Below are 54,408 nucleotides of genomic sequence, written 5' to 3' on the forward strand. Positions count from 1 at the left end.
TGTCGGACGAGGTCACACAGGTCGTCATGACGTCCGCGAAGCCCGCGTCGTTGCCGCCGACGCTGAGGGACACGAGCCCGGTGGAGGAGCTGAGCCGGCCTTCGGTGTGTTTCCGGGCGCGGAGCGTGACCGGCGGCGTGTGCGGCCGGCTTCCGCGGCGGCGTCCGTGCAGCGAAAGGCCCCGGCACCTCACCGGTGCCGGGGCCTTTTCGAAGGGGGTACGCGCCTCACGCCGCCCTGCAGGTCGGGCACAGCCCGCGGTACGTCACCTCTACGTCGGAGACGGTGAAGCCGAAGCGCTCGCTGTCCGGGAGGTCGGCCAAGGGGTTACCGGTCGGGTGGACGTCCCGGATGGCACCGCAGCGGGCGCAGACCAGGTGGTGGTGCGGCCGGTGGGCGTTCGGGTCGTACCGCTTGGCCCGCCGGTCCGTGGAGACCTCGATCACCTCACCGAGCGAGACCAGCTCGCCCAGCGTGTTGTAGACGGTCGCCCGGGAGATCTCGGGCAGCTTGCCGACGGCCCGGGCGTGGACCTCGTCGGCCGTGAGGTGGACGTGCTCGCCGTCCAGGACCTCGGCCACGACGCGCCGCTGCGCGGTCATGCGCCATCCGCGTCCGCGCAGCCGTTCCAGAAGGTCGCTCATGCGAACCAGCCTAGCAGCAGAGGGGGCCAGGTCCCGAACGGGTGTGACTTTGGAGCGTCACTTGATTTGGACAATGTCTACTGTAGGATCGGCCTCGACTTTGGCCAAGGTGCAGGATTGGTCAGCAATGAAGCAGGAGGCGCACGTGACGCAGGGGCCGCTCACCACGGAGGCCGGTGCTCCGGTGGCCGACAACCAGAACAGCGAGACGGCGGGCGCCGGCGGCCCGGTGCTCGTGCAGGACCAGCTGCTCCTGGAGAAGCTGGCCCATTTCAACCGCGAGCGCATCCCGGAGCGCGTCGTGCACGCCCGTGGCGCCGGGGCCTACGGGACCTTCACGGTCACCGCCGACGTCACCCCGTACACGCGCGCCGCGTTCCTGTCCGAGGTCGGCAAGCAGACCGAGGTCTTCCTCCGCTTCTCGACCGTGGCCGGCAACCTGGGTGCCGCGGACGCCGTCCGCGACCCGCGCGGCTTCGCGCTGAAGTTCTACACCGAAGAGGGCAACTACGACCTCGTCGGCAACAACACCCCGGTGTTCTTCATCAAGGACGCCCTCAAGTTTCCCGACTTCATCCACACCCAGAAGCGCGACCCGTACACCGGGTCGACGGAGCCGGACAACGTCTGGGACTTCTGGGGCCTGTCGCCCGAGTCCACGCACCAGGTGACCTGGCTGTTCGGCGACCGCGGCATCCCGGCGTCCTACCGTCACATGGACGGCTTCGGCTCGCACACCTTCCAGTGGAACAACGAGGCCGGCGAGGTCTTCTGGGTCAAGTACCACTTCAAGACCGACCAGGGCATCAAGTGCCTCACCCAGGAGGAGGCCGCCAGGCTCGCCGGTGAGGACCCCGACTCCCACCAGCGCGACCTGCGCGAGGCGATCGAGCGCGGCGAGTACCCGAGCTGGACCGTGGGCGTCCAGATCATGCCCGCGGCCGAGGCGGCGGGCTACCGCTTCAACCCGTTCGACCTCACGAAGGTCTGGCCGCACGCCGACTACCCGGTCATCGAGATCGGCAGACTGGAGCTCAACCGCAACCCGGAGAACATCTTCGCCGAGGTCGAGCAGTCGATCTTCTCCCCGGCGCACTTCGTGCCCGGCATCGGCCCGTCCCCGGACAAGATGCTCCAGGGCCGCCTCTTCGCCTACGGCGACGCCCACCGCTACCGCGTCGGCATCAACGCCGACCACCTGCCGGTGAACCGCCCGCACGCCACCGAGGCGCGCACGACCTCCCGTGACGGCTCCCTGTACGACGGCCGCCACAAGGGTGCGAAGAACTACGAGCCGAACAGCTTCGGCGGTCCGTTCCAGACCGGCCGGCCGCTGTGGCAGCCGATCCCGGTCACCGGTGTCACCGGCGACCAGGAGGCCCCGGTCCACGCCGAGGACAACGACTTCGTCCAGGCGGGGAACCTCTACCGCCTGATGACGGAGGAGGAGAAGGAGCGCCTGGTGAACAACCTCGCGGGCGCCATCTCGCAGGTCTCGCGCGAGGACGTCGCCGAGCGCGCGATCAACAACTTCCGCCAGGCGGACGCCGACTTCGGCAAGCGTCTGGAGGTCGCGGTCCAGGCCCTGCGCGGCTGACGCCTCAGGGCACCGGACCGCTTGCCGCGGTGACGGGCCGGACCCCCGGGAGCGGGGGTCCGGCCCGTTCGCGTACTCAGGCGGGAACGCGCTGCGCGGCCTGCCGGGCAGGGGCCCAGCAGCGGATGATGTCGCGCACCGAGACGATCCCGGCCGGTTCGCCGCGGTCCAGGACGATCAGATGGCGGAAACCGCCGTGCGCCATGGCGCGGGCCGCCTCCTCCAGCGTCCAGGACGGGGCGGCGAACACGACGTCGGTCGTGGTGTGGGCGTGGACGGGTTCCGTGTCCGGGTCCTGGCCCAGGCCCACGGAGTCGAGGACGTCGCGTTCGGTCAGGATGCCGACACCGCCGGCGTCGGGGTCGAGGACCACGGCAGCGCCGACGCGGCGTGCGGACATCAGGGCGGCTGCCTGGCGGAGGGTGTGTGCGGGGCCGATGGTGAGGACCACGGTGCTCATGGCGTCGCGGACGAGCATGGGCTGGAGCCACCTCCTGGGAGTCCCGGAACTTGTGCGGTCATTCACAAGTTCACAAATGGGGGTGTCCTCAGAGTGACAGGTAAAGGGCGGGTCAACAAGGGCGTGCGCGGGGCCGGTTGAGGGTGCGCGGGCTCGGTCCGCGGACCCGGCCGCGCCGCGTCCGGGCGGACCGCCGCCTGCCCGGCCGGCGGCGCGGGCTGCGCTCGGGCGTGCGGTGGCGCGGGCGGATGCGGGACCTGCCGGGCGGTGCGCGGGATACGCGCGGGTCTGTGCTGCCGGGCGGACGCCGGTGCGGGCGGTGCGGTGCCGGACGGACGCCGGTGCGTGCCGTGCCTCAGTGACGCCTGTTGAGGTAGCCGAGCATCTCGTCGTGCAGCAGTCCGTTCGACGCGGCCGCGTTGCCGCTGTGCGGGCCCGGGCGGCCGTCGAGACCGGTGAAGGTGCCGCCCGCCTCCGTGACGATGACCGCGTTGGCGGCCATGTCCCACAGCGACAGCTCCGGCTCGGCGCAGAAGTCGACCGACCCCTCGGCGACCATCATGTACGGCCAGAAGTCGCCGTAGGCGCGTGTGCGCCACACCTGGCGGGTCAGGTCCAGGAAGCCGTTCAGGCGGCCCTGCTCCTCCCAGCCGCTGAGCGAGGAGTACGCGAAGGAGGCGTCCGCGAGCCGCGCGACGCGGGAGACGTGCAGACGGGTCGCCGACGACAGGCTGCGGCCGCTGAACGCGCCGTGGCCCAGCGCCGCCCACCAGCGGCGGCCGAGGGCGGGCGCGGAGACGACGCCGACGACCGGCCGGTATCCGCCCTCGCCGGCTTCCATCAGGGAGATCAGGGTGGCCCAGACGGGGACGCCGCGGACGTAGTTCTTGGTGCCGTCGATCGGGTCGACGACCCAGCGGCGGGGGCCGGTGCCCTCGACGCCGTACTCCTCACCGAGGACCGCGTCGCGGGGCCGGGCACGCTGCAGCTGCCCGCGGATGAGTTCTTCCGCCGCCTTGTCCGCCTCGCTCACCGGCGTCATGTCCGGCTTGGTCTCGACCTTGAGGTCGAGCGCCTTGAAGCGGGCCATCGTCGCGGCGTCCGCGGCGTCGGCGAGGACGTGGGCCAGGCGCAGGTCGTCGAGGTAGTCGGCCATGCAACGAACGGTATCCGCCGGCAAGGGGCCGGGGCCACACGGGTCGGGCCGGCGGGCCGGCCGGGGGACGGAGGCGGCGGACGTCCGGGGCGCCCGGGCCCACCGTGTCCGCGAGGGCTTGACAGCCCCTCCGGGCGCGTCAAATCTGGGCGCAGAGGTCGCTCGCCCCCGGGAGGCGATGATGCCTGCGACGCGGGAATCCCTGCTGGACGCCGCCCGTACGGCGCTGGCACGCCGGCCGTGGTCCGCCGTGCGGATGGTCGACGTGGCCGCGGCGGCCGGGGTCTCCCGGCAGACGCTCTACAACGAGTTCGGCAACAAGGACGGACTCGCGCGGGCCCTCGTGCGCAGGGAGGCGGACCGCTACCTCGCCGGGGTCGAGCGCGCGCTCGCCGCCCACGACGACGCCGGGGACCGCCTCACCGCCGCCGCCGAGTGGACCGTCGCGGCCGCCAGGGAGAACACCCTGATCCGCGCCCTGCTCACCGGCGACTGGAGCGAACGGCTGCCCGCACCCGTCCTGGCGGCGGTGCCCTCGTCCTCCCCCCTCCCGGCGCAGCGCAGGGCGGACGGTGCGCTGCCGTCGCCCGGCGACTTCGTGGCGGCCGTCCGCGACCGTGCCGTCGACGTCCTGACCGCGTCCGGCGCGTTCCGGCCGGACACCGCCGAGCTGACGCGCACCTGCGAGCTGGTGTTCCGCCTCGCACTGTCCTGCGTGGCCGCTCCACCGGGCGACGGCGGGATCGCCGAGCTGGTCCGGCGGGCCCTGCCTCGCCAACCGGCCCGGGACTGAGGGGCGTTGCCCGGCGTTCAGTGCGTGGAGCCGGACAGCTGGAGACCGATGACGCCGATGATGACGAAGGTGATCGAGACGATCTTCAGCGTCGACACCAGATCGCCGAGGAAGACCATGCCGTAGACGGCGGTGCCCGCCGCGCCGATGCCCGTCCACACCGCGTACGCGGGTCCGACGTCCAGCTTCCTCAGGGACAGGGTGAGCAGGCCGAAACTGCCCAGGGCGAAGCAGGAGAAGGCGACGGTCGGCCAGAGCCGGGTGAAGCCGTGCGACAGCTTCAGACACACCGCGAAGCCGGTCTCGAGCAGACCCGCGACGATGACCAGCAGCCACGCCATGTGCTGTCCTTTCGTGTGTCCGCGTTCCGTGACCGCTCGTCGTGGTGCTCGGCTCGGATCCGGCTCGGTGCGATTATGCCCGTGCCCCGCCCCGGCCAGGACGAACAACGCGGAGGTCAGTCGCCTTCCCTGCGCTCCCGCGTGGCCAGCAGCCGGCGCAGCGAGTACAGCCGGGCCGGGTCGGCGTGGCCCTCGGCGACGTAGGCGTCGAGGGCGCAGTCCGGCTCGTCGTGACTGCACGCGCGCGGACAGCCCTCCGTCCCCGGCTGCAGGTCGGGGAAGGCGTTGATGACGCGGGAGGGGTCGACGTGCGCGAGCCCGAAGGACCGTACGCCCGGGGTGTCGACGACCCAGCCCCCGCCGCTGCCGCCCACGTTGTCTGCGAGCGGCAGCGCCAGCGCCGAGGTGGTGGTGTGGCGGCCCCGCCCGGTCACCGCGTTCACGTGCCCGGTCAGCCGCCGCCGCTCCTCGGGCACCAGCGCGTTGACCAGCGTCGTCTTGCCGACGCCGGAATGGCCGACGAACGCGGTGATCTTCCCTGCCAGGTGCTCCCGCACCCGGTCCGCGGCCTCGCCGCTCTCCAACTCCTCGCGGCTGGTGACGACATGCGGGATGTCGAGGGCGCCGTACAGCTCCAGCAGCTTGTCCGGCGGGGCCAGATCCGACTTCGTCATCACCAGCAGCGGCTCCAGGCCGCCGTCGTACGCCGCCACCAGGCAGCGGTCGATCAGGCGCGGGCGCGGCTCGGGGTCGGCGAGGGCGGTGACGACGGCGAGCTGGTCGGCGTTGGCCACGACCACGCGCTCGTACGGGTCGTCGTCGTCGGCCGTGCGGCGCAGGACGGAGCCCCGCTCCCCGATGCGGACGATGCGCGCCAGGGTGTCCTTCGCACCGGAGAGGTCGCCGACGAGCGCCACCCGGTCGCCCACCACCGCGGCCTTGCGGCCCAGTTCCCGGGCCTTCATGGCCATCACGATACGGCCCTCGACCAGACAGGTCAGCCGGCCCCGGTCGACGGTGAGCACCATGCCCTCGGCCGCGTCCTCGTGCTTGGGGCGGATGCTGGTGCGCGGGCGGTTGCCCCGGCGGTTGGGGCGCGAACGGATGTCGTCCTCGTCGGTGTGCTTGCCGTAGCGGCGCATCGCTTACGTCCCCTACGCCCTGTCGCTCCCGAGCATCCCGGCCCACAGCTCGGGGAAGTCCGGCAGGGTCTTCGCGGTCGTCGCCACGTTCTCGATCTGCACGCCCTCGACGGCCAGGCCGATGACCGCGCCGGCCGTCGCCATGCGGTGGTCCTCGTAGGTGTGGAAGACGCCGCCGTGCAGCCGGCGCGGGCGGATGTGCAGGCCGTCCGCGGTCTCCGTGACGTCACCGCCCAGTTCGTTGATCTCCTTGGTCAGCGCGGCGAGGCGGTCGGTCTCGTGCAGCCGCAGGTGCGCCACGCCCCGCAGGGTGGACGGCGAGTCCGCGAGGGCGGCGACGGCCGCGACGCCCGGCGTCAGCTCGCCGACCTCGCCGAGGTCGACGTCGATGCCGTGGACGGCTCCCGAACCGGTGAACGTCAGGCCGTAGTCGGTCAGTTCGCAGGAACCGCCCATCTCGGTGAAGATCTCCCGCAGCCGGTCACCCGGCTGGGTCGTGCGGGACGGCCAGTCCGGGACGACGACCTTGCCGCCGGTCACCAGCGCCGCCGCGAGGAACGGCTGCGCGTTGGACAGGTCGGGCTCGACGGTCAGGTCCCGGCCGAGCAGCGCGCCCGGGGTGACCCGCCAGACGTTCGGCTCGCCGCCCGACTCGGGGGTGTCGACCTGGGCGCCGACCGCGCGCAGCATGTCGACGGTCATGCGGATGTGCGGCACGGACGGCAGCGCCGAGCCGACGTGACGGACCTCGACGCCCTGGTTGTAGCGCGGGGCGGACAGCAGCAGGGCGCTGACGAACTGGGACGAGGAGGACGCGTCGATCTCGACCCGCCCGCCGTCCAGCCCGCCGCTGCCGTGCACGGTCAGGGGCAGCGCGCCGCGGCCGTCGTCGTCGATCCGGGCGCCCAGCACCCGCAGGGCGTCGATGACGCCGTGCAGGGGGCGCTCGTGCGACCTCGGGTCGCCGTCGAAGCGGACGGGGCCGTCGGCCAGCGTGGCGACCGGCGGCAGGAAGCGCATGACGGTGCCCGCGTTGCCGACGTCGACCGTGGCCGGGCCCCGCAGGCTCGCCGGGATCACGCGCCACGCCTCGCCCGAGGCGCCCGCGCCGCTGCTGGAGGACACGGTCTCCTCGATGCCCACACCCATAGCCCGCAGGCCGTCCGCCATGAGCAGCGTGTCGCGGGAGCGCAGCGGGCGCCGCAGCCAGCCCGGCTCGGAGGCAAGGGCGGCGAGCACCAGGGCGCGATTGGTGACCGACTTGGACCCGGGCACGTGGACCGTCGCGTCGACGGCTCCGCTCGCGTGCGGGGCGGGCCAGAGGGCGGTGGGTGCGGGGTTAACGGCCATGCCCCCACTTTAGTGGCTGGCGGTGACCCGAGATCTTGATCGAGAGCGGCGGGAGGCGGGCGGACCCGGGCCACGGCAGGGGGACCGCCGGGGACGGACGCCCGCCGCCCGCGCCCGGCGGCCGGGGCGCGGGGCGAGCCGGGACGGACGCCATCGTCCCGGCCTGCACAGCGTCGGCAGTCACCGCCCGGCCCTCACAGCATCAGCAGCCACCGCCCGCCGCCGATCAGCGAGCACAGCGACACCGCGTGGAACAGGAACAGCCACACCGCCGCCGGTGCGTGCGTCAGCCGTGCCAGCTGGTCCGCGTCGGAGTCGCCCGCGCCGCCGCGCGCCCGCTTGACCTGGAGCTCGAAGGCCGGGCGGACCCCGCCGAGCAGCAGGAACCACACCACCGCGTAGGCGAACGCCGCCTGCACCTGTGGCCCGGCCAGCCACGAGACCAGCAGGAAGGCGCCGCCCGCGAGGACCACCGTCAGCGCGCCGTAAGCGTTGCGGATCATCACCAGCATGACCAGCAGCAACGCCGTGGCCACCCACAGCAGCAGGGTGAGGCGCCCCTCGGCGAGCAGGGCGGCGCCGCCCAGCCCGAGCAGCGGGGGAGCGGTGTAGCCGGCGGCCGCCGTGAGGATCATGCCGGCGCCGTAGGGCTTGCCGCGGCTGACGGTCAGGCCGCTGGTGTCGGAGTGCAGGCGTATGCCCGTCAGGGTGCGGCCGGTGAGCAGCGCCACCAGCCCGTGACCGCCCTCGTGGGCGATGGTGACGGCGTTGCGGGAGACGCGCCACAGGGCGTGCGGGAGGACGGCGGCGAGCGCGGCGGCCAGGGTGGCGATCACCACCCACAGGTCGGGTCGCGGCTGGGTACCCACCAGCCGGTCCCACAGGGCGGGCAGCGCGATGGATGCGGTGCTGTCCATGGTCGTCGGCTGGCTCCTCGTGTCGCTCGTGCCGGACCGGGCGGTCGGGCGGGTGGGCGCCCGTCACAGTCACGCGAAGACGGTGGTCGGGTGACGGGCGGGCCTGGCAGTGTTGCACGCATGTGCGGACGGTATGCAGCGAGTCGCGGACCCGAGGATCTCGCGGCGGTCTTCGAGATCGAGAAGTGGGAGCCGGAGGAGACCCTGGCCCCCGACTACAACGTGGCTCCGACGAAGGAGGTCTACGCGGTCCTGGAGCGCCCCCTGAAGGACGCCGCCGGCAAGCGTCCGGTTCGGCAGCTGCGGAAGCTGAGGTGGGGGCTGGTGCCGTCCTGGGCGAAGTCCCCCGAGGGGGCCGCCCGGATGATCAACGCGCGGGCCGAGAGCGTGCACGAGAAGCCGTCCTTCCGGCGCCCCTTCGCCGCCCGGCGCTGCGTCCTGCCCGCCGACGGCTACTACGAGTGGGTCACCGGCACGCAGGAGCGGGAGCTGGAGGTCGAGGGGCGCAGGAAGCGGCCGCGCAAGCAGCCGTACTTCGTGACCCCGGCCGACGGATCGGTGTTCGCCATGGCGGGGCTCTACGAGTTCTGGCGGGACAGCACGCTGCCGGAGGACCACCCGCGGGCCTGGTGGGCGACCTGCTCGGTGATCACGACGGAGGCCGAGCGGACCCCGCTCGCGGTGGCGCCCCCGCAGGGCCCCGGCTCGCTGGCCGACATCCACCCCCGGATGCCGCTGATGCTGACGCCGGACCGCTGGGACGCCTGGCTGGACCCGGCCCGGACGGACGCCGGCGAACTGCGCGGGCTGCTGGCACCCCCTCCGCCCGGCCTGATGCGGGCCTACCCCGTCGCCACGGCCGTCAGCAACGTCCGCAACAACGGTCCCGAGCTGCTCAAGGAGCTCGCGGCGCCCGAGGAGGGCACACTCTTCTGATGTGACGCACGCGACGGACGCAACCACCGAGACCATCGAGACGGACGCCGGGACTGCCCGCGTCACCTGGTACACGGCCCCCGGGGCGCGCCTGGTGCTCGCCCTCGGTCACGGCGCCGGCGGCGGCATCGAGGCCCGCGACCTGGGAGCGCTGGCGCGCGCGCTGCCCCGGCGGGGGGTGACCGTCGCGCTCGTCGAGCAGCCCTGGCGCGTGGCCGGGAAGAAGGTCGCGCCCGCGCCGAAGACGCTCGACACCGGCTGGCGCGGCCTGTGGCCGGCGCTCGTGCGCCCCGGCCTGCCGGTGGTCTCGGGCGGCCGCAGCGCCGGCGCCCGGGTCGCCTGCCGCACGGCGACGGAGCTCGGCGCGCACGCCGTCCTGGCCCTGAGCTTCCCGCTGCACCCGCCGGGCCGGCCCGAGAGGTCCCGCGCGGGGGAACTGCTGGCGGCCGGGGTGCCCGCCCTCGTCGTCCAAGGGGGCAACGACCCGTTCGGGAAGCCCGGGGAATTCCCGGAGGGTCCCTACGAACTGATCGAGGTGCCGTTCGGCGATCACGGCCTCGCCGTGCCCAAGCGGGCGGACATCACCCAGGAGCGGGCCCTGGAGATCGTCGTCGAGGGCGTCGCCCAGTGGGCCGTGTCACTCGGGTGACGGCCGGGAATGCCCGCCGCACACTCGCTGTTGAGCCGGACGTGTGTGCTGGGGAACAGCACCGACGTCGTAGGAGAGGAAGTTCGCCGCATGGGTTCGATCTTCTGCCCGAGCCGCAGCAGCCGCACCGGTCTGGAGTGGACGGTGCTGCCCGCGGCGAGGACCGCCCAAGTCCGGGCGGCGGGCGGACCGGGTTGGCAGGCGCCTTCGACCGCAGGTCGTCTATCCTCCGATTCCAGTGGGACCGATTTCGGTTCCACGACGGCATCGGAGGAGGTGGGTCCGGTCACTGGGACCGACGCAGGCACCGGCAACGGCCAGGCGGAGCAGCCGGAGGGCCGGGGCACGGGCACGGAGTCGACCGCCGAGCGCAGCGCGCGCTTCGAGCGGGACGCGCTCGAGTTCCTCGACCAGATGTACTCGGCCGCGCTGCGCATGACGCGCAATCCGGCCGACGCCGAGGATCTGGTGCAGGAGACCTACGCCAAGGCGTACGCGTCCTTCCACCAGTTCCGCGAGGGCACCAACCTCAAGGCGTGGCTGTACCGGATCCTCACGAACACGTTCATCAACTCCTACCGCAAGAAGCAGCGCGAACCCCAGCGCAGCGCGGCCGAGGAGATCGAGGACTGGCAGCTCGCCCGCGCCGAGTCGCACATGTCGACCGGCCTGCGCTCCGCCGAGTCGCAGGCGCTCGACCACCTGCCCGACTCGGACGTGAAGGCGGCGCTTCAGACCATCCCCGAGGAATTCCGCATCGCCGTGTACCTCGCGGACGTCGAGGGCTTTGCGTACAAGGAGATCGCGGACATCATGGGGACCCCCATCGGTACGGTGATGTCCCGGCTGCACCGGGGCCGCCGTCAGTTGCGCGGCATGCTCGAGGACTACGCCCGTGAGCGCGGACTGGTCCCGGCCGGCGCCGGAGAGTCGAACGAAGCGAAAGGCTCGGGCTCATGAGCTGCGGAGAGCCGCACGAGACGGACTGCGGTGAGGTACTCGATCACCTGTACGAGTTCCTCGACAGTGAGATGCCGGACGTCGATCGCACCAAGTTCGAGCACCACTTCGAGGAGTGCTCGCCGTGCCTCGAGAAGTACGGTCTGGAACAGGCCGTGAAGAAGCTGGTCAAGCGGTGCTGCGGGCATGACGACGTACCCGCCGACCTCCGCGCCAAGGTCATGGGGCGCATCGAACTGATCCGCTCCGGACAGACCGCCCCCGAGCGGGACGTGGCCGCGGCGCCGAAGACGCCCCAGGAGTCCTGAGCCCTCCCGCGCGCTCGTCCGCGCGGACGACGGCGTCACCCGAATGTGCTAATTCGCGGGTTATCGGCCCGCCGACTCCCCCCTGCCGGCCCTAGGCTCCCAAGCCCTGGACCGGCATCACCGGGGGGAGGGGCGTCATGGAGGCTGTGCCACGGCGGGCACGCGCATACGTCGTGTGTGCCGTGCTCGGCGCCCTGCTGTGCGTGGTGACACCGCCGGTGCCGCGCACCCCCTGGTGGGTGATCGCCCTGCTGGCCGTGGTCTACGCCGCCGGCGAGCAGCTCGCCCGCCGGCGCTTCGGCGGGACCTTCTACCCGGTCCTGCTCGCCGCGGCCTTCCTGCTGCCCCCTGCCGCGGCCGCCCTCGTCCCCTGGCCGGGGGCCCTGCTCGCCCGGGCCGGACGCCGGCCCGAGACGCTGCGGCGGATCTGGCGGGCGGCCCAGCTCTCCCTCGCCGTGTGGACGGCCGCCCGGGTGCACGGGGCGCTGGGCGGACGGGACGCCGTCGTGGGCTCCGACTTCCCCTACGCGCTCCTGCCCGCCGGGGCCGCCGTGGTGGCGTTCTGCCTGGCGCTGACGCTGCTGGACGGCGGGATCCTCGCGCTCGCCGAGCGCGTGCCGGTGCGTCGGGCCTGGCGGGGGCTGTTCCTGCGGTCGCTCGCGCCGCTGGCGGTGCACGGGCTGGCGGGGCTGATGATGGCCGTGCTCTGGCGCAGTCCGTACGGGCCGGTCGCCGCCCTGTTCGTCCTGCTGCCGATGTGCGTGTCGTGGTGGGTGTACGCGCAGTACCACCGCGAGCGGGCCGCCCACCAGGCCACGATCCGTGCGCTGGTCCAGGCCGTCGACATCAAGGACGGCTACACCCGCGGGCACAGCGAGCGGGTCGGCCTGGCCTCCGTGATGATCGCGCGTGAGCTGGGGATGGACGACGAGCGCGTCGAGGTGCTGAGGTTCGCCGGGATCCTGCACGACGTCGGCAAACTGGGGGTGCCCACCCGGCTGCTGCGCAAGGACGGCCCGCTGACGCCCGAGGAACGGCGGGTGATCGAGCTGCACCCCGAGTACGGACACGAGATGGTGCGGGGCATCTCCTTCCTCGGGGAGGCCCGGTCGGCCATCCTGCACCACCACGAGCGGCTGGACGGCAGCGGCTATCCGTACGGGCTGGCGGGCAGTCAGATCCCCGAGTGCGCGCGGGTCGTGGCCGTCGCCGACGCGTTCGACGCGATGACGTCCACCCGCTCCTACCGCCGGGCCCGGCCGGTCCCGACCGCGCTGGAGGAACTCAGGCGGTGCGCCGGCGCCCAGTTCGACCCCCGGATGGTGGCGGCACTGGTGCGGGCGCTCGGCCGGCACGGCTGGCACCCGGCGGTCACCGCCGAGGAGGGGACGCCCGCGCTGCGGCCCCCGGTTCCCGGCGGCCGGCAGCCCGGCCCGCAGGAAGCACGCCGATGACCCGGCCGGTCCCGGGCTTCCTCATCCGCGCCTGCGCCCTGCTCCTCGCCCTGGTCTGCCTCGCGCTCACCCTCTGGGACGGACTCGAGAACCGCGGCGCCGCCCTCGCCTTCGGCCTGCTCGTGCTCGTCGGCGAGCTGACCCGGTGGACCGGGGCCGACATACGGGAGACCGCGCCGCTGGGGGCCGCGGGGGCGCTGTCGTACGCCCTGCTGGGGGAGGACGCCGGGCGGCCCACCCAGCACGGTGCCTGCCAGGTCGTCGCCGTCGTGCTGGTCGCCTCCCTCCTCGGCAGTGTGCCGCACATCGCGCGGGGGCACAGCCCGTCGCTGGACCACCTGGTGCGGCGCACGCTCACGGTGGGGTTCACCGCCGTCTGCTTCCAGCCGCTGCACGATCGCGCGGTCTTCGGGACCTGGCAGGGAACCGCCCACACCCTGCTGCTCGTGGCGCTCCTCGGGCTCACCGCGCTGTGCGACGCCGTGCTCGGGGCCGCGCTGGCGCACAGCCGTACCCGCTGGCCGTTCGGCCCGCTGCTGCGCGAGGAGCTGCGGGGGCTGCTCGGGATCGGGTCGGCGGTGTGCGCGACGGGCGCCGTCATGGCCCTCGCGGTCGCCGTCGTCGGCCTGTGGGCCCTGCCGGTGTTCTCGCTGCCGCTGCTGCTGACGCAGTTGTCCTACCGTCGGTACGCCGCCGTGCGGGCCACCTACCGGCAGACCATCGCCTCGCTGGCCCGGGCCACCGAGGTCGCCGGGTACACCCCGGCCGGGCACGCCCGGCGGGTCGCCGCCCTCAGCCGGGCGGTGGGCCGCGACCTGGGCCTCGCCGAGCCCGAGCTGACCGTGCTGGAGTACGCCGCCCTGATGCACGACATCGGACAGCTCAGCCTGGTCGATCCGGTGCCTTCGGGGGTCACCGCCGCACTGCCCGCCGAGGAGCAGCGCCGCATCGCCCTGCTCGGCGGGGCCGTCGTCCGGCAGACCGGGGTCGACCCGGCCGTCGCCGTGGTGGTGGAGCGGCAGGCCGACCCCTGCTGGGAACAGCCGCTGCCCGCGCGGATCGTGCGGACGGTGAACGCCTACGACGAGAGGGCCCGCAACGCCGGCCCGGGCGGGCCGCTGACGGCGCTGGAGGAGCTGCGGCTGGGCACCGCGGGCGACCACGCGCCCGAGGTGGTGGAGTCACTGGCCCGGGTGCTCGCCCGGCAGGACGGCCACGCCCGCTGGGAGTTCGGGCGGCCGCCCGGCGACGCGGAGCCGCCGGGCGAGGGCGGCGGGCGCCGGTCCGGGCGGTCTGACGGTGCCCGCGGCTGGGTAACCCATGGGTAATGAGCGGCCTTCCGGCCGCACATGGTTGGATGCCAAGGAAGGGTGTCCGGGGGCGAAGCCAGCCCACTGAACGGAACTGGCAGGCGGGAATCGTGAGGATCTTCGGCAAGGGACGGCACCGGCCCTCCGCCTCCTGGCGGCAGGCCACCGACCGGGCATTCACCCTGATCGGTGACGGCCGGTACGAGGACGCGGGCGCGCTGCTGACACGCGCGGCCGACCTGGAGCCCTGGCTGTCGGAGTCCTGGTTCAACCTGGCCCTGCTGCACAAGTTCCGGCACGACTGGGAGCAGGCCAGGGCCGCGGGCCTGCGGGCCGTGGCCCTGCTCGAGAAGGAGACCGGGGCGCCCGACTGGTGGAACGTCGGCATCGCGGCCACCGCCCTGCAGGACTGGCCACTGGCCCGGCGGGCCTGGCAGGCCTACGGGCTCAAGGTGCCCGGCGGGGCGGCCGCGTCCGGGGAACCGCTCGGCATGGAGCTGGGCAGCGCCGCGGTCCGGCTGTCGCCGGAGGGCGAGGCCGAGGTCGTCTGGGGGCGCCGGCTCGACCCGGCCCGGATGGAGGTGCTGTCCATTCCGCTGCCGTCCTCCGGGCGGCGCTGGGGCGAGGTCGTGCTGCACGACGGTGTGCCCCACGGCGAGCGGACCACGGCCGCCGGGCACACCTACCCCGTCTTCGACGAGATCGAGCTGTGGGCGCCCTCGCCCGTGCCCACCTGGGTGGTGCTGCTGGAGGCCGCCACCGAGGCCGACCGGGACGCTCTGGAGCAGCTCGCCGCCGACGCCGGCTTCGCCGCCGAGGACTGGTCGTCGTCCGTACGGCTGCTGTGCCGGACGTGCTCGGAGTCGCGGATGCCGTCCGACGAGGGCGACGGCGAGCACCTCGACCCGCACGACCACAGCGAGCCGGGCCAGCCGGGCCCGCTCGGCCACCGCACGGACGGTCAGCAGTGGGTGCCCGAGCGGGAGTGCGGCATCGCGGCGCCCTCCTCGCTGGTCCGGGGCCTGCTGGACGGCTGGGTCGCGGACAGCCCGGACTCGAGGGACTGGCGGGACCTCGAAGAGATCTGCTGAGGACTGCCGGACCCCGGTGCCGTGCCGCCCCCTTTAGGCTGTACACGCGAAGTTTCTCAGGCTTGCAGGAAGGCATACGTCGGTCATGGCGCAGCAGGACACCGATCAGCAGCACGCGGGCGTGCTCCCCGTCGACGACGAGGGCTACGTGGTCGACACGGAGGACTGCGAGGAGCGCGAGACCGCCTGGCGTGAGCGCGGCACCTCGCGGCCGATCACGGTCGTCGGCAACCCGGTGCTGCACAGGGAGTGCAGGGACGTCACCGATTTTGGCGACGATCTCCAGCAGCTCGTCGCGGACATGTTCGCCAGCCAGCGCACCGCCGAGGGCGTCGGGCTCGCCGCCAACCAGATCGGCGTCGACCTGAAGGTCTTCGTCTACGACTGCATGGACGACGAGGGCGTCCGGCACGTCGGCGTGGTCTGCAACCCGAAGATCGTCGAGCTGCCCGCCGACCGGCGCCGCCTGGACGACAGCAACGAGGGCTGCCTGTCCGTGCCGGCCGCCTACGCCCCGCTCGCCCGCCCCGACTACGCCGAGGTCACCGGGCAGGACGAGAAGGGCCACCCGGTCAAGGTGCGCGGCACGGGGTACTTCGCGCGGTGCCTGCAGCACGAGACCGACCACCTGTACGGCTACCTCTACATCGACCGGCTGTCCAAGCGCGAGCGCAAGGACGCCCTGCGGCAGATGGCCGAGAACGAGCCGCGCTACCCCGTCGTCGCCAACGACTGAGGCGCGGCGGGGCAGTCGGCGCGCGAGAGCCCCGTTCACACGGCGCCCGGCCGGGAGGTTCCCCCGGCCGGGCGCCGTTCATGTGTGCAGTCGTATTCGATTCTTTGTACGCCCTCTCGATTCATAATCAGCCACACATGGGGATATTCTCGGCACCGGGGTCCGGTGAGTGGAGCAAATCCGTTCCCAGGGTGGTCAGTTGTGGTGCTGAATGGTGAGTGCGGGGATTACGCGACGGCGCGCGCCCGGCACGAGACCAGGGGTGAGCGCCACTGGCGGCTGAGAGGGGTTTGTTCGTGCCAGCTTTCCCACACAGCACCACATCTACGGCGGTTGCGGTCCCACCGTCACTCGCTCTTCCGGTGATCGAGGCCGCGTTTACCAGGAGACTGCACCCGTATTGGCCCAGGCTTCAGGAGAAGACCCGCTGCTGGCTGCTCGAAAAGCGGCTCATGCCGGCGGACAAGGTCCAAGAACACGCCGACGGCCTGTGCTACACCGACCTCATGGCGGGGTACTACATCGGCGCCCCGGACGAGGTGCTCCAGGCGATCGCCGACTACAGCGCGTGGTTCTTCTTCTGGGACGACCGCCATGACCGCGACATCGTCCACGGCCGGCCCGACGCCTGGCGGCGGCTGAGGCTGGCGCTGCACACGGCCCTGGACTCACCCGAGGCGCATCTGCACCACCAGGACCCGCTGGTCGCGGCCTTCGCTGACAGCGTGTCGCGGCTGTACTCGTTCCTGCCCCAGACGTGGAACGCCCGCTTCGCCCGGCACTTCCACGCGGTGATCGACGCCTACGACCGGGAGTTCCGCAATCGCACCGGGGGAGTCGTACCCACGGTCGCGGAGTATCTCGCGCTGCGCCGGCTCACCTTCGCCCACTGGATCTGGACCGACCTGCTGGAGCCGAGCGCCGGCTGCGAACTCCCGGACGCCGTGCGGAGGAATCCGGCTTACCGCCGTCCGGCACTCCTGAGCCAGGAATTCGCCGCCTGGTACAACGACCTCTGCTCCCTCCCCAAGGAAATCGCGGGCGACGAGGTGCACAACCTCGGAATCAGTCTCGTCAAACACGAGGGAATGACTCTGGAACAAGCCGTCGCGGACCTCAGGCGACGGATCGAGGAATGCATATCCGAATTCCAGGAGGCCGAGCAGGAGGCGTTACTTTTCGCCGACCGGCTGGCGGACGGAACGGTACGCGGAAAGGAACTGAGCAGCGCGGTCCGGGACTGCCTCGGCAATATGCGGAACTGGTTCAGCTCGGTCTACTGGTTCCACCACGAGTCCGGCCGCTACATGGTCGACAGCTGGGACGACCGGTCCACGCCCCCGTACGTCAACAACGAAGCGGCAGGTGAGAAATGACCGTCGATTCATCCGCCCCGTCCCCGTCACGCGAACCAGGAGCGGCCCCGCCGCCCGACGGCCCGCGGGAAACGGCGCCCCAGCTGCGTGAGCCGCCCTTCGCGGGCGGTGGGGTCCCGTTCCTCGGCCACGGCCTGAAGCTGGCCCGCGACCCGCTGGCGTACATGTCCCAGCTGCGCGACCACGGCGACGTCGTGCGCCTCAGGCTCGGCCCCAAGACGGTGTACGCCGTCACCACGCCCGCCCTCACCGGGGCGGTGGCGCTCAGCTCCGACTACATCATCGCGGGCCCGTTGTGGGAGTCCCTGGAGGACCTGCTCGGCAGGGAGGGCGTGGCCACGGCCAACGGCCCGCTGCACCGGCGCCAGCGGCGCACCATCCAGCCCGCTTTCCGGCTCGACGCCATCCCCGCCTACGGGCCGATCATGGAGGAGGAGGCGCACGCCCTGGTCGGGCGCTGGGCCTCGGGCGAGACGATCGACTGCACCTCGGAGTCCTTCCGGGTCGCCGTCCGCATGGCGGCCCGGTGCCTGCTGCGCGGCCAGTACATGGACGAGCGGGCCGAGCGGCTGAGTGTCGCGCTGACCACCGTCTTCCGGGGCATGTACCGGCGCATGGTCGTCCCGCTCGGACCGCTGTACCGGCTGCCGCTGCCGGCCAACCGCGAATTCAACCGCGCTTTGGCCGATTTGCATCTCCTCGTCGACGAGATCGTCGCGGAGCGCCGCGCATCCGGTCGGAATCCGGACGATTTGCTGACGGCATTGCTGGAGGCGAAGGACGACAATGGCGACCCCATCGGGGAGCAGGAGATCCACGACCAGGTCGTCGCGATACTCACCCCCGGCAGCGAAACGGTGGCATCCACCGTCTTGTGGTTGCTGCAGGCACTTGCCGAGCATCCCGAACACGCCGACCGCATCCGCGCCGAGGTCGAATCGGTGACCGGTGGCCGGCCCGTCGGATTCGACGACGTCCGCAAGCTCACGCACACCAACAATGTCGTCGTCGAGGCGATGCGTCTGCGCCCGGCCGTATGGGTATTGACGCGGCGCGCGGTCACGGAGACCGAGCTCGGCGGCTATCGCATTCCGGCCGGTTCGGACATCATCTACAGCCCGTACGCGATCCAGCGCGATCCGCGATCCTATGCGGACCACCTGGCATTCGACCCCGACCGATGGCTCCCGGAACGCTCCAAGGACGTACCGAAATACGCTATGAGCCCGTTCAGCGTGGGCAACCGCAAGTGCCCCAGCGACCACTTCTCGATGGCGCAGCTGACCCTCATCACGGCGGCGGTGGCGACGCGTTACCGCCTGGAGCCGGCCCCCGGCTCCGACGGCACGCCCCGGGTCGGCATCACGCTGCGTCCGCACCGGCTGCTGCTGAAGCCCGTGCCGCGCTGAGATCCGCACGGCACGGGGGCGCGTGCCGCGCGGCGGCGCGCTCCGGCGCCGGGGACGGGCCGGGCGGGGTGGGGCCACGGGGGCGGGGGCGGACGCCGGGGCCGCCCGCGCCGTCCCCGCGCCGCCGCCCCCGAAGCCGGGCGCGGCGCGACGCGGCGCCGGCGCCCGGAGGTGGTGCGCTGCGCCGGCGAGCGATCCCCGCGGCGCGCGGATGCCCGCGGCGCGCGGTCAGGCGGCCACGCGGCCGCGGAACGCGCGCCGGTAGGCGTTCGGGGTCGTCCCCAGCACCCGCACGAACTGGTGGCGCAGCGCGGCCGCCGTGCCGAAGCCGGTGCGGGCCGCGATCGCGTCCATCGTCTCGTCCGTCGCCTCCAGCAGTTCCTGCGCCAGCAGCACGCGCTGGCGCAGGAGCCAGCGGTAGGGGGTCGTTCCCGTCTCCTGCTGGAAGCGGCGCGCGAACGTGCGCGGCGACATGTGGGCGTGGGCCGCCAGATGCTCGACGGTGACCTCCTGATCGAGGTGCTCCTCCATCCAGACGAGGACCTCGCCCACGGTGTCGCACCGGGACTTCGGCAGCGGCCGCTCGATGTACTGCGCCTGCCCGCCGTCGCGGTGCGGCGGGACCACCATGCGCCGGGCGATCTTGTTGGCGACCTCGGGCCCCTCCTCCTTGCGCACGATGTGCAGGCAGGCGTCGATACCGGCCGCGGTACCGGCGGAGGTGATCACGGGGTCGTCGTCGACGTACAGCACGTCCGGCTCGACGACCGCCCGCGGGAAGCGCCGGGAGAGCTCCTGCGCGTGCAGCCAGTGGACCGTGCAGCGCCGCCCGTCCAGCAGCCCGGCCGCACCCAGCACGAAGACGCCCGAGCAGACACTCAGCACCCGGGCGCCCCGCGCCACGGCCCGGCGCAGCGCGTCGAGCAGTTCGGGCGGATAGCTGCGGGAGGTGTAGGCGTCGCCGGCCGGGACGGCGATCAGGTCGGCCTCCTCCAGCCGCTCCGGACCGTGTGGCGTCGACAGGGTGAACCCGCATTGGCTGGCCAGGGTGGGGCCCTCGGCCGAGACGACGGCGAAGTCGTACACCGGCAGTCCCTCGTCGCTGCGGTCGTTGCCGAAGACCTCGCAGACCACGCCGAGTTCGAAGGGCTGCACGCCGTCGAGGAGGACGGCGGCCACGTTCTTCAACATGCCGTCAGTCTGCCGCATGACTGGCAGGAATTCGAGGGGGTGCGGCAGTCCTGCCACTCACGGTAAGGAGCACTCGGCGCGACAGTGGTGTCCATGGATACGAACCAGCTGCAAGGACTCATCGGAATGACCGCCGTCGTCGGGCTCCTGGCGCTCATGATCGCCCCCTCCGTGACCGGCATCGTCCACGACCGGCGCATCGGCCGGCAGATCAGGGAGGCCGAGAAGGACGGGACCCGGCCGGCCTCGCGGGCCGGGACGGCGAAGGGGGAGGACGGGACCCGGGCGGCCCGCGAGGACGGGGACGCCCGGGAGACGGAAGGGAGTCAGAAGTCCTCGTCCAGGTCGACCGTGCCCTCCACCGCCACCTGGTACGCCGAGGGACGCCGCTCGAAGAAGTTGGTCAGTTCCTGAACGCCCTGGAGCTCCATGAAGGAGAAGGGGTTCTCGGAGCCGTACACCGGAGCGAGGCCGAGGCGCGTCAGGCGCTGGTCGGCGACACACTCCAGGTACTGCCGCATCGAGTCGGTGTTCATGCCCGGGAGGCCGTCACCGCACAGGTCGCGCGCGAACTGCAGCTCGGCCTCGACGGCCTCCCTCAGCATGTCGGTGACCTGCTGCCGCAGCTCGTCGTCGAAGAGCTCCGGCTCCTCCTTGCGGACGGTGTCCACCACGTCGAAGGCGAACGACATGTGCATGGTCTCGTCCCGGAACACCCAGTTGGTGCCGGTCGCCAGCCCGTGCAGCAGGCCCCGGCTGCGGAACCAGTAGACGTACGCGAAGGCACCGTAGAAGAACAGGCCCTCGATGCAGGCGGCGAAGCAGATCAGGTTGAGCAGGAAACGGCGACGGTCCGTCGCCGTTTCCAGCCGGTCGATCCTCTCCACCGAGTCCATCCACCGGAAGCAGAACCCGGCCTTCTCGCGGATGGAGGGGATGTTCTCCACCGCCGCGAAGGCCGCCGCGCGGTCCTGCGGGTCGGGCAGGTAGGTGTCCAGCAGGGTCAGGTAGAACTGGACGTGGACGGCCTCCTCGAAGAGCTGGCGGCTCAGGTACAGCCGCGCCTCGGGGGAGTTGATGTGCTTGTAGAGCGTCAGCACCAGGTTGTTCGCGACGATCGAGTCACCCGTCGCGAAGAAGGCCACCAGGCGGCCGATGAGGTGCTGTTCGCCCGGCGTGAGCTTCGCGAGGTCGGCGACGTCCGAGTGGAGGTCGACCTCCTCCACGGTCCAGGTGTTCTTGACGGCGTCCCGGTAGCGCTCGTAGAAGTCGGGGTAGCGCATGGGGCGCAGGGTCAGCTCGAAACCGGGGTCGAGCAGGTTCTGGGACGTCATGACAGTCGGCGCGGGGCGCCGTCCTCCAAACGGGGTGGGTGCCGGGTGGCTGCGGGTGGTCACTGGCAGGCGTCGCAGGACTCGGGGTTCTCCAGCGAGCAGGCGACCGCGTCGGGGCCGGCGACCTGCTGCGCGGGGACGGGAGCCTGGCTGCGCGCCTGCGCCCCGGCGGCGCGGGCGATCCTGGTCGCCGGGCGGGAGCGCAGGTAGTACGTGGTCTTCAGACCCTGCTTCCACGCGTAGGCGTACATCGAGGAGAGCTTGCCGATGGTCGGCGTCTCCATGAACAGGTTCAGCGACTGGGCCTGGTCCAGGAACGGCGTGCGCGCCGCGGCCATGTCGATCAGGCCGCGCTGCGGGATCTCCCACGCCGTGCGGTACAGCCGGCGGACGTCCTCGGGGATCCAGCCGAAGTCCCGCACCGAGCCGTTCGCCTCGCGCAGCGCCTCCCGGGTGCGGGCGTCCCACACGCCGAGGTCCTTCAGGTCCTGCACCAGGTAGGAGTTGACCTGGAGGAACTCCCCGGAGAGGGTTTCGCGCTTGAAGAGGTTGGAGACCTGCGGCTCGACGCACTCGTAGGCACCGGCGATCGACGCGATGGTCGCGGTCGGCGCGATGGCGAGCAGCAGCGCGTTGCGCATCCCGACGGCCGCGATCCGCTCCCGCAGCGCCGCCCAGCGCTCCGGCCAGGTGAACTCCACGCCGTAGTGGTCGGGGTGGAGGACGCCGCGGGCGGCACGGGTGCGCGCCCAGGCCGGCAGCGGGCCGTTGCGCTCGGCGAGGTCGGCGGACGCCTCGTAGGCGGCGAGCATGACGCGCTCGGCGATACGGGTGGACAGCGCCCGCGCCTCGGGGGAGTCGAACGGCAGACGCAGTTTGAAGAAGACGTCCTGCAGCCCCATGGCGCCCAGGCCCACCGGACGCCACCGGGCGTTGGACCGGGCCGCCTGCGCGGTCGGGTAGAAGTTGATGTCGACGACCCGGTCCAGGAAGGTCACGGCGGTCCGGACGGTCTCGTCCAGCCGCTCCCAGTCGAGGTCGCCTGCCTCCGTGTCGACGAACGCGCCGAGGTTCACCGACCCCAGGTTGCACACCGCCGTCTCCCCGTCGTCGGTGACCTCCAGGATCTCCGTGCAGAGGTTGGAGGAGTGGATGACGTGCCCCGGCTCGGCCGTCTGGTTGGCGGTGCGGTTGGCGGCGTCCTTGAAGGTCATCCAGCCGTTGCCGGTCTGCGCCAGGGTGCGCATCATGCGGCCGTACAGGTCACGGGCCGGCAGGGTCCTCCTGGCCAGCCCGGCGGCCTCGGCCGCACGGTAGGCGGTGTCGAACTCCTCGCCCCACAGGTCCACCAGGTCCGGGACGTCCGACGGCGAGAACAGCGACCACTGCCCGTCGGCGGCGACCCGGCGCATGAACTCGTCGGGGATCCAGTGCGCCAGGTTGAGGTTGTGCGTGCGCCGGGCGTCCTCGCCGGTGTTGTCGCGCAGTTCCAGGAACTCCTCGATGTCGGAGTGCCAGGTCTCGAGGTAGACCGCGGCGGCCCCCTTGCGCCGGCCGCCCTGGTTCACGGCGGCGACCGAGGCGTCCAGCGTCTTCAGGAACGGCACGATGCCGTTGGAGTGGCCGTTGGTGCCGCGGATCAGCGAACCCCGGGCGCGCACGCGGGAGTAGGAGATGCCGATGCCGCCGGCGTGCTTGGACAGGCGCGCGACCTGGTGGTAGCGCTCGTAGATCGAGTCCAGCTCGTCCACGGGGGAGTCCAGCAGGTAGCACGACGACATCTGCGGGTGCCGTGTGCCGGAGTTGAACAGCGTGGGGGAGGAGGGCAGGTAGTCCAGGCGGCTCATCAGCCCGTGGAGCGCGGCCACTTCGTCGACCGACCGCGGGGTGTCGTCCTCGGCGAGACCGGCGGCGACGCGCAGCATGAAGTGCTGGGGTGTCTCGATCACCTTGCGGGTGATCGGGTGCCGCAGCAGATAGCGGCTGTGCAGGGTGCGCAGGCCGAAGTAGCCGAAGCGGTCGTCGGCGGCCGGGTCGGCCAGGGCGTCGAGGCGTTCGCCGTGCAGGCGCACGAACGCGGCGGTCCGGTCGGCGATCAGCCCCTCCCGGTGGCCGACGGCGACGGAGTCGGTGAAGGACGTGACCTGCTGGGAGGCGGCCTCGGCGCGGATGCCCACGGCCAGCAGACGGGCGGCCAACTTCGAGTAGGCGGGGTCCTCGGAGATCAGGCCGGCGGCGGCCTCCGTCGCCAGCTCGCGCAGCTCCACGGTGAGCTCGGGGGCCGTGCGCGCGGACCGGCCGCGCAGCGCGGCGGCCGCGACCCGGCCGGGGTCGGCGTCGGGCAGGTCGGCGGTCAGCTCCGTCAGGGTCCGCAGCAGCGCGGCACCGGGGCCGTCGGTCTCGGTGTCGGACGGTGTCGCTGCGGCCGGACCGGCTGGTGCGATGGTCACGTGGGGCACATCCTCGCTCGGCACGGGGCCTCGCCGAGGGCAGGGGGCAGCACACGAACGCACGCGGGCGTCGCGTCCACCGGCCCATCCCACGAGGCCCGGACGTCAGGGCACCCGGACCGGACGGCCGGGCGCACTGTCGGCAGGTCCTCGGACTGACGCTCGTACGGGCCCGCATGGATGAGGACATGGGTGGGCACGCGCGAGTACACCGTTGCGGGACAGTTCCGGATTCGCACCGGATTCCCCTGCGGCGACAGCGAGCATGAGCATACATCTGGTGCCGGGCGAGGAAGACGCCCCCATATGTTGTGTCGCGGTTGCCCGCCGTGCCTGCGGTGACCGCAACCGCCCAGGGATGTGCCGGAGCGTCAGCGCGTGGGTGGACGGTGGGGTGCCCTCGGCGTCCCGCACCGGCTGCCACGGTCGCCGGGTCCGGGCCTCCCGGGATGCCCGGGCCCCGGCTCGCACGATGCCCGGGCCGAGGCTGCCGCGAGGCCCGCAGCCCGGTTCTGCCGGACGGATACGGCAACGGGCCGCCGGATCTCTCCGGCGGCCCGAGGCGCCCGGGCGGCTCAGGAGGCCGCCCGCTCCATGCCGTGGCGGGTCAGTGCGCGGCTCCGGCCGTGGCCGGCGGCAGCTCCACCTCCACGCCCGGGTCTCCCGCGTCCGCCGTGTAGTCCTCCGGCCGGGTCTGGTCGACACCCTCCGGAGCCTTCACCGCCTTCAGCGCGAAGGTCAGCACGACCGTGACGAGGACGTTGAGCACGAAGGCCGTGAGACCGATGTAGCCGATCTCCCCGATCCCCGGGATCTCCTCCGCCGAGCCGCCGAAGTGCTTCTGCGTCGGAGAGGCCACGCCGTAGGCGGCGATCGTGCCGTAGACCATGCCGACCGCCCAGCCCGCGAGCAGCGCCCAGCGGTGGAACCAGCGGGTGAACAGGCCGCCGACCAGCGCCGGGAAGGTCTGCAGGATCCAGATGCCGCCGAGCAGCTGGAAGTTGATGGCCACCGTCTTGTCCATGGTCAGGACGAAGACCAGGGCGCCCACCTTCACCAGCAGCGACACGATCTTGGAGACCCGCGTCTCCTCCTTCGGCGTGGCGTCCGGCTTGATGAAGTCCTTGTAGATGTTGCGGGTGAACAGGTTCGCGGCCGCGATCGACATGATGGCCGCCGGCACCAGCGCGCCGATGCCGATCGCCGCGAAGGCCACGCCCGCGAACCAGTCCGGGAACATGTTCTCGAACAGCTGCGGGATGGCCAGCTGCCCGTTCTGCACCTTGATGCCGGCCGCGATCGCCATGAAGCCCAGCAGCCCCAGCAGACCGAGCATCAGCGAGTACAGCGGCAGGATGGTGGTATTGCGGCGGATCACCTCACGGCTGCGCGAGGACAGCGTCGCGGTGATCGAGTGCGGGTACATGAACAGCGCCAGCGCGGACCCCAGGGCCAGTGTGGCGTACGTCCACTGGCCGGCCTCGGCGGGGGCCAGGGCGCCCCGCGGCTTGCCCGTGGCCGGGTTGGTCTGCGCGAAGGCGTCGCCCGCCTTGGCGAAGATGTCGTCGAACCCGCCCAGCTTGATCGGGATGTAGATGATCGCGACCGCGATCACGATGTAGATCAGCGTGTCCTTCACGAACGCGATCAGCGCGGGCGCGCGCAGACCCGACGAGTACGTGTACGCCGCCAGCACGCCGAAGGCGAGCAGCAGGGGCAGGTCCTTGACGAACCAGTTGGTGTTCTCGCCGCCGCCGACGCCCATCACGTCCAGGACGGCCTGGATGCCGACGAGCTGGAGCGCGATGTAGGGCATCGTCGCCAGGATGCCGGTGACCGCCACGGCCAGCGACAGCCCCTTGGAGTCGAACCGGCCGCGGACGAAGTCCGAGGTCGTCACGTAGCCGTGGCGGTGGGACACCGACCACAGGCGCGGCAGGAAGGTGAAGATCAGCGGGTAGACCAGGATCGTGTAGGGCACCGCGAAGAAGCCCGACGCGCCCGCCGCGTAGATCGCCGCCGGCACGGCCACGAAGGTGTAGGCGGTGTACAGGTCGCCGCCGAGCAGGAACCACGTGACCCAGGTGCCGAACGACCGGCCGCCGAGGCCCCACTCGTCGAGGCTGTGCTCGTTGTCGGCCCGGCGCCAGCGGGCCGCCAGGAAGCCCATGACGGTGACGGCCAGGAAGAAGAGGATGAAGACGCCGAGCGCGACGCCGTTGACGCCGTCCTTCATTCCGCCGCACCGCCCTTCCGGGAGCCCTGGGAGCGCTGGTCACGCCGCCACAGCTGGTAGGCGACCATGGTCAGCGACGTGGAGATCAGCACCCAGAGCATCTGGTACCAGTAGAAGAACGGGATGCCGATGAAGGCCGGGTCCACCTTGGCGTAGGAACCCACCCACAGCATCGCCACGAAGGGCGCGAGCAGGCAGAGGGCGATGACGACGCGCATGGGCGTCACCACCGCCGCTCCGGTTTTTCTTGGGGCATCTGACATCTGGCGGCTCCGTCCCCTTGCTGATCACCTGTGCAGTGCGCAGGCAATCTAGGTGACGGTCTCCCGCGAACGGAACCCCTCGTCCGTGTATCGGTTTCCAACGGCAACAATGCCCTGCCGCGGCACTAAGGGCTGTCCCGCGGTCCCCGGCGGGCGCACGACGACAGCTACACCTCGCCGCGTTGTCGGATCGCCCGAATACGCCCAGTATGAGGACGACCCTCCGCCGTGCGATGCACCGCATCCGACGCCGCACGCTGATCCACCGCGGCTCCCGGGACAGCCCTCAGTCGGCGGGCCGCTTCAGTCGCGCGACGAACTTGTAGCGGTCCCCCCGGTAGACCGAACGCACCCACTCGACCGGCCGGCCCTCCCAGTCCAGCGAGTGCCGCGACAGCATCAGCATGGGCAGGCCCACGTCGGTGCCGAGCAGGCCGGCCTCCCGGGGGGTGGCCAGGGAGGTCTCGATGGTCTCCTCGGCCTCGGCGGGGCGGACGTCGTAGACCTCGGCGAGGGCGGTGTACAGGGAGGTGTACTTCACCAGGCTGCGCCTGAGGGCCGGGAAGCGCTTGGCCGACAGGTGCGTCGTCTCTATGGCCATCGGCTCGCCGTTGGCCATGCGCAGCCGCTCGATGCGCAGCACGCGCCCGCCGGCGGTGATGTCGAGCAGGCCGGCGAGCCGGTCGTCGGCGGTGATGTAGCCGATGTCCAGGAGCTGGGACGTCGGCTCCAGGCCCTGGGCGCGCATGTCCTCCGTGTAGGAGGTCAGCTGCAGCGCCTGGGAGACCTTGGGCTTCGCGACGAAGGTGCCCTTGCCCTGGATGCGTTCGAGCCGGCCCTCCACGACGAGTTCCTGCAGGGCCTGGCGCACGGTGGTGCGGGAGGTGTCGAACTCGGCCGCCAGGGTGCGCTCGGGCGGGACCGGGGTGCCGGGGGGCAGCGTCTCCGTCATGTCGAGCAGGTGCTTCTTCAGACGGTAGTACTTGGGCACGCGCGCGGTACGGACGGTCGTCCCACCCTCGTTCTCCGCACTGCTGACGTCGGTGCTCATGCTCCGCCTTCCCGGCTCCGGTGCCGAAGCGGCCGACATCCCGTCGGCCCCGGCCCACATCGTGGCACGGCTTCGTGTGCCGGGCGGCCACCCGCACGCTCCGTGACCTCCTCTGTATACCGTCGTGCCCCATGATGGTCTAGTCCACAGGGCGGCCTCGGGCAATGGTATGCGCGCTGTGCGGCGGGTGGTGCGGTCCACAAGGGCGGCCGGAGCGGGGGGCGGGCGCTTCCGCCGCCGGGGAACGAAGCCGTCCGTTTAGTCGCGTCGGCAATGAAAGGTCCCTGCATATCGCGGTCCCGTAACGGACCGCCGGAGCGTCCCGGCGCACCCTTGACAGCCCTATTGGTCTGGGCCAAGCTCCCCGTACTGGTCTACACCATTGGTCCAGGTCCCGGCCCCACGGGCGGTATGCACGGGCAGGTCCAGCTCACCGCGGGGAGGCAGGGGGTTTGTGGCATCCCTGAGGAGGGTGGCGTGAAGCGCAAGCTGGCTGCCGCGATCGGTATCGCGGGCATGATGGTCTCCATCGCGGCGTGCGGAAGCGATGACGGCGAGAGGTCGGACAAGGGCGGCGCGGACGCCAAGGAGCTCACCGTCTGGCTCACGGTGGACGCGCAGAACAACTGGCCCGAGCTGGTGAAGGCCGCCGACGCCGCGGTGCGGGAGAAGCACCCCGGCGTCAGGATCAAGCACGAGTACTACGGCTGGCCGGACAAGAACACCAAGCTGGACGCCGTCCTCGCCACCGACAAGGCCCCCGACGTGGTCGAGATGGGCAACACCGAGATGCTCGGCTACATGGTCAAGGGCGCCTTCGCCCCCGTCGACCCGGCCGCCTTCGACGACTCCGGCGCCTGGCTGGACGGCCTCAAGGCCTCGGTGACGTACGAGGGCAAGACCTACGGCGTGCCGTACTACGCGGGCGGCCGCGTCGCCAACTGGCGCAAGGACGTCTTCGCCTCGGTGGGCGTGAAGAGCGCCCCGAGGACGTACCCGGAGCTGACCGCCGCCCTGGACAAGGTGCAGAAGAAGGAGGGCGCCGGGTTCAGTGCCTGGTACCAGCCCAGCCGGGACTGGTACGCGGCCATGTCCTTCGTCTACGACGCCGGGGGGTCCATCGCCGAGGAGGAGGGCGGCCGGTGGAAGGGCAACCTGTCCTCGCCCCGGTCCCTCAAGGGCCTGAACGAGTACCGGAGGGTGCTCGACTCGTACATGCACGGCGACAAGACCAAGGACGAGTCCGACCGCTACATCGTCTACGGCCAGGGCAAGTCCGGCATGATCTTCGCCGCCGCCTGGGAGGGCGGGACCGCCGAGGATCCCAAGAACGACAAGACCGGCAAGCTCAAGGGGAACCTCGAGAACTTCGTGATGCCCGGCCCGTCCGGCAAGAACATGCCGGTCTTCCTCGGCGGTTCGGACCTCGCCGTCCCCGTGAAGTCCAAGGCGCAGGCCCTCGCCGCGGAGTGGATCAACGCCCTCACCGGCTCCGCCGGCCAGAAGGGCCTGATGGCCAAGGGCAATCTGCCCAACAACAGGACCGACCTCGCGACGCTGAAGAACGACCCGAAGACGGCCGTCCCGGCCACCGCGGCCGAGTCGAACTGGTTCGTCCCGATGGCCCCCGGCTGGGGCCAGGTCGAGAAGGCCCAGGTGCTGCAGACCATGCTGCAGGACATCGGCACCGGCAAGAAGTCGGTCGAGGCCGCCGCCAAGGAGGCGGACGCCGCGATCGACAAGGTCATCAACACCAAGTGACCCGAGCGCAGGGCCCCGTCTCCTCCCGGCTCCTCCCGGCAAGCGGGGCCCTGCTCCCCGTACGACCGTGCGGGGCCTCGCCTTCGTACGACCTGAGGGACCGCTGAGGAGCGCGCGATGACTGCCGCAGACACGACCACCCCTGCCAAGGTGCCGCCGCCGCGGCAGGCGCCGCCACCCCCGGGCGCCGCCCGCGCGCCCCGCGGACGACGCGCCTCGAACGGGGCCGCGGTCCCCTGGCTGCTCCTCGCGCCCTGTCTGCTGATCCTCGCCCTGGTCATGGGCTATCCGCTGGTCCGGCTGGTCACGCTCTCCTTCCAGACGTTCGGGCAGTCGCAGCTGTGGGGCTTCCAGCCGGCCGAGTCCGCCGGCTTCGCCAACTTCGCCGAGGTGCTCGGCGACAGCCGGTTCTGGGCCGTGGTGCTGCGCACCGTCGTCTTCGCGGCCGGCGCCGTCCTCCTCACGATGGTCGCCGGCATGGCGCTGGCCCTGCTGCTGCAGCGGGTCTCCGGCTGGCTGAAGGTGCTCATCAACATCGTGCTGGTGGCCGGCTGGGGCATGCCGGTCATCGTCGCGACCACCGTCTTCAAGTGGCTCTTCGACTCCGACTACGGCGTCCTCAACGCGCTGCTCAGCAAGCTGCCCGGAGTGCGGATGATCGGGCACAACTGGTTCGCCAGCGGACCCGAGGGGCTGGCCGTGATCATGCTGCTGGTGGTGTGGGGCGCCGTGCCCTTCGTCGTCATCACGCTGAGCGCCGGCCTGACCCAGGTGCCCAGGGAGCTGGAGGAGGCCGCGCGGCTGGACGGCGCCGGCTCGTGGGGGGTGTTCCGCCACGTCACCCTGCCGATCCTCGAGCCGATCATCGTGATGCTCACGACCCTGTCGGTGATCTGGGACATGGGCGTCTTCCCGCAGGTGTTCGTGATGCGCAACGGCCATCCCGAGGCGGAGTTCCAGGTCCTCAACACCTACTCCTACGACCGCGCGTTCGTGGTCAACGACTACGCGCAGGGCTCGGCGATCGCCCTGCTCACGGTGGTGCTGCTGCTCGGCGTGGTCGCCGTCTACATGCGCCAGATGCTGAAGATCGGGGACGTGGAATGACGAGTGCGACCGGAATGACGAGTGCGACCGGCGTGAGCACCACGGCCGGCAGGACCGGCGCGCCCGGCGCGACCGGCGGGAGCACCGCCCCGGGACCCGGCCGCCGGCGCACGTCCCGGCTCGGCTGGAACCTCCTCGGCCTCCTCGTCTTCGTCACCGCGGGCTTCCCCCTGTACTGGATGCTCAACACGGCGTTCAAGCCCGCCAAGGACGCCATCGATCCGGACCCGAGCCTGCTGCCCACCGGCGTCACGTTCGCCAACTTCCGCCGGGCGCTGGACATCGCGGACTTCTGGGGACCGGTCGGGCGCAGCCTGGCCGTCTCGCTGGCGGTGGTCGTCATCGGCATGGCCGTCGGCCTGCTGGCGGCCCTGGCGATCTCCCGCTTCGCCTTCCGCGGCCGCAAGCTGGTGATCGTCGGCATCCTGGCGGTGCAGATGGTGCCGCTGGTCGCCATGATCATCCCGGTCTTCCTGCTGCTCAACGACCTGGGGCAGTACGACAGGCTGACCGGCATCATCATCACCTACCTGACCTTCATCCTCCCCTTCACGGTGTGGACGCTGCGCGGCTTCATCGTCAACATCCCGCGCGAGCTGGAGGAGGCCGCCATGGTCGACGGCTGTTCCCGGACGGGCGCCTTCCTCCGGGTGGTCTTCCCGCTGCTGGCCCCCGGGATGGTCGCCACCTCGGTGTACGGCTTCATCCAGGCGTGGAACGAGTACCTGTACGCCCTGATGCTGCTGAGCCAGGACCATCAGACCGCGACCGTGTGGCTCGGCAACTTCACCACCAAGCACGGCACCGAGTACGCCCCGATGATGGCCGGCGCCACCATGATGGCCGTGCCGATCGTCGTCCTCTTCCTCCTCGTCCAGCGCAAGATGGCCGCGGGCCTGACCGCGGGCGCCGTGAAGGGATAACGCCACCCGATGACGACATTCGCCAGCGGCACCGACACACTCACCCGCGACGCGCTGACCGTCCTCCAGCCCGGCTTCCCCGGCACCACGGCCCCCGACTGGCTGCTACGCCGGCTCGGCGAGGGCCTGGCCTCGGTCGGCCTGTTCGGCCGCAACATCGCCTCGCCGGACCAACTCGCGGCGCTCACCGCCCGGTTGCGGGCGGAACGCGACGACGTCCTGGTCGCCATCGACGAGGAGGGCGGAGACGTCACCCGGCTGGAGGTGCGCACCGGATCCTCCTTTCCCGGCAACCACGCCCTGGGCGCGGTGGACGACGTCGAGCTGACCCGGCAGGTCGCCCGCGAACTCGGCCGCCGCCTCGCGGACTGCGGGGTCAACCTCGACTGGGCGCCCTCGGCCGACGTCAACTCCAATCCGGCCAACCCCGTCATCGGTGTCCGCTCCTTCGGCGCCGACACCGGCCTCGTCGCCCGGCACACCGCGGCCTACGTCGCCGGCCTGCAGTCCGCGGGCGTCGCCGCCTGTACCAAGCACTTCCCCGGGCACGGCGACACGGCCGTCGACTCGCACCATGCGCTGCCGCGCATCGACGTGGACGCCTCCGTGCTCCAGGCGCGCGAACTGGCCCCGTTCCGGGCGGCCATCGCCGCGGGCACCAAGGCCGTGATGAGCGCGCACATCCTGGTACCGGCGCTGGACCCGGACCGCCCCGCCACCCTGTCGCACGGGGTGCTGACGGACCTGCTGCGCGGACGGCTGGGCTACGACGGCCTGATCGTCACCGATGGCATGGAGATGCGGGCCATCGCCGGCACTTACGGCATCGAGCGGGGCAGCGTCCTCGCCATCGCCGCCGGCGCCGACGCGATCTGCGTGGGCGGCGGCCTCGCCGACGACGAGACGGTACGGCGTCTGCGGGACGCCCTGGTCGCCGCGGTCCGTGCCGGCGACCTGCCCGAGGAACGCCTGGCGGACGCGGCGCAACGGGTCCGCGCGCTCGCCCGCTGGACGGCCGCGGCCGACGGCACGGCCGGCGGCGGCACTGCGGACGGACAGGTGGGCGAGGTCGGCCTGCTGGCGGCCCGGCGCGCTCTGAAGGTCACCGGCGCGGCGGCCTTCACCCCGCTCACCGCCCCGCCCTACGTCGCCGCGCTCACCCCCGTCGCCAACGTCGCGGTCGGCGACGAGACGCCGTGGGGCGTGGCGGCGGAGCTGGCCAGGCTGCTGCCCGGCACCCGGACGGGCAGCTTCGCCGGGGAGGACGCGGGACCCGCGGCGCTCGCGGCGGCCGACGGGCGCCGCGTGGTGGCCGTGGTCCGCGACGAGCACCGGCACCCCTGGATGGCGGCCGCCCTCGACACCCTGCTGGCGGCCCGCCCCGACACGATCGTCGTCGAGATGGGCGTCCCGCAGGCGGCCCCGCGCGGCGCCCTCCACATCGCCACCCACGGCGCGGCCCGGGTCTGCGGCCGCGCGGCGGCCGAGGTGATCGCGGGCGGGTGAGTGACCGGACACACAGTGAAGGCGCCGGCCGCCCTCCGTGGGACGGCCGGCGCCTTCACTCCTCCGGCGGGTGAGCGGGCCGGGGCGGCCGGAAGTCGCTAGATGCCCTGCCACCGGGGCTTGTGGGCGTAGGTGTGACGGAAGTAGTCGGCGAGCTTCAGCTTGGCGGCGGCGGCCTCGTCGGCCACGACCGTGGCGTGCGGGTGGAGCTGCAGTGCCGAGGCCGGGCAGACGGCCGCGACCGGTCCCTCGACGGTCGCGGCGACCGCGTCGGCCTTGCCCTCGCCGGTGGCCAGCAGCACCAGGTGCCGCGCCTCCAGGATCGTCCCGATGCCCTGGGTGATGACGTGGTGCGGCACCTGGTCGACGTCGCCCTCGAAGAAGCGCGCGTTGTCGGTCCGGGTCCGCTCGGTCAGCGTCTTGATCCGCGTCCGCGAGGCGAGCGAGGAGCAGGGCTCGTTGAACCCGATGTGCCCGTCCGTGCCGATCCCCAGCAGCTGCAGGTCCACCCCGCCCGCCTCGGCCAGCGCCCTGTCGTACGCCTCGCACGCGGCCTGCACGTCCTCGGCGGTGCCGTCGGGCCCCAGGAACGCCTCCGTCCCGATCCCGAGCGGCTTCAGCACCTCCCGGCGCAGCACGGAGCGGTAGGACTCCGGGTGGTCGGCGGGCAGCCCCACGTACTCGTCGAGCTGGGCGATCCGCGCGTACGACGTGTCCACGGCACCGGAGCGCACCCTGGCCGCCAGGGCCTCGTAGACGGGCAGCGGAGTGGAACCCGTGGCCACGCCCAGCAGGGCGTCGGGCTTCTTCCGCAGCAGCCGCGCCATGGCCTCGGCGATGAGCTCGCCGCCCGCTGCGGCGTCCGGAACGATGACAACTTCCACGCTGGGCCTGCCTATCCGAGGAGAGCCGAGAGGGGACCGGACCCCGCTGACGACGGGGCGTACGTCGGTGTGTGGTTTAGACCAATCTAGCAGAGCGGCCCCTCGCGGGGCCCTCCTCACGGCCCTGCCGCCGCGGCCGGAAGCGGACGCGTTCCGTACGCCGGCGAACCTCCCGTCGCGTCCACGCGGCTCGGTGTCCCAGGGTGCGGTCAGGGCGGCGCGGCGGACCAGGGGGCGGCCGGGGCGGCGCGGGGCCGAGGCCGTCCCGGCGCGCAGGCCGCCCGCCGGCACCGGGGCCGGCGCGCTCACGCCCGCACGGGCGCGCGGATCCAGGGGCGCACGACGGCGTGAGCCGGGGAAAACCGGGGCGTTCGCGGAAATCGCCCTGGCCATCTGGCCCCACGGGCGACCCGGGCGGGCTAGGCTGCTGCCCGGTGGGATGCCGGCGCGCCCCACCGGTCACCGGGCCGGACCCGTCCGGGCGCGGTGGACCGACAAGAAGCGACAACGAACGCCCCCGCTCATGGACAGGCGCAACTGGTCTAGTCCAGAATTGAAGGGGTGACCCTGACAGCGGACGCGGGCGGCACGTCCCGCACATCAGGGGAACGCACCAGCCTCCGTCTTCCCCGCACAGGAAGGCGGACAGAGGAACCGGAGCTCTCTGCCCTGACTGCCCCGGCTCCTCGTCCTTCGGCCGACCGGGACCGCACACCCCACGGCCGTTGTTGCTCCGGGCTGCGGTGCCGGGAGGGTTGAGGGTCCCTCCCAGGCGCCGCGGCCCGCGGGTGTTCCACCCACCCCGCGGTTTCGAACCTCGGCCGAACGCCCGGGTACGCTCGCAGACGTGCCCTCCATGAACGAACTCGTACGCCAGCACACCGCCCTCGACGACTCCGACCTCGAGTGGCTCCATCTGCTGGTCTCGGAGTGGCAGCTGCTCTCCGACCTCTCGTTCGCCGATCTGGTCCTGTGGGTCCCCACCCTTGACGGCACGCGCTACGTCTCCGTCGCCCAGATGCGGCCGAACACCGGCCCCACCTCCTACCAGGACGACATGGTCGGCCACCTCGTCCCGCGGGGCCGCCGTCCCATGCTGGACGCCGCCCTCGACGAGGGCCGGATCGTGCGGGAGGGCGACCCGGAGTGGCGCGAGGAGGTCCCCGTCCGCGTCGAGTCGATCCCGGTGCGGCGGGAGGGGCGCGTCCTCGGCGTCATCGCCCGGAACACCAACCTGCTGACGGTGCGCACCCCGAGCCGGCTGGAGCTGACCTACCTCCAGAGCGCCTCCGACCTGGCGCAGATGATCGCGGCCGGCGCCTTCCCGTTCCCGGACCAGCAGGTCGACATGGACGCCTCACCCCGGGTCGGCGACGGCCTGATCCGGCTCGACGCGGACGGCACCGTGCAGTACGCCTCGCCGAACGCGCTCTCCGCCTACCACCGCCTCGGCCTCGCCTCCGACCTCGTGGGGCACCACCTCGGCACCACCACCGCCGAACTCGCCCCGTCCCGGGCGCCGGTGGACGAGGCGCTGGTCAAGGTCGCCAGCGGCTGGGCGCCGCGCGAGTTCGAGATCGAGGCCAACGACGGGGTGATCCAGTTCCGGGCGATACCGCTCAAGCCCAAGGGCACCCGCATCGGCTCGCTGGTGCTGCTCCGGGACGTCACGGAACTGCGCCGCCGCGAGCGGGAGCTGATCACCAAGGACGCGACGATCCGGGAGATCCACCACCGGGTCAAGAACAACCTCCAGACGGTGGCGGCCCTGCTGCGGCTCCAGGCCCGGCGTATCGACTCGGAGCGCGGCCGCGAGGCCCTGGAGGAGGCGGTGCGCAGGGTCGGGTCGATCGCGATCGTCCATGAGACGCTGTCTCAGAACCTGGACGAGCGGGTGGAGTTCGACGAGATCGCCGACCGGGTGCTCTCGATGGTCGCCGAGATCTCGCCGGGCAAGGTCACCGGCCGGCGCAGTGGCCGCTTCGGCATCCTCGACGCCGAGGTGGCGACCCCGCTGTCGATGGTGCTGACCGAGGTCCTGCAGAACGCCCTGGAACACGGCTTCCGCCAGGGCGAGACCGGCACCGTCGAGGTCTCCGCGGTCCGCGGCGGCACCACGCGCGAGGCGCGCCTGCTCGTCACCGTGCAGGACGACGGCGTCGGCCTCCCCGAGGGATTCGACCCGCACCGCTCCGGCAACCTCGGCCTGCAGATCGTGCGCACCCTGGTCGAGGGGGAACTGGGCGGCAGCTTCGACATGGTCGCCGCCCCGGAGCGCGGCACCCGCGTGATCCTCGACATCCCGGTGCAGACGCCCAAGTGACACGCGGACCCGGGCGACGCCACGGGCACCGCGGCCCCGGGGCCGCCCGGCCGGGCCCCCGACGGGCCGTTCCCGGCGGCCGGACATGGCAAAGGGCCCCGGACCGGTGACGGTCCGGGGCCCTTCGCTCGCTGTCGATGGGGGTACCCCCTGCTCTGAGAGCCCGGGGGAGCATCGGGGGTACTGCGCGCTGCGGCTCGGGGGCGGGAGATGCGTACTCGCTGTACGCGCCGCCAAGCTCAGGCTGTCGAGCGGGGTGGGTGTGTCAGGCGGAGGCCTGACGGGCCCGGTTGCGGGCGGCGCGGCGCTTCATGGCGCGGCGCTCGTCCTCGCTGAGACCACCCCAGACGCCGGAGTCCTGACCGGACTCGAGCGCCCACTGCAGGCACTGCTCGACAACCGGGCAGCGACGGCAGACGGCCTTGGCTTCCTCGATCTGCAGCAGGGCAGGACCGGTGTTGCCGATGGGGAAGAAGAGCTCGGGGTCTTCCTCGCGGCAAACGGCGTTGTGACGCCAGTCCATGGCTGCTACCTCTCCGTGGTATTACGTGCAAGTTGCTTGTGAATGTGAACGCTTTCACGAATCCCTCAACAAGTGAAGGGCCGACCGTCAGGTCTCCCTGACCGCGGTCCTGTGAAATGAAGAGGGGTTCCGGTGATCTTTGGGGGCCCACTGTGGTGGGCCGTCCCGATCGCCAGGAAGAGACTCGCAAACCTCGGCGGCGGATACAACCCCTTCCGAAAAGTTTTTTTTGATTCCTCGGTGTCGACTAGGTCACAGCCGTACTTCCATGGGGTGGATCCTGGCCTAAACGTTCGAGTGAAAGGACTTTGGCCTGTTCTGCTCACACAATCACACGCAGTGCACGCCGTACGCCTGTGAACGTCACGCTCGTCCGCAGCCCCAGGTGGTCACCGTCCATCTGGAGGGGCAGTGGCACCTTCGAATGCAAGGTGAACCCCGTCAAGTCGTGCAGGGAGACGGCGTGCCTGCCATGGGGCCCCCGCTGCGGGGACGAAGTGAGCAACTGGGTGCCATACCGGGCAACGGCGGCCGTGGACAGACGGCTGAGACCGAGTACGTCGAGTCCCTTGTCGAACGACGCCTCGGGAGACGTGTACATGGGGCGGTTGCCGAGGAACGTCCACGGCGAGGTGTTCGACACTATGGCCACCACCAGTTCGGTGACCGCGTCCCCGGTCTCCGGCTCCAGCGTTATCGTCCCCTGCCGGCGGTGCGGCTCGCCGAGGAACTGGCGGACCACCTGACGCACGTACAGGGCGTGCGTGGACCTCTTGCCGCGTTCCCGCTGCTGTTCGACCCGACCGACCACGCCCGCGTCGAAGCCCAGCCCCGCGTTGAACGTGAACCAGCGCGCCGGGACCGCCTCGTCCTCGCTGCCCGGCGTCCCCGAGGTCAGCCCCAGGCCGACGGTGCGCTCGCTGCCTTCGCGCAGGGCGTCCAGGAGCGCCCCGGTGGCCTCCACGGCGTCGTTCGGCAGACCCAGGGCGCGGGCGAAGACGTTGGTGGAACCGCCGGGGACCACGGCGAGGCGGGGGAGGCCCTCCGGATCGGGGCCGCGGTACAGCAGACCGTTCACGACCTCGTTGACCGTGCCGTCGCCGCCGAGTGCCACGACCAGATCGACGTCCTGGCTCAGCGCGGCCTGCCGGCCGAGGTCGCGGGCGTGACCCCGGTACTCGGTCGTCACCGCCTCCAGCTTCATCTCGCTGGCGAGCGCGTGGATGAGGACGTCGCGCGTACGTGCGCTTGTGGTGGTTGCTGCCGGATTGACCACGAGAAGTGCACGCATGGGGTGCAGCGTACCTACTGGGCGGTACTCGGCCCAGGGCAGGTAGGGATCCGGTAAGAGGAACGGACGTGAGCCTCCCCACGAGGGCCCAGGGTCTGCGGGCTACCCTTCAGGGGTGAGCAGCGAGCGGAACCCCACCCACGAGACCTCGGACGCCGACGCCGGGCCGCGTCCGCGGAGGCTGACCTGGGCTGCGGCGCTGTCCGCGCTGGAGGGGCTCGCGCTCGTCGTCGCCGGGGTCTGGATGCTCGTCCTCGGCCTCGGCGACTCCGGTGACCGGCAGCAGGCCGTCACCGGCGGCGTCACCCTGATCGTGCTGGCACTGCTGCCCCTGCTGGCCGCGCGGGGGCTGCTGCTGCGGCGGAGCTGGAGCCGGGGGCCCGCTGTGGTCACCCACCTCATGGCGCTCCCGGTGGCCTACAGCCTGCTCCAGGCCGACAGTGCGGCGATCCCGGCGGGCATCGTCCTGGCGGTCGTCGCGGTGGTGGGACTCGTCCTGCTGGCGAACCGGGCGACGGGCCAGGCCCTCGGTATCCGGGGACCGGGCCGCGCGGACGAACCCAAGCCGTAACGGCACCGGCCGCCCCCCGGACGCACCCGCGTCCGCGGACGGCAGCCGCGCCGGCACCGTCCGGCGGACGCCGGCCCGCCGAGTGCCTCCCGCCGGGCTCGGGCCCGCCGAGGGGGCGGGCCGTCGGGCCTTTCGGCGGCTACTCCTCCACCAGCAGCTTCTCCCGGAGCTGCGCCAGCGTGCGCGCCAGCAGCCGCGACACGTGCATCTGTGAGATCCCGACCTCCTGCGCGATCTGCGACTGGGTCATGTTCCCGAAGAAACGCAGCAGCAGGATGCGCTTCTCACGCGGCGGCAGGTCCTCCAGCAGCGGCTTCAGCGACTCGCGGTATTCCACGCCCTCCAGCGCCTCGTCCTCCGCGCCGAGGGTGTCCGCGACCGCCGGGGACTCGTCGTCCGTGTCGGGCACGTCCAGCGACAGGGTGGAGTAGGCGTTGGCGGACTCCAGGCCCTCCAGGACCTCCTCCTCGGAGATGGCGAGCTTCTCCGCGAGCTCGTGCACCGTGGGGGAGCGGCCGTGGAGCTGGGACAGCTCGGCCGTGGCCGTGGTGAGCGCGAGACGCAGCTCCTGCAGCCGGCGCGGCACGCGGACCGCCCAGCCCTTGTCCCGGAAGTGCCGCTTGATCTCGCCGACCACGGTCGGGGTCGCGTACGTCGAGAACTCCACGCCGCGCTCCGGGTCGAACCGGTCGACGGACTTGATCAGGCCGATGGTCGCGACCTGGGTCAGGTCGTCCAGCGGCTCCCCTCGGTTGCGGAAGCGGCGCGCGAGGTGCTCGACGAGCGGCAGATGCATGCGGACCAGCTGGTTGCGCAGCTCCGCATAGCGCGGATCGCCCTGGTTCAGCTGACGCAGTTCGACGAACAGGACGCGCGCGCCCGTGCGGTTCTGGGGATCGTGCGGTGCGCCGTGCGCGCCCGGCGTGCCCTGCGCGTCGTCCTCTGAGAATCGCTCGTGCTCGCTCATCGTCCCGCCCGTTGCCCTTCCCCGAGCCCTCGCCTCCTCCCCCGCACGAGCGGGGGGACCCCCGTGGCCAGGGGAGGCCCCGTCACGCGCCGGAGGTGCGTCCGGCGGGGCACCATCCTGCTCCCGCTGCCCGTCGCGCGCGAGGGGTGCCTCCGGCGGGTCGTCCTCCGGGTGCGGTCTGGCCTGCTCGGGGATGCCGTCGATGCCGCCCGCCGCGCGCCGAGATGCGGCCGACCCGCTCGGGCCGCCCTCCGCCCCGCTCCCGGCCTGGCCCGGACGGAACGACGTCCCGTCCCCGGCCGGCAGCCCCCGTGTGCCGCGCTCTTCGTCCCGCACCGGCCCGTCCCCGTTCCTCACGCCGGCCCGGGTCCGGCGCCGCGCTGTTTGTAGAGGCTGATCGACACGGTCTTGTCCTCGTCGACGGCGGAGGAGACCTTGCCCGCGAGGGCGGACAGCACGGTCCAGGCGAAGGTGTCCCGCGAGGGGGCGTGACCGTCCGTGGTCGGGGCCGAGACGGTGACCTCCAGCGAGTCGTCGACGAGCCGGAAGACGCAACTGAGCACCGAGCCGGGCACGGCCTGCTGCAGCAGGATCGCGCAGGCCTCGTCCACTGCGATGCGCAGGTCCTCGATCTCGTCCAGGGTGAAGTCCAAGCGGGCGGCGAGGCCGGCCGTGGCCGTACGCAGCACCGACAGGTAGGCACCCGCAGCCGGCAGCCGGACTTCCACGAAGTCCTGGGTCGCGGGCTCGCCTGCGTTCTGGGACACCCTCACCTCCAAGGGAGTACATGCTTGCTCGGGGCCGGGGAGTCGCCCCCCGGGCTCACGCGATACGTGGTTCTGCGGTGACGCTACCGCGCCCGTGACCCTACTGTCCCGGGACCCCGGCCCCTTGCTGTCACTCATAGTAAACCTGCGAACACGCTCCGTGGCTAGGGGGTTCGCAGGTCCAATCGGTAACAGCGTGCGCCGGGTTGACGTACCCAGGTGTCAGACGGTCGAACCGTCCGGCGTCCCGGTCACACGAGCACGTGGTCGACGAAGCACCAGCGCCAGTCCTCACCGGGCTCGAAGGTCCGCATCACCGGGTGCCCGGTGCCCTCGTGATGCCTGGTCGCGTGCCGCCCCACCGACGAGTCGCAGCAGCCGACGTGCCCGCAGGTCAGGCAGAGCCGCAGCTGCACCGGGTGCGTGCCGTCGGCCAGGCACTCCGGGCACGTCTCGCTCTTCGGCTCGGGCTCGGGGTGCGGCAGCGCGCCGGCGTGCGTGCACTGTTTCATGATTGCCAGGTTACGACGGCTGTACGGGTGGCCGCGCGCAGAAACAAAGGGCGGGTGGACGATGAACACGATGCCGCTGCTGTTGCTGGTGGCCGGCAGTGCGGCGGTGGCCGGAGCCGCCCGGCGGACCCCGGTGCCGGCACCGCTGTTGCTGGTCGCCGCCGGACTGGTGGCCTCCTACATCCCCGGGATGCCCGACTACGCGCTCGACCCCGAGGTCGTCCTGCCGCTGCTGCTTCCGCCGCTGCTGTACACGTCGGCCACCGAGAGCTCCTACCTCGACCTGCGGGCGCAACTGCGGCCCGTCGCACTGCTGTCGGTCGGGTACGTCCTCTTCGCGACGTTCGTGGTCGGCTGGGCCGCTTACCTGATCGTGCCGGGGCTGCCGCTGACGGCGGCCCTGGTGCTGGGCGCCGTGGTGGCACCGCCGGACGCGGTCGCGGCCACGGCGGTCGCGCGCCGGGTCGGGCTGCCGTCGCGGATCACCACCATCCTCCAGGGCGAGTCCCTGCTCAACGACGCCACCGCGATCACCGCCTACAAGGTGGCTCTCGCGGCCGCCGTGGGCGAGGGCGTGACCTGGGTCAGCGGGATCGGCGAGTTCCTCCTCGCGGCGTTCGGCGGCGTCGGCGTCGGGCTGCTGTTGATGGCGCCGCTGCACTGGCTGCGCACGCACCTGCGGGAGGCGCTGTTGCAGAACACGCTCTCCCTGCTGATCCCGTTCGTGGCGTACGGCGTGGCCGAGCAGCTGCACGCCTCCGGCGTCCTCGCGGTCGTCACGGTCGCCCTCTACCTCGGGCACCGGGCCTGGGAGGTCGACTTCGCCACCAGGCTCCAGGAGGAGGCGGTGTGGAAGATGGTGGCGTTCGTCCTGGAGTCGGCGGTGTTCGCGCTGATCGGGCTGCAGCTCCACGTGGTGACGGCAGGTCTCGGCCGCGACCAGGGCGCCGCCGCGGCCTGGTACGCGGTCGTCCTCTTCCTGGTCGTCGTCGTGAGCCGGCTCGTCTGGGTGTACTCGGCGGCGTTCCTGCCGCGGAAGCTGTCGCGGCGGATCCGGGAGCGCGAGGAGAACCCCACCTGGAAGGGGGCGCTGGTCATCGGCTGGGCCGGCATGCGGGGCGTGGTCTCCCTGGCCATCGCCTTCTCCATCCCCGAGACCGTGCACGGCGGGGAGCCCTTCCCGCAGCGCAACCTGCTGCTGTTCCTGACCTTCACCACGGTCATCGGGACGCTGGTGGTGCAGGGCCTCACACTGCCCCTGCTGATCCGGCTGCTGCGGGTCCCCGGCCGTGACCCGCAGACCGTGACCCTGGCCGAGGCCAATGCCCAGGCCCAGGCCTCGCGGGCCGCCGAGCGGCGCCTCGAGGAGCTGCTCGCCGACGAGCGCAACGTCCTGCCCGGGCCGCTGGCCGACCGGCTCCGCTCGACGCTGGAGCGCCGCCGCAACGCCGTGTGGGAGCGGCTCGGCCAGGTCAATCCGGTCACCGGGGAGAGCGTCGACGACACCTACCGCAGACTGTCGCGGGAGGTGATCAGCGTCGAGCGGACGGTGTTCGTACGGCTGCGGGACGGCCGCTACATCGACGACGAGATGCTGCGGACGCTGCTGCGCAGACTGGACCTGGAGGAGGCGGCGGCCTACCGCGAGGCGGCCGTTTAGGAGAGCTGTCGTCCGGCGGAGCGGGTCGGAGGAGACCGGCGGCACCTCGCAGCCCGCGTCTCCGGCATGGTCCGCCGGACGGCTCCTGAGCTCGTCGGCGGGCGCCCGGACGAGGCCGGGCCGGCCGCCCCGGTCCGTCCGCCGCGTCACGGCGGGGGGAACGGGCTGCCGGTGACGACCGCGGTGATCGTCGTCCCGCGCGGGAAGGCGCCCTCCTCGGCCAGGCGGACGAGCCCGTACAGCAGCTTGGCGACGTACAGGCGCTCGACGGGCACGCCGTGGCGCTCGGCGAAGTCCTCGGCGAAGGCGTCCAGTTCAGGATCGGTGCGGGCGTAGCCGCCGAAGTGGAAACGGTCGTCCAGGGACCAGGAGCCGCGACGGGCGCCGAACGTCTCCTCCTGCAGGGCCCGCACGTCGGCGCCCAGGAAGCCTCCCCTGAGAACCGGTATGCCCAGCGCCCGCTGGCCGGCCGCCAGCCCGGCGGCGAGGCCCGCGAGGGTTCCGCCGGTGCCGCAGGCGACGGCGGCGACATCGGTGCGACCGCGCAGTTCCTCGCCGAGCAGGCGGCAGCCGCGCACGGCGAGGCTGTTGCTGCCGCCCTCGGGGACGACGTGGGCGCCGCCCGCGCCGACCGCGCGCAGGATCGCGGCGAGGGTCTCCGGTTCGGTCTTGTGCCGGTATGTCGCCCGGTCGGTGAAGTGCAGGCGCATGCCGTCGGCCACGCACCGGGCGAGCGAGGGGTTCAGGGGACGGTCGGCGAGCTCCTGGCCGCGGACCACGCCCACCGTGGTCAGGCCGAGCAGACGGCCCGCGGCGGCCGTGGCGCGCAGGTGGTTGGAGTACGCGCCGCCGAAGGTGACGATCGTCCGGCCGGCCGAGGCCCGCAGGTTCGGGGCGAGTTTGCGCCACTTGTTGCCGATCAGCTCGGGGTGGATCAGGTCGTCCCGTTTGAGCAGCAGACGCAGGCCGCGGCGGGTGAACCGGCCGTCGGAGACCTCCTGAAGGGGCGAGGGGAGCCGGGGCGCGAGGCCGGCGAGGCCGGCGGGACTGGTCACCCGCCCATTGTCACCGGCGGTCCGCGGCCCGGCCCCCGGGAGGCGCGGTCGTGGCTGGGTGCGAGCGGTCTGCCCGGGCGACCCCTCCCGCTCGTCCGGCGCGGCGCCGGCGTCTGCCCCGGGCGGTGTTGATCCATTCCCGCTCTTTCGGGTAATGGCACGGACACGCTGGGTGATGGAAGGCTTGCTCACGCACATCGATGCCCGGCTCCGAACGTGCCGGGCATGACCGGGAGGGCAATTCTCTATGTCGGTAGGCGAAGAGGTCCGCGCGGAGCAGGGCCGGCCGCAGCAGAGCCTCGGCACCGCGGCCGCGCGGAACCTGGCCACCACCACCAAGTCCGTTCCCCAGATGCAGGAGATCAGCTCCCGCTGGCTCCTGCGCATGCTGCCCTGGGTCGACGTGCAGGGCGGCACGTACCGGGTGAACCGGCGGCTGACCTACGCCGTCGGCGACGGCCGCATCACCTTCGTGAAGACCGGCGAACGGGTCGAGGTCATCCCCGCGGAGCTCGGCGAACTGCCGGTGCTGCGGGCGTACGAGGACGAGGACGTGCTCTCCGAGCTCGCCCGGCGCTGCCGGCAGCGGGCCATCGGTGCGGGACAGGTGATCGCCTCGTTCGGCAACCAGGCCGACGAGGTGTTCCTGCTGGCGCACGGCAGGGTCGAGAAGATCGGCACCGGGCCGTACGGCGACGACCAGGTGCTCGGCGTCCTCGCCGACGGGGCCCACTTCGGCGAGCAGGCGCTGCTCGACCCGGACGCCATCTGGGAGTACACGGCCCGGGCGGACACCGCGTGCACGGTGCTCGTGCTGTCCCGTCAGGACTTCGAGCAGGTCGCGGAGCGTGCGCAGTCCCTGCGCGACCACCTGCAGAGGCTGCGTTCGATCCCCGCGCAGCGCACCAACAAGTACGGCGAGAAGGAGGTCGAGCTGGCCGCCGGCCACAACGGCGAGCCCGACATCCCGCACACCTTCGTCGACTACGAGGCCCGCCCGCGCGAGTACGAGCTGAGCATCGCCCAGACCGTCCTGCGCATCCACTCACGCGTGGCCGACCTCTACAACCAGCCGATGAACCAGACGGAGCAGCAGATCCGGCTCACCGTGGAGGCGCTGAAGGAGCGCCAGGAGCACGAGCTGATCAACAACCCGGAATTCGGGCTGCTGCACAACTGCGAGTACGACCAGCGCATCCAGCCGCACGACGGCGTGCCCGGCCCGGACGACATGGACGAACTGCTCAGCCGGCGGCGCGGCACCAAGCTGTTCCTCGCACACCCGCGCGCGATCGCCGCGTTCGGCCGCGAACTGAACCGGCGGGGACTGGTCCCGGAGACCATCGACATGGGCGGCAACCGCATCCCCACCTGGCGGGGCGTGCCGGTCTTCCCCTGCAACAAGATCCCGGTGACCGAGGCCCGGACGAGCTCGATCATCGCGCTGCGTACCGGTGAGCAGGACCAGGGCGTCATCGGCCTGAGGGCGAGCGGCATCCCGGACGAGCTCGAACCCAGCCTGTCCGTCCGGTTCATGGGCATCAACGAACAGGCCGTCATCAAGTACCTCGTCACCGCCTACTACTCGGCGGCGGTCCTGGTGCCGGACGCGCTGGGCGTCCTGGAGAACGTCGAGGTCGGCCGTTGGAGCTGACAGCAGCCGTCCGCGCGCGGTGTTCCCGTCGGCCGGGACGGGTAAGTCCCGGGGGTACGGGTCCGGTGCCGGCACCGCAAGCGCCACCGTCCGCGGAACCTCCGAGGGGGACGCCATGGCCGAGTTCATGACGGAGACCACGCAGCGCCCCGTGCCGAAGCCCCGCTCCGCCGTCGTGCCGCGTCCGGGGGGAGCGGCGCCGCCGGCAGCACCCGCCGGGACGCCGCCGCGATCCGCCCACGTCGTCGGCACCGGCCCGGACGGATCCGGCGACGCGCAGGACGCGGCGGTGATCCTGGAGAGCGCCAGGAAGGCGGTGGACCCCGCACTGCGGTCGGCCGTCGAGTCGCTGCCCGGTGCGCTGCGCCGGATCGCCTGCTACCACTTCGGCTGGCAGGAGGCGGACGGCGCACGGTCGGCGGCCCCCGCGGGCAAGGCCATCCGGCCCGCGCTCGTCCTCACCGCGGCCGCCGCGCTCGGCGGGGAGAGGGCACGGGCGGCGGCGGTGCGGGCCGCGGCGGCGGTGGAACTGGTCCACAACTTCACCTTGCTGCACGACGACGTGATGGACCGGGACACGACCCGTCGCCACCGGCGCACGGCATGGACGGTGTTCGGCGACGCCGATGCGATCCTCGCGGGGGACGCGCTCCAGGCGCTCGCCCTGGAGGTGCTCGCCGAGGACCCCCACCCGGCGTCCCGGGCGGCCACCGCCCGGCTCGCGGCCTGCGTGGTGGAGCTGTGCGCGGGCCAGCAGGCGGACACCGCCCTGGAGACGCGTGCCCCCGGCGAGGTCACGCTCGCCGAGGTCCTCGCCATGGCCGAGGCCAAGACGGGCGCGCTGCTCGGCTGCGCCTGCGCCGTCGGCGCGCTGTACGCGGGGGCGGCGGGGGATGACGTCGAGGCGCTGGACGCGTTCGGCCGCCAGGCCGGGCTCGCCTTCCAGCTGATCGACGACGTGATCGGCATATGGGGGGACCCGGGCCGCACCGGCAAGCCGGCCGGTGCCGACCTGATCGCCCGCAAGAAGTCCCTGCCGGTGGTCGCCGCGCTCACCTCCGGCACTCCGGCCGCCGTCGAACTCACCGAGCTGTACGCCAAGCCCTACCGGGAGGAGGAGGGAGAACGGGACCGCACGGCCCTCGCGGTGGAACGGGCCGGCGGGCGGGACTGGGCGCAGGACCAGGCGGCCGACCGGATGGCCCGGGCCCTGGACGAGCTGGCCCGCGCCGTCCCGGACCCGGAGGCCGCCGGCGGCCTGCTCGCCCTGGCGGAGTTCGTCACCCGGCGCACCAGCTGACCCGGGCACCACCGGCACCGAGAACCCCGGCGCCACCGGGACCGTACGGCTCCTGACCCCGTACGGCCGCCGATGCCGCCGGACCGGCGGGTCCCGCACTTCCCCACGGTGTGCGGGACCCGTCCCCAACTCGGCAGCAGTAGGCTCAACTCCCGTCGCCGACAGACATGTTGAGGTGAAGGGGTGAGCGCATGGGCGTGACGGTACGCGCGGCCGACGAGGGCGACCGCGCACTGGTCGTGCGGCTGCTGGACGAGGCGTTCCAGGACGACCCGGTGAGCAACTGGCTCTTCCCGGAGCCGGGGCACCGCCGCAGGACGCACCCGCGGTTGATGGCCGCCTTCACGGACATCGTGTCCGCCGAGGGCCGGATCGACATCACCGGGGACGGGTCGGCGTGTGCGCTGTGGCTGTCCGTGCCCGCCGGCGGCCTCGCGGGAGACGGCGGCGCGTCCGGTGACGTGGACGACGCCGTACGACTGCGTGAGAGCGTCGACCCGGCGAACGAACGCGTCGAGCGGATCGTCCGGCTGACGGCCGGGGCGCACCCCGCGGACCGCGCCCACGAGTACCTCTGGATGATCGCCGTCGCCCCGGACCGCCAGGGCGAGGGCCTCGGCACCACGCTCATCCGGCACGTCCTGGACCGCTGCGACCGCACGGGGCTCCCCGCCTATCTGGAGGCCAGCAGTACCCGCAGCACCAAGCTGTACCAGCGCCTGGGCTTCGCCTTCACCGACCGCACCCTGGACCTGCCGGACGGCCCGCGGATGTGGCCGATGTGGCGGGAGCCGCGGGTCTGAGCCACCGGCCGGACTCCGGCGCCGTCACGGCGCTCCGCCCGCGGTTGCCCGCGACCCACCGCCCCGCGCGGACGCCGTCCCGGCCGCCCACCCCACCGCTCTCGGTCGCCGACGCCGGGGCCGGCGACCGACCGCCACCGCTGCGGCGACGCGCTCCGGGCGGCGCCCCGGGCCCCCCGGTCCTAGGCTGAGGACATGGACGCCGAGCAACACGTCTGCCCGTCCTGCGGGCAGCCCGTGGAGACGGTCGTCCGGCGTCACAAGACGCTGGGCGCATGGGTCCCGGTGTGGAAGCCAGGGCCGTGCCGGAACACCCGGTGCGCGGCCTACGACGGCCCCGCCCCCGCTCCCGCTCCGCCCCACCCGGACCCCGGCCCCACCGGAGGCGGGCCCGCCCCCGGTGGGCCCCCCGACCAGCCGTCCCCGCCGCACCCCTGAGGCGCCACGCGCCCGGGCCGTCCGGGCCGGGCGCGTGGGCGCCGCGGGGCGCGCTTGCCGTGGGCAGGGGAAGAGCGCCGCGGGACGCCCGGAAACCGAGGACACGGCGACGAGCGACGCGTGGCCGCGGCGGACCCAGCGCCGCAGGAGGGCGGCAGCCGTTCCTCAGCCGCCGGAGCGCTCCATGAACCGCAGCAGGTTCCCCGCGGGGTCCCGGAACGCGCAGTCGCGCACACCGTAGGGCTGGTCCATCGGTTCCTGGACGACCTCGCCGCCCTGTCCGCGGACCCGCTCGTGGAGCGCGTCGCAGTCGGCGGTGGTGAAGATGACCCCGCGCAGCACGCCCTTGGCCAGCAGCCGGGCCAGGGCCTCCTTGTCGGCGGGGGAGGCGTCCGGGTTGACGGCGGGCGGTTCCAGGACGATCTCCACGTCCGGCTGGAGCGGCGACCCGACGGTCACCCACCGCATGCCCTCGAAGGACACGTCGTTGCGCACCTCCAGGCCCAGCACGTCCCGGTAGAAGGCGAGCGCCTTGTCGTGGTCGTCCACGGCGATGAAACACTGGCGGAGTTTGAGGTCCATGTATCCAACCTGATTCGGTCCGTCGGCGGCTGTCGTCGTGCGCCCCCCGGGGATCACGGGAAGGCCCCCGGGCCCGCGGTGCGCGGGCCCGCCCGCCGGGGGCGGGTGAAGGCGCGGGCCACGCAGGCCGGTATGGCCGCGCCGTCCTCGTGCGAGCGGGCCCGGTAGGCACTCGGGGTCTCGCCGACCAACTCGGTGAAGCGGGAACTGAACGACCCCAGCGAGGTGCAGCCGACCGCCATGCACACCTCGGTCACACTCAGGTCGCCGCGCCGGAGCAGGGCCTTCGCGCGTTCGATCCGGCGGGTCATGAGATAGCTGTACGGCGTCTCCCCGTAGGCGGCCCGGAAACTGCGCTGGAAGTGGCCGGGCGACATGAGCGCGGTGCGCGCGAGCGCGGCCATGTCCAGCGGGTCGGCGTACTCGCGGTCCATGCGGTCACGGGCCCGGCGCAGCCGTACCAGGTCTTCCGGCGTCATCCGGCCAGCATGGCACGGCGAGGCCGCGCCGGCGCCGGGCCGGGCGTGACCGGGCACGAGCGGGCGGTGCCTGACGGACGGTGACGAGACGCAGACGGGCGGAGGAGACGCAGCCGTGCGCTCCCGCGCACCCGGGACGGCCTGTCGCCCGGCGCCTCGTCACTCCGCGCGGTGCGCCCTGTGGCGGGCCACCCGCAGGCGGACCTCGGTGGGCATCTCGGGGGAGCCGGTGGACCGGCGGGCGGTGCGCAGCGGACCTTCGCAGAGCGCGTCGAGGGCGGCGCCGGGTGCCTCCCCGGGGGTGAGGGTGAGCCTGACCCAGGTGCGGGGGCGAGCGGCCCGGCCTGTGATGCGCACGGTCGCGTGCTGGACTCCAGGCAGCGCACCGGCTTCGGCGGCCATCGCGTCGCTCAGCGCGCGGTCGCGCAGTTCGATGCCCTCCTGCGGGGGCGCGCCGCCGACGGGCAGTGCTCCGGGGTGGCGCCGGCGCAGCTGGCTGAGCAGCCACCACAGGGCCAGCAGGGCGATGACGGCGAGCGCGGCGATGACCGCGGGCCACCACCACCAGCCCTGACCGCTCCAGCGGATCCGGTCGGCGGATGCGAGCAGGACGTCGTCCGCGGTGGTCAGGGGCCAGCCCGCGGGCGGGACCAGATCCAGTCGCCGGTAGACGTCGAATCCGGCGAAGAGGACCAGCAGGCCGCCGCCGAGCAGGACCAGTCCGGTGAGGGCCAGGAGACTGCGGTTGAGCAGACGCTGCGTCATTGTGCGGGCCTCCGGGGCTCGGGGTCGTCGGTCAGTCCCTGCGCCGCCGCACCCGTACGACCATGCGGGGAGGGCGGGCCAGGGCGAGCCGGTCGCGCTCGTCGCGCAGGGCGGCGACGAGGTCGTCCCGCACCTGCCGGATGTCCCTGAAGCGGACGTGCGCGCGGACTTTGACGCGGTGGCGGCGCACCCGGACGTGGGCGTCGCTGACTCCCGGCACCCGCAGGGCGGCGTCGCGCAGCAGGGAGGCGGCGCCGTCGCGGTCCAGGGAGGCCCGCAGCCGGGGACAGCCGGCGGGGGAACGCAGGGGCAGCAGATGGCGCAGGCCGGGGGTGACGGCCAGCACGATCAGCCAGACTCCGAGAGCGGCGGCGACGGCGGCTCCCGTGAGCATCCACACGTCGCCGACGGGACGGGTGGCCAGTTCGTCGGCCAGCTGCCGCCGCCAGGCCGACGCGCGGCGTCCCGCCCGTACGGCGACGACGTCGATCAGCGCCGCGCCCGCCGCCACGAGCACCACCGCGGCGGTCAGGGCGGCCGGGATCCGGCGTGCGGACCACGGGCGGTGGCTCCAGCGGCCTCCCCGGTGGCCTCCGCCGCTTCCACCGGCCGTCCCGTCCGGGGGGAGGGCCGTGTCGTGTTCCGGCGGAGCGGCCTCCGCCGGCTCCCTCGGGTCCTCGGGCTCCTTCGTCAGCGGCACCGCGGCAGGGCGCGCGGACGGCGCGGAGCCGTGGGCCGGAGGTCCCGGGTCGGATGTCATTCCGGTCCTCCCTCCTGTGGGACGTCCCCGCCGGCGCCGGTCGCCGGGCCGCTCACCGGACCCGTCCCGTCACGTCGGCGGCGGTCACCAGCCGCCGGACGGTGAGGGTCACTTCGCCCACCTCGAGGCCGGTCAGCCGAGCCACCCGTTCGGCGACGTCGCGCCGGATCCGCTCGCAGACGTGCGGGATGTCGGTCGGGTACGGCAGGTCGAGGGACAGGTGCAGGCGTACCGAACCGGTCCGCGTGGTCGCGGACGCGTCGGGCCGCGCCGGTCCGTCCCGGCCGGACGGTGCCGCCCCGCGCCGGGACTGGGCCGTGTGCGCGGCCTGGGCGGCGATACGGGCGACCACCCGGTCCGGGATGACGGTGGCGCCGCGTTCGGCCGGAGGCGGCAGGCCGGTGTCCGGCGCGGGCGGGCCGGGCCCCTCGCCGGGGAGCGGGGGACCGGGCCGGGTCCTCACCGCTGCCTCCGCCCACGGAGGTCGAGGTCGCCCTGGACGGCGAGGCCGACGATCAGCCCCGCCACACCCAGGACCAGAACCAGCAGGAACGCCCAGAAGCCGCCGAAGTAGCCGGCGAAGCCGAGGGCCATGCCGGCCGCGAGGCCCGTCGTCGCTGTGTTCATCACGCACTCACCCGTCTCGCGCACGTAGGTCGCCGTCCGTGTGGTGTCCGCCGACGCCCCGGACGCGACGGTGGATCACCTCACGCGGCCCTCTTCCGGTGTGGTCTCCTCCTCCTCCTCGGGCAGGTGGACGTCCTCCACGGCGATGTTGACCTCGACGACCTCCAGTCCGGTCATCCGCTCCACGGCGTTGATCACGTTGGTGCGCACGACCCCGGCGACGTCGACGATGGAGACGCCGTACTCGACCACCACGTCCAGGTCGATCGCGGCCTGGCGTTCGCCGACCTCGACCTTCACTCCCCGGGTCACGCCGCCGCCTGCCCCGGGGACGCGTTCGCGTACGGCGCTGAGGGTGCGGGCCAGCCCCGCGCCCAGGCTGTGGATTCCCTCTATCTCGCGGGCGGCCATGCCCGCGATCTTCGCCACCACGCCGTCCGCGATGGTGGTCCTCCCCCGCGTCTCGGCCGGAGCCCCGGCCCCGGTGCGGCCCTTCAGCGCGCTGACGCCCGTGTCGGGCCTGTTGCCCCCGCCGACGCTGGTGATGTTGTCCGTCATGGCGCTCGCCTTGCCTTGCTCGGTCGGGCGGACACCGGCGTGGTGCCCGACGCAACGTTGGACACCCCGGGCGGCCCGGTCCTCACGCCCGCGCTCTGTGACATGCGTCACACACCGGTGGCAGGGGTACCCGTCCGCCTCCGAGGCTCGTGCGGGAGTGACATGACCGAACGCACTGGTTTCCGACCGCTGGAGGCCGATCTGCCGGACCGGCTGCTGGCCGTACGGGCGGCCGACGGGGACGCGGGCTCCTTCGCCGTTCTGGTACGGCGGCACAGCCGCTCGCTGCTGGTCCTGGCGCGCTGCATGCTCGACAGCCCCCAGGACGCCGAGGAGGCGGTTCAGGACGCCTTCGTCAGCGCCTGGCGGCGACTGCCGGAATACCGCCACGGCGCGGAGTTCCGCACCTGGATCCACCGGATCACCGTCAACCGCTGCCTCACCATGCGGCGTCGCCGGCCGCCGCCCCTGTCCCTGGAGACCGTCGTGGAACCCGCGGCGGGCGACGCCTGGAGCCAGCCCGCCCGGTGCGCCGAGCAGGACGCGGCCACGGCCGCCCTGGTCCGCGCGCTCGCCGAGCTGGACACCGGGCAGCGGGTCTGCTGGCTGCTGCGGGAACTGCAGGGCCTGAGCTACAAGGAGATCGCCCACGTGACGCGGACCAGTGAGCAGACCGTGCGGGGCAGACTGTTCAGGGCGCGCCGGTCCCTGCAGGAGGCGATGGGCCCATGGCGCTAGACGACCCGCACGCGCGGCCTCCCGGACCGCCCGGAGCGGACGGGCCCCGAACCGGTGCGCCCGCCGCGGGCGTGCCCCGGTTCCCGGGCGATGAGGTACTGCCCTGCGGCCGCCTGCTCAGCCGGGTCTGGGAACAGGCGCGGGACGCGGCACCGGCCGCGGACCCGCACACGGGGTCCTGCCCGCACTGCCGTGCGGCAGCCGGGGGACTGGCCGCGGTGGACGCGGCCACCGGGGCACTGCGCGCCGAGACCCCTCCCGGCCTGGACGCGCTCGCCGACCGCGTCATGGACGTCGTCAGGGCCGAGGTCCGGCGCGGGCTGCTGCTGCCCCTGGCCGACCCGGAGCGGGACCTGCGGATCGCCGAGGGCGCCGCGGCGGCGGTACTGCGGCAGGCCGCGGACACGGTGCCCGGCGCGAGGGCGGCGACCTGCCGGATCGTCCCCGAGGGCGCCGACGTGCGGGTGACCATGACGCTGGCCGCCGCCCTCGACCGCCCGCTGCCCGACCGGGTCCGCCAGGTGCGCCGGTCGGTCCTCCACTCGGCCGGACAGGACCTGGGGGTGGCCGTGACGGCCGTCGACATCACCGTGGTCGAGGTGCTGCCGTGGCCGCCGTCGCCGCCGCTCGACCCCGCCGGCGGTGGTGCGGGGTGACCGTCACCGGCCCGTCCGCGCTCCTCGGCGTCGCGGCCGAGGCCACCCTCGCGGTCCCCGGCACGGCCGGTCTGCCATCCCGCCCCGCCCACCGCCCCGTGGCGGTCGCGCCCACCGGCACGGACAGCGCGCCGCACCGCATCCCGCCCGAGGCGGGCATCCGCGCCGACCGGGCGCCGGAGGGTCCGGGCTGGCACATCGAGGTGCGCTGCGTCCTGGCCGGCGGCCACCGGGCGCTGGACACCGCCAGGGACGTCCACGACCGGGTGAGGGCCGGCGTGATGTCCCACCTCGCCGCCCACGGGATCGAGGAGCCGGTCACCGTCACGGTCACACTGACCGCCGTAGCCGCCCGGAACGAGGCGGCCTGAGCACCGCGGGCACCGCCCGGTCCCGTGCACGGGACCGGCCTCACGGATCTTCGTCGCCGACGGGTCCCGGCTGGCGGAGCCGGGCGGGGTCCGGGACGTGGCGTGCGGTGACCGGGGTTTGTTCCACGCTCGGGGTGAGGTGGTCCTGGAAGACGACCGCACCCGGTCCCGTCAGGGACGCCGTGCTCGGCGGCCTGCGGGCCGGGTGCGGACCAAAAGACCAGGCGATCAAGGAAATCGCAGGTCAAACGGCATGATCGAAGATCAGGCCTTCTTGGTCTCCCAGAAGATCTTGTCGATCTGAGCGATGTAGTCCAGCGCCTTCTGGCCGGTGGCCGGGTCGGTGGACGCCTTCGCGGCGGACAGCGCCTTCAGGGTGTCGTTGACGAGCTGGTGCAGCTCCGGGTACTTCTCGAAGTGCGGCGCCTTGAAGTAGTCGCTCCACAGCACGGAGACGTGGTGCTTCGCGATCTCCGCGCGCTGCTCCTTGATGATGGCGGCACGCGTCTGGAAGTGCGGGTCGTCGTTGCCGGCCATCTTCTCCTGGATGGCCTTCACCGACTCCGCCTCGATGCGGGCCTGGGCCGGGTCATACACACCGCAGGGCAGGTCGCAGTGCGCGCTGACCTTGACCTTGGGGGCAAACAGGCGGGAAAGCATGGAGCATTCCTTCCTCGTGATCGTCTTCTCAGGTGGGACATTACTCCCTGCACGACCTGTTTTCGCGGGTGCCCCCTTGGGCTGAGGACAAAAGTCCGGGGTGAGACGAGACTGGTGGAGGAAGACGAAGGGGAGGTGCCCGGCGATGCCGGAGCTGTCGCGCGAGACCGGCCGCACAGGTGCGGTCCTGCCCTTCGGGCTGGCCGAGGTGACCGGGCCGTCCATGGTGCCCACGCTGTACCACGGTGACCGGCTCCTGGTGCAGTACGGGGCACGGATCCGCCCGGGCGATGTCGTCGTCCTGCGGCATCCCTTCCAGCAGGACCTGCTCGTCGTCAAGCGGGCCGCGGAGCGCCGCGAGGGCGGCTGGTGGGTGCTGGGGGACAACGCGTACGCGGGCGGCGACAGCACCGACTACGGAACCGTGCCCGAGGAGCTGGTCCTGGGCAAGGTCCGCTTCCGCTACCGGCCGCCCGGCGCCGGCCGGCTCTCGCCGCTGGCGCGGGTGCGCTGGGCGTTGTCGGCCGCCAGGCCCGTCCTCACCGGCCGGTCGGCCTCCAGCCGCTTGCGGGCGCGGTAGGCGGCCACGTTGGCGCGGGTCGCGCAGCGGTCGGAGCAGTAGCGCCGGGAGCGGTTGGTCGAGGTGTCGAGGTAGGCGTTGCGGCAGGGGGTTGCCTGGCACAGACCGAGCCGGTCGACGCCGTACTCGGTGAGGTGGAAGGCCAGGCCCATCGCCGCTATGGCCGCATAGCCGGCCGTCGCGTTGGACGGGTGGTCCGCCAGATGCATGTGCCACAGGGGGCGGCCGTCCTCGTCCCGGTGGTCGTGCCCGGAGATCTGCGGGCTCACCGGGAACTCCAGCAGCAGGGAGTTCAGCAGGTCCACCGCGAGGGTCTCGTCGCCCTGGTCGGCCGCCTCGAACACCGCGCGCAGCCGGGCCCTGACCGACCGGAAGCGCGTGACGTCGGCGTCCGCGGCGCGACGGGCCGCCGACGCGTTGCCGCCGAACAGGG

At 72.6% G+C, this 54,408-nt stretch carries 57 protein-coding genes, 1 pseudogene and 1 riboswitch (1 of these 59 only partly in view); of the genes and pseudogenes, 28 read left to right on the forward strand and 30 right to left on the reverse strand.

The annotated features are described in order from the left end of the window. Positions 1–100: pseudogene (locus ACWDNY_RS08650) on the reverse strand (lipase); the annotation flags it as partial. Positions 101–227: 127 nt separating this feature from the next. Continuing rightward, positions 228–644, reverse strand: a complete 417-nt coding sequence (locus ACWDNY_RS08655; protein WP_451644996.1) for a Fur family transcriptional regulator — start codon at positions 642–644, stop codon at positions 228–230. Between the two features lie 145 nt (positions 645–789). Here ACWDNY_RS08655 and ACWDNY_RS08660 point away from each other — a divergent pair, with 145 nt between their 5' ends. Next, positions 790–2,241 carry a catalase gene (locus ACWDNY_RS08660; protein WP_451645089.1) on the forward strand — a complete coding sequence of 484 codons (1,452 nt, stop codon included), beginning with the start codon at positions 790–792 and terminating at the stop codon, positions 2,239–2,241. A 76-nt stretch (positions 2,242–2,317) separates the two neighbouring features. On the opposite strand, the gene ACWDNY_RS08665 is transcribed toward ACWDNY_RS08660, so the two are convergent. Together ACWDNY_RS08665 and hisN are read right to left on the reverse strand one after the other, a co-directional pair. Next, positions 2,318–2,719: a CBS domain-containing protein gene (locus ACWDNY_RS08665; RefSeq protein ID WP_451644997.1), complete on the reverse strand. Its 402-nt coding sequence runs from the start codon at positions 2,717–2,719 to the stop codon at positions 2,318–2,320. A 337-nt stretch (positions 2,720–3,056) separates the two neighbouring features. Beyond that, positions 3,057–3,857, reverse strand: coding sequence for a histidinol-phosphatase (gene hisN, locus ACWDNY_RS08670; protein WP_451644998.1), 801 nt, complete (start codon positions 3,855–3,857; stop codon positions 3,057–3,059). A 178-nt stretch (positions 3,858–4,035) separates the two neighbouring features. On the opposite strand from hisN, the gene ACWDNY_RS08675 reads away from it, so the two are divergent. Beyond that, entirely contained in the window at positions 4,036–4,650 is a 615-nt protein-coding gene (locus tag ACWDNY_RS08675; protein ID WP_451644999.1) for a TetR/AcrR family transcriptional regulator, read from the forward strand. Positions 4,651–4,667: 17 nt separating this feature from the next. Here ACWDNY_RS08675 and ACWDNY_RS08680 read toward each other — a convergent pair whose 3' ends face one another. The 4 genes from ACWDNY_RS08680 to ACWDNY_RS08695 all read right to left on the reverse strand — a co-directional run bounded on the left by ACWDNY_RS08680 (position 4,668) and on the right by ACWDNY_RS08695 (position 8,400). Continuing rightward, on the reverse strand, positions 4,668–4,991 hold the full coding sequence (locus ACWDNY_RS08680) for a DMT family transporter (protein WP_451645000.1): 324 nt from the start codon (positions 4,989–4,991) through the stop codon (positions 4,668–4,670). A gap of 116 nt (positions 4,992–5,107) precedes the next feature. After that, positions 5,108–6,133 carry a ribosome small subunit-dependent GTPase A gene (gene rsgA / locus ACWDNY_RS08685; RefSeq protein ID WP_451645001.1) on the reverse strand — a complete coding sequence of 342 codons (1,026 nt, stop codon included), beginning with the start codon at positions 6,131–6,133 and terminating at the stop codon, positions 5,108–5,110. 12 nt (positions 6,134–6,145) lie between these two features. Continuing rightward, positions 6,146–7,483 carry a 3-phosphoshikimate 1-carboxyvinyltransferase gene (gene aroA / locus ACWDNY_RS08690; RefSeq protein WP_451645002.1) on the reverse strand — a complete coding sequence of 446 codons (1,338 nt, stop codon included), beginning with the start codon at positions 7,481–7,483 and terminating at the stop codon, positions 6,146–6,148. A gap of 194 nt (positions 7,484–7,677) precedes the next feature. Further along, complete coding sequence (locus ACWDNY_RS08695) at positions 7,678–8,400, reverse strand: M50 family metallopeptidase (RefSeq protein ID WP_451645003.1); 723 nt, start codon at positions 8,398–8,400, stop codon at positions 7,678–7,680. A gap of 120 nt (positions 8,401–8,520) precedes the next feature. Here ACWDNY_RS08695 and ACWDNY_RS08700 point away from each other — a divergent pair, with 120 nt between their 5' ends. The 10 genes from ACWDNY_RS08700 to ACWDNY_RS08745 all read left to right on the forward strand — a co-directional run bounded on the left by ACWDNY_RS08700 (position 8,521) and on the right by ACWDNY_RS08745 (position 18,629). Next, positions 8,521–9,336 carry an SOS response-associated peptidase gene (locus tag ACWDNY_RS08700; protein ID WP_451645004.1) on the forward strand — a complete coding sequence of 272 codons (816 nt, stop codon included), beginning with the start codon at positions 8,521–8,523 and terminating at the stop codon, positions 9,334–9,336. 1 nt (position 9,337) lies between these two features. After that, on the forward strand, positions 9,338–9,985 hold the full coding sequence (locus tag ACWDNY_RS08705) for an alpha/beta hydrolase family protein (protein WP_451645005.1): 648 nt from the start codon (positions 9,338–9,340) through the stop codon (positions 9,983–9,985). Between the two features lie 276 nt (positions 9,986–10,261). Beyond that, a complete protein-coding gene (gene sigR, locus ACWDNY_RS08710) occupies positions 10,262–10,945 on the forward strand; it encodes an RNA polymerase sigma factor SigR (protein WP_451645006.1) in 684 nt (227 codons plus the stop codon). Continuing rightward, a complete protein-coding gene (gene rsrA, locus ACWDNY_RS08715) occupies positions 10,942–11,253 on the forward strand; it encodes a mycothiol system anti-sigma-R factor (RefSeq protein ID WP_451645007.1) in 312 nt (103 codons plus the stop codon). Before sigR ends, rsrA begins: the two co-directional genes overlap by 4 nt. A 137-nt stretch (positions 11,254–11,390) precedes the next feature. Continuing rightward, positions 11,391–12,707 carry an HD-GYP domain-containing protein gene (locus tag ACWDNY_RS08720; RefSeq protein ID WP_451645008.1) on the forward strand — a complete coding sequence of 439 codons (1,317 nt, stop codon included), beginning with the start codon at positions 11,391–11,393 and terminating at the stop codon, positions 12,705–12,707. Further along, positions 12,704–14,035, forward strand: coding sequence for an HD-GYP domain-containing protein (locus tag ACWDNY_RS08725; RefSeq protein WP_451645009.1), 1,332 nt, complete (start codon positions 12,704–12,706; stop codon positions 14,033–14,035). Before ACWDNY_RS08720 ends, ACWDNY_RS08725 begins: the two co-directional genes overlap by 4 nt. Before the next feature lie 92 nt (positions 14,036–14,127). Then, positions 14,128–15,108, forward strand: a complete 981-nt coding sequence (locus ACWDNY_RS08730; RefSeq protein ID WP_451645010.1) for a tetratricopeptide repeat protein — start codon at positions 14,128–14,130, stop codon at positions 15,106–15,108. A gap of 85 nt (positions 15,109–15,193) precedes the next feature. Continuing rightward, complete coding sequence (gene def / locus ACWDNY_RS08735; RefSeq protein WP_451645011.1) at positions 15,194–15,844, forward strand: peptide deformylase; 651 nt, start codon at positions 15,194–15,196, stop codon at positions 15,842–15,844. A 296-nt stretch (positions 15,845–16,140) separates the two neighbouring features. Further along, positions 16,141–17,220 carry an epi-isozizaene synthase gene (gene cyc1, locus ACWDNY_RS08740; protein WP_451645012.1) on the forward strand — a complete coding sequence of 360 codons (1,080 nt, stop codon included), beginning with the start codon at positions 16,141–16,143 and terminating at the stop codon, positions 17,218–17,220. Then, complete coding sequence (locus ACWDNY_RS08745) at positions 17,217–18,629, forward strand: bifunctional albaflavenone monooxygenase/terpene synthase (RefSeq protein WP_451645013.1); 1,413 nt, start codon at positions 17,217–17,219, stop codon at positions 18,627–18,629. The genes cyc1 and ACWDNY_RS08745 overlap by 4 nt, the downstream gene beginning before the upstream one ends. A 228-nt stretch (positions 18,630–18,857) precedes the next feature. Here ACWDNY_RS08745 and ACWDNY_RS08750 read toward each other — a convergent pair whose 3' ends face one another. Then, positions 18,858–19,820 (reverse strand): GlxA family transcriptional regulator, encoded by a 963-nt coding sequence (locus ACWDNY_RS08750; protein ID WP_451645014.1) that lies wholly within the window; start codon positions 19,818–19,820, stop codon positions 18,858–18,860. A 93-nt stretch (positions 19,821–19,913) separates the two neighbouring features. Between ACWDNY_RS08750 and ACWDNY_RS08755 the strand changes: the two genes are divergently transcribed. After that, entirely contained in the window at positions 19,914–20,234 is a 321-nt protein-coding gene (locus ACWDNY_RS08755; protein WP_451645015.1) for a hypothetical protein, read from the forward strand. On the opposite strand, the gene ACWDNY_RS08760 is transcribed toward ACWDNY_RS08755, so the two are convergent. The 5 genes from ACWDNY_RS08760 to ACWDNY_RS08780 all read right to left on the reverse strand — a co-directional run bounded on the left by ACWDNY_RS08760 (position 20,147) and on the right by ACWDNY_RS08780 (position 27,154). Beyond that, the gene (locus tag ACWDNY_RS08760) at positions 20,147–21,154 is read right to left on the reverse strand and encodes a ribonucleotide-diphosphate reductase subunit beta (protein WP_451645016.1); all 1,008 of its coding nucleotides are present in this window, start codon (positions 21,152–21,154) and stop codon (positions 20,147–20,149) included. The two genes, ACWDNY_RS08755 and ACWDNY_RS08760, sit on opposite strands and share 88 nt — an antisense overlap. A 59-nt stretch (positions 21,155–21,213) precedes the next feature. Then, complete coding sequence (locus ACWDNY_RS08765; RefSeq protein WP_451645017.1) at positions 21,214–23,604, reverse strand: ribonucleoside-diphosphate reductase subunit alpha; 2,391 nt, start codon at positions 23,602–23,604, stop codon at positions 21,214–21,216. Positions 23,605–23,728: 124 nt separating this feature from the next. Then, a riboswitch (cobalamin riboswitch) is annotated at positions 23,729–23,877 on the reverse strand. Between the two features lie 334 nt (positions 23,878–24,211). After that, positions 24,212–25,840: a monocarboxylate uptake permease MctP gene (gene mctP / locus ACWDNY_RS08770; protein WP_451645018.1), complete on the reverse strand. Its 1,629-nt coding sequence runs from the start codon at positions 25,838–25,840 to the stop codon at positions 24,212–24,214. Then, positions 25,837–26,103, reverse strand: coding sequence for a DUF3311 domain-containing protein (locus ACWDNY_RS08775; RefSeq protein WP_451645019.1), 267 nt, complete (start codon positions 26,101–26,103; stop codon positions 25,837–25,839). The genes mctP and ACWDNY_RS08775 overlap by 4 nt, the downstream gene beginning before the upstream one ends. Positions 26,104–26,389: 286 nt before the next feature. Continuing rightward, entirely contained in the window at positions 26,390–27,154 is a 765-nt protein-coding gene (locus ACWDNY_RS08780) for a GntR family transcriptional regulator (RefSeq protein ID WP_451645020.1), read from the reverse strand. Positions 27,155–27,631: 477 nt separating this feature from the next. Here ACWDNY_RS08780 and ACWDNY_RS08785 point away from each other — a divergent pair, with 477 nt between their 5' ends. The 4 genes from ACWDNY_RS08785 to ACWDNY_RS08800 all read left to right on the forward strand — a co-directional run bounded on the left by ACWDNY_RS08785 (position 27,632) and on the right by ACWDNY_RS08800 (position 32,451). Further along, positions 27,632–28,915 carry an extracellular solute-binding protein gene (locus ACWDNY_RS08785; RefSeq protein WP_451645021.1) on the forward strand — a complete coding sequence of 428 codons (1,284 nt, stop codon included), beginning with the start codon at positions 27,632–27,634 and terminating at the stop codon, positions 28,913–28,915. Between the two features lie 117 nt (positions 28,916–29,032). Next, entirely contained in the window at positions 29,033–30,022 is a 990-nt protein-coding gene (locus tag ACWDNY_RS08790) for a carbohydrate ABC transporter permease (protein WP_451645022.1), read from the forward strand. A 32-nt stretch (positions 30,023–30,054) separates the two neighbouring features. After that, a complete protein-coding gene (locus ACWDNY_RS08795; RefSeq protein WP_451645023.1) occupies positions 30,055–30,945 on the forward strand; it encodes a carbohydrate ABC transporter permease in 891 nt (296 codons plus the stop codon). 9 nt (positions 30,946–30,954) lie between these two features. Then, positions 30,955–32,451, forward strand: a complete 1,497-nt coding sequence (locus ACWDNY_RS08800) for a glycoside hydrolase family 3 protein (RefSeq protein WP_451645024.1) — start codon at positions 30,955–30,957, stop codon at positions 32,449–32,451. Positions 32,452–32,549: 98 nt separating this feature from the next. On the opposite strand, the gene nagB is transcribed toward ACWDNY_RS08800, so the two are convergent. Beyond that, complete coding sequence (gene nagB, locus ACWDNY_RS08805) at positions 32,550–33,335, reverse strand: glucosamine-6-phosphate deaminase (RefSeq protein ID WP_451645025.1); 786 nt, start codon at positions 33,333–33,335, stop codon at positions 32,550–32,552. Between the two features lie 856 nt (positions 33,336–34,191). Between nagB and ACWDNY_RS08810 the strand changes: the two genes are divergently transcribed. After that, positions 34,192–35,658 carry a sensor histidine kinase gene (locus ACWDNY_RS08810; protein WP_451645090.1) on the forward strand — a complete coding sequence of 489 codons (1,467 nt, stop codon included), beginning with the start codon at positions 34,192–34,194 and terminating at the stop codon, positions 35,656–35,658. Between the two features lie 265 nt (positions 35,659–35,923). On the opposite strand, the gene ACWDNY_RS08815 is transcribed toward ACWDNY_RS08810, so the two are convergent. After that, positions 35,924–36,181 carry a WhiB family transcriptional regulator gene (locus ACWDNY_RS08815; RefSeq protein WP_040248489.1) on the reverse strand — a complete coding sequence of 86 codons (258 nt, stop codon included), beginning with the start codon at positions 36,179–36,181 and terminating at the stop codon, positions 35,924–35,926. A 322-nt stretch (positions 36,182–36,503) separates the two neighbouring features. Further along, complete coding sequence (locus tag ACWDNY_RS08820; protein ID WP_451645026.1) at positions 36,504–37,472, reverse strand: diacylglycerol/lipid kinase family protein; 969 nt, start codon at positions 37,470–37,472, stop codon at positions 36,504–36,506. Between the two features lie 115 nt (positions 37,473–37,587). On the opposite strand from ACWDNY_RS08820, the gene ACWDNY_RS08825 reads away from it, so the two are divergent. Continuing rightward, entirely contained in the window at positions 37,588–38,043 is a 456-nt protein-coding gene (locus ACWDNY_RS08825; RefSeq protein WP_451645027.1) for a hypothetical protein, read from the forward strand. 139 nt (positions 38,044–38,182) lie between these two features. On the opposite strand, the gene ACWDNY_RS08830 is transcribed toward ACWDNY_RS08825, so the two are convergent. From ACWDNY_RS08830 to ACWDNY_RS08840, 3 genes are all read right to left on the reverse strand, one after another. Continuing rightward, positions 38,183–39,346, reverse strand: coding sequence for a SigB/SigF/SigG family RNA polymerase sigma factor (locus tag ACWDNY_RS08830; protein WP_451645028.1), 1,164 nt, complete (start codon positions 39,344–39,346; stop codon positions 38,183–38,185). A 17-nt stretch (positions 39,347–39,363) separates the two neighbouring features. Next, positions 39,364–39,777 (reverse strand): ATP-binding protein, encoded by a 414-nt coding sequence (locus ACWDNY_RS08835; RefSeq protein WP_381164772.1) that lies wholly within the window; start codon positions 39,775–39,777, stop codon positions 39,364–39,366. Between the two features lie 251 nt (positions 39,778–40,028). Beyond that, positions 40,029–40,289 (reverse strand): UBP-type zinc finger domain-containing protein, encoded by a 261-nt coding sequence (locus ACWDNY_RS08840; protein ID WP_451645029.1) that lies wholly within the window; start codon positions 40,287–40,289, stop codon positions 40,029–40,031. A 61-nt stretch (positions 40,290–40,350) separates the two neighbouring features. Here ACWDNY_RS08840 and ACWDNY_RS08845 point away from each other — a divergent pair, with 61 nt between their 5' ends. After that, positions 40,351–41,949: a Na+/H+ antiporter gene (locus ACWDNY_RS08845; protein ID WP_451645030.1), complete on the forward strand. Its 1,599-nt coding sequence runs from the start codon at positions 40,351–40,353 to the stop codon at positions 41,947–41,949. A 146-nt stretch (positions 41,950–42,095) separates the two neighbouring features. On the opposite strand, the gene ACWDNY_RS08850 is transcribed toward ACWDNY_RS08845, so the two are convergent. Further along, on the reverse strand, positions 42,096–43,004 hold the full coding sequence (locus tag ACWDNY_RS08850) for a 1-aminocyclopropane-1-carboxylate deaminase/D-cysteine desulfhydrase (RefSeq protein ID WP_451645031.1): 909 nt from the start codon (positions 43,002–43,004) through the stop codon (positions 42,096–42,098). A 247-nt stretch (positions 43,005–43,251) separates the two neighbouring features. Here ACWDNY_RS08850 and ACWDNY_RS08855 point away from each other — a divergent pair, with 247 nt between their 5' ends. From ACWDNY_RS08855 to ACWDNY_RS08870, 4 genes are all read left to right on the forward strand, one after another. Next, positions 43,252–44,658 carry a family 2B encapsulin nanocompartment shell protein gene (locus ACWDNY_RS08855; RefSeq protein ID WP_451645032.1) on the forward strand — a complete coding sequence of 469 codons (1,407 nt, stop codon included), beginning with the start codon at positions 43,252–43,254 and terminating at the stop codon, positions 44,656–44,658. Positions 44,659–44,773: 115 nt separating this feature from the next. Further along, positions 44,774–45,958 (forward strand): family 2 encapsulin nanocompartment cargo protein polyprenyl transferase, encoded by a 1,185-nt coding sequence (locus ACWDNY_RS08860; protein ID WP_451645033.1) that lies wholly within the window; start codon positions 44,774–44,776, stop codon positions 45,956–45,958. Positions 45,959–46,149: 191 nt separating this feature from the next. Then, positions 46,150–46,761: a GNAT family N-acetyltransferase gene (locus ACWDNY_RS08865; RefSeq protein ID WP_451645034.1), complete on the forward strand. Its 612-nt coding sequence runs from the start codon at positions 46,150–46,152 to the stop codon at positions 46,759–46,761. Positions 46,762–46,956: 195 nt separating this feature from the next. Next, positions 46,957–47,199: a hypothetical protein gene (locus tag ACWDNY_RS08870; RefSeq protein WP_451645035.1), complete on the forward strand. Its 243-nt coding sequence runs from the start codon at positions 46,957–46,959 to the stop codon at positions 47,197–47,199. 165 nt (positions 47,200–47,364) lie between these two features. Here the strand turns inward: ACWDNY_RS08870 and ACWDNY_RS08875 are convergent, their stop codons facing one another. The 7 genes from ACWDNY_RS08875 to ACWDNY_RS08905 all read right to left on the reverse strand — a co-directional run bounded on the left by ACWDNY_RS08875 (position 47,365) and on the right by ACWDNY_RS08905 (position 50,970). Next, positions 47,365–47,781 carry a VOC family protein gene (locus ACWDNY_RS08875; RefSeq protein ID WP_451645036.1) on the reverse strand — a complete coding sequence of 139 codons (417 nt, stop codon included), beginning with the start codon at positions 47,779–47,781 and terminating at the stop codon, positions 47,365–47,367. Positions 47,782–47,834: 53 nt separating this feature from the next. Then, positions 47,835–48,260 carry a helix-turn-helix transcriptional regulator gene (locus ACWDNY_RS08880; RefSeq protein WP_451645037.1) on the reverse strand — a complete coding sequence of 142 codons (426 nt, stop codon included), beginning with the start codon at positions 48,258–48,260 and terminating at the stop codon, positions 47,835–47,837. Between the two features lie 159 nt (positions 48,261–48,419). Then, entirely contained in the window at positions 48,420–49,025 is a 606-nt protein-coding gene (locus tag ACWDNY_RS08885; RefSeq protein ID WP_451645038.1) for an alkaline shock response membrane anchor protein AmaP, read from the reverse strand. A gap of 31 nt (positions 49,026–49,056) precedes the next feature. Beyond that, positions 49,057–49,785, reverse strand: coding sequence for a DUF6286 domain-containing protein (locus ACWDNY_RS08890; protein WP_451645039.1), 729 nt, complete (start codon positions 49,783–49,785; stop codon positions 49,057–49,059). A gap of 52 nt (positions 49,786–49,837) precedes the next feature. Further along, a complete protein-coding gene (locus ACWDNY_RS08895) occupies positions 49,838–50,248 on the reverse strand; it encodes an Asp23/Gls24 family envelope stress response protein (protein ID WP_451645040.1) in 411 nt (136 codons plus the stop codon). Continuing rightward, positions 50,245–50,412, reverse strand: a complete 168-nt coding sequence (locus tag ACWDNY_RS08900) for a hypothetical protein (protein ID WP_361506482.1) — start codon at positions 50,410–50,412, stop codon at positions 50,245–50,247. The genes ACWDNY_RS08895 and ACWDNY_RS08900 overlap by 4 nt, the downstream gene beginning before the upstream one ends. 75 nt (positions 50,413–50,487) lie before the next feature. Further along, the gene (locus ACWDNY_RS08905; protein WP_451645041.1) at positions 50,488–50,970 is read right to left on the reverse strand and encodes an Asp23/Gls24 family envelope stress response protein; all 483 of its coding nucleotides are present in this window, start codon (positions 50,968–50,970) and stop codon (positions 50,488–50,490) included. A gap of 162 nt (positions 50,971–51,132) precedes the next feature. Between ACWDNY_RS08905 and ACWDNY_RS08910 the strand changes: the two genes are divergently transcribed. Genes ACWDNY_RS08910 through ACWDNY_RS08920 form a run of 3 tightly spaced genes read left to right on the forward strand, consistent with a single transcriptional unit; the run spans position 51,133 to position 52,735 of the window. Then, on the forward strand, positions 51,133–51,708 hold the full coding sequence (locus ACWDNY_RS08910; RefSeq protein ID WP_451645042.1) for an RNA polymerase sigma factor: 576 nt from the start codon (positions 51,133–51,135) through the stop codon (positions 51,706–51,708). Continuing rightward, a complete protein-coding gene (locus ACWDNY_RS08915; protein WP_451645043.1) occupies positions 51,699–52,364 on the forward strand; it encodes a hypothetical protein in 666 nt (221 codons plus the stop codon). Before ACWDNY_RS08910 ends, ACWDNY_RS08915 begins: the two co-directional genes overlap by 10 nt. After that, positions 52,361–52,735: a hypothetical protein gene (locus tag ACWDNY_RS08920; protein ID WP_451645044.1), complete on the forward strand. Its 375-nt coding sequence runs from the start codon at positions 52,361–52,363 to the stop codon at positions 52,733–52,735. The genes ACWDNY_RS08915 and ACWDNY_RS08920 overlap by 4 nt, the downstream gene beginning before the upstream one ends. A 264-nt stretch (positions 52,736–52,999) precedes the next feature. Here ACWDNY_RS08920 and sodN read toward each other — a convergent pair whose 3' ends face one another. Continuing rightward, the gene (gene sodN, locus ACWDNY_RS08925; protein WP_451645045.1) at positions 53,000–53,395 is read right to left on the reverse strand and encodes a superoxide dismutase, Ni; all 396 of its coding nucleotides are present in this window, start codon (positions 53,393–53,395) and stop codon (positions 53,000–53,002) included. A 145-nt stretch (positions 53,396–53,540) separates the two neighbouring features. Between sodN and sodX the strand changes: the two genes are divergently transcribed. Then, a complete protein-coding gene (gene sodX, locus ACWDNY_RS08930) occupies positions 53,541–53,975 on the forward strand; it encodes a nickel-type superoxide dismutase maturation protease (protein WP_451645046.1) in 435 nt (144 codons plus the stop codon). On the opposite strand, the gene ACWDNY_RS08935 is transcribed toward sodX, so the two are convergent. Next, positions 53,858–54,408, reverse strand: the 3' portion of a protein-coding gene (locus ACWDNY_RS08935; protein ID WP_451645047.1) for a CGNR zinc finger domain-containing protein. Its footprint extends 100 nt past the window's final position; the window shows 551 of its 651 coding nt (coding positions 101–651); its start codon lies off the right edge, out of view; the stop codon is at positions 53,858–53,860. The genes sodX and ACWDNY_RS08935 overlap by 118 nt on opposite strands.

Source organism: Streptomyces sp. NPDC003697 (genome assembly GCF_053587115.1).

What these genes read in the sequence shown, in the direction of transcription:
- ACWDNY_RS08655 (WP_451644996.1), bottom strand. Translation starts at nt 644, where the DNA reads ATGAGCGACCTTCTGGAACGGCTGCGCGGACGCGGATGGCGCATGACC.
- ACWDNY_RS08665 (WP_451644997.1), bottom strand. Translation starts at nt 2,719, where the DNA reads ATGCTCGTCCGCGACGCCATGAGCACCGTGGTCCTCACCATCGGCCCC.
- hisN (WP_451644998.1), bottom strand. Translation starts at nt 3,857, where the DNA reads ATGGCCGACTACCTCGACGACCTGCGCCTGGCCCACGTCCTCGCCGAC.
- ACWDNY_RS08675 (WP_451644999.1), top strand. Translation starts at nt 4,036, where the DNA reads ATGATGCCTGCGACGCGGGAATCCCTGCTGGACGCCGCCCGTACGGCG.
- ACWDNY_RS08680 (WP_451645000.1), bottom strand. Translation starts at nt 4,991, where the DNA reads ATGGCGTGGCTGCTGGTCATCGTCGCGGGTCTGCTCGAGACCGGCTTC.
- rsgA (WP_451645001.1), bottom strand. Translation starts at nt 6,133, where the DNA reads ATGCGCCGCTACGGCAAGCACACCGACGAGGACGACATCCGTTCGCGC.
- aroA (WP_451645002.1), bottom strand. Translation starts at nt 7,483, where the DNA reads ATGGCCGTTAACCCCGCACCCACCGCCCTCTGGCCCGCCCCGCACGCG.
- ACWDNY_RS08695 (WP_451645003.1), bottom strand. Translation starts at nt 8,400, where the DNA reads ATGGACAGCACCGCATCCATCGCGCTGCCCGCCCTGTGGGACCGGCTG.
- ACWDNY_RS08700 (WP_451645004.1), top strand. Translation starts at nt 8,521, where the DNA reads ATGTGCGGACGGTATGCAGCGAGTCGCGGACCCGAGGATCTCGCGGCG.
- rsrA (WP_451645007.1), top strand. Translation starts at nt 10,942, where the DNA reads ATGAGCTGCGGAGAGCCGCACGAGACGGACTGCGGTGAGGTACTCGAT.
- ACWDNY_RS08720 (WP_451645008.1), top strand. Translation starts at nt 11,391, where the DNA reads ATGGAGGCTGTGCCACGGCGGGCACGCGCATACGTCGTGTGTGCCGTG.
- ACWDNY_RS08725 (WP_451645009.1), top strand. Translation starts at nt 12,704, where the DNA reads ATGACCCGGCCGGTCCCGGGCTTCCTCATCCGCGCCTGCGCCCTGCTC.
- def (WP_451645011.1), top strand. Translation starts at nt 15,194, where the DNA reads ATGGCGCAGCAGGACACCGATCAGCAGCACGCGGGCGTGCTCCCCGTC.
- ACWDNY_RS08745 (WP_451645013.1), top strand. Translation starts at nt 17,217, where the DNA reads ATGACCGTCGATTCATCCGCCCCGTCCCCGTCACGCGAACCAGGAGCG.
- ACWDNY_RS08750 (WP_451645014.1), bottom strand. Translation starts at nt 19,820, where the DNA reads ATGTTGAAGAACGTGGCCGCCGTCCTCCTCGACGGCGTGCAGCCCTTC.
- ACWDNY_RS08755 (WP_451645015.1), top strand. Translation starts at nt 19,914, where the DNA reads ATGGATACGAACCAGCTGCAAGGACTCATCGGAATGACCGCCGTCGTC.
- ACWDNY_RS08760 (WP_451645016.1), bottom strand. Translation starts at nt 21,154, where the DNA reads ATGACGTCCCAGAACCTGCTCGACCCCGGTTTCGAGCTGACCCTGCGC.
- mctP (WP_451645018.1), bottom strand. Translation starts at nt 25,840, where the DNA reads ATGAAGGACGGCGTCAACGGCGTCGCGCTCGGCGTCTTCATCCTCTTC.
- ACWDNY_RS08775 (WP_451645019.1), bottom strand. Translation starts at nt 26,103, where the DNA reads ATGTCAGATGCCCCAAGAAAAACCGGAGCGGCGGTGGTGACGCCCATG.
- ACWDNY_RS08780 (WP_451645020.1), bottom strand. Translation starts at nt 27,154, where the DNA reads ATGAGCACCGACGTCAGCAGTGCGGAGAACGAGGGTGGGACGACCGTC.
- ACWDNY_RS08790 (WP_451645022.1), top strand. Translation starts at nt 29,033, where the DNA reads ATGACTGCCGCAGACACGACCACCCCTGCCAAGGTGCCGCCGCCGCGG.
- ACWDNY_RS08800 (WP_451645024.1), top strand. Translation starts at nt 30,955, where the DNA reads ATGACGACATTCGCCAGCGGCACCGACACACTCACCCGCGACGCGCTG.
- ACWDNY_RS08810 (WP_451645090.1), top strand. Translation starts at nt 34,192, where the DNA reads ATGAACGAACTCGTACGCCAGCACACCGCCCTCGACGACTCCGACCTC.
- ACWDNY_RS08815 (WP_040248489.1), bottom strand. Translation starts at nt 36,181, where the DNA reads ATGGACTGGCGTCACAACGCCGTTTGCCGCGAGGAAGACCCCGAGCTC.
- ACWDNY_RS08820 (WP_451645026.1), bottom strand. Translation starts at nt 37,472, where the DNA reads ATGCGTGCACTTCTCGTGGTCAATCCGGCAGCAACCACCACAAGCGCA.
- ACWDNY_RS08840 (WP_451645029.1), bottom strand. Translation starts at nt 40,289, where the DNA reads ATGAAACAGTGCACGCACGCCGGCGCGCTGCCGCACCCCGAGCCCGAG.
- ACWDNY_RS08845 (WP_451645030.1), top strand. Translation starts at nt 40,351, where the DNA reads ATGAACACGATGCCGCTGCTGTTGCTGGTGGCCGGCAGTGCGGCGGTG.
- ACWDNY_RS08855 (WP_451645032.1), top strand. Translation starts at nt 43,252, where the DNA reads ATGTCGGTAGGCGAAGAGGTCCGCGCGGAGCAGGGCCGGCCGCAGCAG.
- ACWDNY_RS08860 (WP_451645033.1), top strand. Translation starts at nt 44,774, where the DNA reads ATGGCCGAGTTCATGACGGAGACCACGCAGCGCCCCGTGCCGAAGCCC.
- ACWDNY_RS08865 (WP_451645034.1), top strand. Translation starts at nt 46,150, where the DNA reads ATGGGCGTGACGGTACGCGCGGCCGACGAGGGCGACCGCGCACTGGTC.
- ACWDNY_RS08870 (WP_451645035.1), top strand. Translation starts at nt 46,957, where the DNA reads ATGGACGCCGAGCAACACGTCTGCCCGTCCTGCGGGCAGCCCGTGGAG.
- ACWDNY_RS08875 (WP_451645036.1), bottom strand. Translation starts at nt 47,781, where the DNA reads ATGGACCTCAAACTCCGCCAGTGTTTCATCGCCGTGGACGACCACGAC.
- ACWDNY_RS08880 (WP_451645037.1), bottom strand. Translation starts at nt 48,260, where the DNA reads ATGACGCCGGAAGACCTGGTACGGCTGCGCCGGGCCCGTGACCGCATG.
- ACWDNY_RS08885 (WP_451645038.1), bottom strand. Translation starts at nt 49,025, where the DNA reads ATGACGCAGCGTCTGCTCAACCGCAGTCTCCTGGCCCTCACCGGACTG.
- ACWDNY_RS08890 (WP_451645039.1), bottom strand. Translation starts at nt 49,785, where the DNA reads ATGACATCCGACCCGGGACCTCCGGCCCACGGCTCCGCGCCGTCCGCG.
- ACWDNY_RS08900 (WP_361506482.1), bottom strand. Translation starts at nt 50,412, where the DNA reads ATGAACACAGCGACGACGGGCCTCGCGGCCGGCATGGCCCTCGGCTTC.
- ACWDNY_RS08905 (WP_451645041.1), bottom strand. Translation starts at nt 50,970, where the DNA reads ATGACGGACAACATCACCAGCGTCGGCGGGGGCAACAGGCCCGACACG.
- ACWDNY_RS08910 (WP_451645042.1), top strand. Translation starts at nt 51,133, where the DNA reads ATGACCGAACGCACTGGTTTCCGACCGCTGGAGGCCGATCTGCCGGAC.
- ACWDNY_RS08915 (WP_451645043.1), top strand. Translation starts at nt 51,699, where the DNA reads ATGGCGCTAGACGACCCGCACGCGCGGCCTCCCGGACCGCCCGGAGCG.
- sodN (WP_451645045.1), bottom strand. Translation starts at nt 53,395, where the DNA reads ATGCTTTCCCGCCTGTTTGCCCCCAAGGTCAAGGTCAGCGCGCACTGC.
- sodX (WP_451645046.1), top strand. Translation starts at nt 53,541, where the DNA reads ATGCCGGAGCTGTCGCGCGAGACCGGCCGCACAGGTGCGGTCCTGCCC.